Source organism: Amycolatopsis ruanii (assembly GCF_003385175.1).
GTDB classification, from domain to species: domain Bacteria; phylum Actinomycetota; class Actinomycetes; order Mycobacteriales; family Pseudonocardiaceae; genus Amycolatopsis_E; species Amycolatopsis_E thermalba.
Genome location: NZ_PQHY01000023.1, coordinates 1 through 54,384, shown reverse-complemented (window position 1 = coordinate 54,384; position 54,384 = coordinate 1). Strand labels below are relative to the sequence as shown.

The window sequence follows — 54,384 nt, the reverse complement described above, 5'->3', positions numbered from 1 at the left end:
CAGGGGCAGATACGTTCGTATTCCGACCGTCTCCCCGGTGCGCACGTGCCGCCAGTCGAGGAACTCCTCGGGCACGTAACCCTTGGGGCCCAGCGCTTCCGCGTGCCCGGGGTCGTCGCGGATGCCGCGGGACAGCGACCACGTGACGGGCCGCCACCCATCGGCGTCCCGGGCTTCCGCGAACACGCCGTACCCGGCCAGCTCGTCACCCAGCCGCCAGACCTCGATCGGCAGCACGCCGGTGCGGGACGGCGCGGCCAGGTCGCCGTGCCGGTTGTCCAGAGTGGACTCCGCCAGCCCGCGCCAGTCGTCCAGGAGCACCGACCGCACCACCGGCCCCGGCGGCGTGTGCGTGGCCGCGGGCAGGTCGTCGCCGAAGACGAGCAGCGTCATCGGCCCGTCGGTGAAGGCGACCTCGACCGAACCGTGCACGACTGGGACGTTCGTGCGCTCCCCGGTGCGCGGGTTCCACTGCTGGGCCCGTCCGGTCACCCCGCTGACCCGCGCCACCCGGTCCGAGGGCGACACGAACTCGTACCCGTTCGCGCGCAGCTGCCGCCAGTACTCGTCCCAAGGAAAACCCGTGTCCGTCCAGCCTTCGCGGTCGAGGTCGACGATCGGCGCCCGGGTGCCGCTGCGCTCGTCGTGCGCGGTCAGCAGCAGGACGAGCCGGTCGCCGTGCCGCCGGACCAGGAACGGCACGTCGGACCGGATCCGGGATTTCGGAAGCACCGCCGGAACGTCCTCGGGCTCGGCGACCGTGATCGCGCCCGCCACTGCGCCGCCGCCCACGCAGACGACGGTCCCGCCGGCCGCGGCGAACTCCGCGAGGCGAGCGGCCGCGGCGGGGAGCAGCAGTTCGACCTCGGGCAGCACCACCGCGCGGTAGGTCTCCGCCCCGATCCGCAGCCCGTCGGCGGTGACCTCCCCGGAGGCGATCGTGGCCTCGTCGAACGTGTCGTGGTCGATCCCGGCGCGCTCCAGCACCCCGCGTTCCTCGGCGAACCAGGTGCCCACCCCGTTGAGGGCGTGGAACGTGGCCGCCGCGCGCTCCGCGGGCGGCAGCGGGCCGTCCAGCGTCAGGTAGGCCTGAGCGGTGCTGGTCGGCGACAGCAGCACCACGTCGCAGCAGTGCGTGCCCGCCGTCAGCACCGAGCACAACCGGCTCACCGCGCCGGAGAACTGCGAGTACGCGGGCCAGTACGGCTGCCGCCAGCAGGTCGACGGCGGCGCCCACTCCCACCAGCCACCCGCCGTCGAGTAGTACACCGCGTGCGGGTCGTAGAGCGTGGCGCCGCGGCGCAGGAACGGCGCGAGCCAGTCGTAGGTCTCCTCGAGCGTGCCGCCCCAGCCCGACGAGTGGAACGCCTCGATCCAGGTGCGCGGGTGCCCGTGCGCGTGGGCGAGCGAGCTGTGCACCTTCGCGTCGCCCCAGTGGTCGCTGCCCGGCGCGCCGAACCCGGAGTGCGTGCCCAGGTAGTCGCCGTAGATCCGGACACCGCCCACCGGATCGCCTTCGCGGGCCGGGCTCGCCTGGTCGAACCCGCAGATCAGGCCGCGGTGGCTGAGCCACTGAGCCAGTGGACCGAATAACGCGCGCCGCGCCAGCCGGGCACGGTGTTCCTGGTAGTCCCGGCGGATCCCGGCCGACTCCGCGTCGTCGCCCGCGTACAGCGCGGACAGCCGCGGCACCAGGTCGTAGCCGTACTCGGCCGCGAAGGTCTCCGCGAAGTCGTGCCCCCAGGTCGGCAGCGGTGGCAGCTCGTCCTGGAAGAAGCCCGGGATCACCGTGCCGAACCAGCGGCCGACGTGCCGCTCCAGCTCGCCGTGCACCTGGTCGAGCAGCGCCGCGCAGGCGTCCGGGTTGAAGTAGTCGAAGCCGCTGACGCGGTGGCTGATCGTGCCGTCCGGGTCCCGGTGCAGGGCGAGCCCGGCGAACTCCGGGTGGGCCGCGGTGAGGCGGCCCTGGAAGTTCGCCCCGGAGAACCCGATCTGGTCGTACATCCACAGCTGGAACCCCAGCTCGGCGGCGTCGGCGCAGGCGCCGTCCAGCAGCTCGATCCACTTCGGACTGAGGAACGGCGGATCGTCGGCCAGCGAACCGAACATCGGGCCGGTCGGCGCCAGGCACATCACCACCGCCTGCCGGACGCCCTGCGACACCAGCTGTTCCATCTGCCACCGGATCCGGTCCCCGGTGACCCGGCCGCCGCTCCACCACCAGATCGGCAGCGGCGAGAACTCGGGGCCGGGATCGGTGAACCGGGTCAGCAGCTCGTCGGAGCTCATGCGGTGGTGCGCTCCGCCTCGATCTGCTCCAGCGACTTGCCCGAGGTGTTCGGCATGAAGAAGAACCCGACGCCGCCGCTGATCACCAGGAACAGCGTGAGCAGACCGCCGGCGAGGGTGAACCCGCCGCTGGCCAGCGTCGGCAGGAAGAAGCTCCACACACCCAGCAACGTCCGGGCGACGCCGAAGGTGAAGCCCTGCGCGGTGCCGCGCAGCATCGTCGGGAACAGCTCCTGGCTCCACACCTTGTAGAACGCCTCACCGGCGAGCGAGCAGCCGACGCCGAACAGCACGATGTTGGCGATGATCACCGGGACGTTGAACGGCAGCACCACGTAGAGCCCGTAGGCGACGATCTGCATAATCGCGCCGATGCCCCACATCCACTTGCGCGTGTGGTGGCTGCGGTCGGCGAAGCGCATGAAGACCAGCGTGGTGACCAGGATGCCGATCACGAACCCGGCGCAGGACAGCGCGACGCTGGCCGCCTGGCTGCCCGCGTTGAGGGTCTTGATGACGTACGGCGTGAAGATCCCCGACGTGCCCGCCGCGATGTTCCAGAACACGTAGACGAGCCCGGTGAACAGCAGCGCCTTGAGGTGGGCGCCCCGGAAAAGCGCTTTCAGCTGGTACTTGACGTCCTTCGTGGAGGCGGCCGAGGTCCAGCGCGCGGATTCGGACAGGCCCCGGCGCATGGCCCAGGTGACCAGCGCGATCACGAACAGGTGCAGGAACACGATCCGCGTGCCCAGCAGGTCCAGCGGCGTGAGCGCGAGCGACAGCAACAGCACGATCACCGGGCCGAGGTTCCACGCGACCTGGGTGAAACCGAGGAGCTTGCCGCGTGCCTTCGACGGGGAGAACTCGCCGACCAGCGCCAGCGACGTCGGCACGTCCGCACCGACCGCGACCCCGACGACGAACGTGCCGATGAACAGCATCGGCGTGTTGACCGCGAGCGCGATGCACAGGATGCCGGCCGCGTAGACCAGCAGGTCGTACTTGTAGATCCGCTTCCGGCCCAGCTTGTCGCCCAGCCGGCCGCCGATGAACGCGCCGATCGCACAGCCGATGGCGTTCGGGCCGATCGCGGCGAGCGCGCCCACCGCGCCCTCGGACAGGCCGAGGTAGCTCTGGAAGAGGGCCAGACCGGCACCGAGGGCGACGATCGACCCGGCATCCAGGTAGGAGGCCATGCCCGCGAGCACGGACCACCGCCACTGCTGGCGGCTGATCGTGCCGCCGTCTTCCACGGCGCTCGCGCCGACCGCTTCGCGTGAGGTCATGTGGTTCTCCTCGTCTTCCTTGACGCGGGTCACATTTTGAAACGTATTAAGCGGGCAGGTTAGCGTGTGGGTGGGGGAATAACAAGCTTCCGTTCGGCCCATTGAACGTTTCATGCGTGCTAGGCTCGTAGCCTGGCAGATCGAGGGGACGCATGGTTGGCATCAAGGATGTGGCCCGGCGCGCCGGGGTCTCCATCGGCACGGTGTCCAATGTGGTCAACCGGCCGCACATCGTTTCCCCGGCCACCCGCTCACGCGTGCTGTCCGTCATCGAGGAGCTGGGCTACGTCCGCGACGAGTCCGCGCGGCAGCTGCGGGCCGGCCGCAGCCGCATCATGGCGCTGCTCGTGCTGGACCTGGCGAACCCGTTCTTCGTCGACGTCGCGCGCGGAGCCGAACAGGCCGCGCACGACGCGGGGCTGAGCGTCATCACGTGCAACAGCGGGCAGCGCGTCGACCGCGAGGAGTCGTACCTGTCGCTGCTGGCCGAGCAGCGGGTGCGGGGGTTGTTGCTGAGCCCGGTCGACACGTCCGGCGCGGCGCTGGAGACGTTCCGCCGCAGTGGGATCCCGTACGTGTTCGTGGACCGGAAGGTGCCCGCGGACGAGGCGAGTTCGGTGTCCGTGGACGATCTCGCGGGCGGTGAGCTGGCCGGGCGGCACCTGCTGGAGACCGGGCACCGGCACATCGCGTTCGTCAACGGGCCGCGGATACTCACGCAGTGCCGCGACCGGGAACAGGGGCTGCGGACCGCGCTGGAGGGGTCCGGGGCCGAGCTGTCGGTGATCGAGACGGCCGAGCTGGACGTGGTGTCCGGGCGGGACGCGGGCGCGCGGCTGCTGGGCGTGAGCCCCCGGCCGACGGCGGTGTTCTGCGCCAACGACCTGCTCGCGCTGGGCGTGCTGCAGGCGATGGTCGGCGCGGGCGTGCGGGTGCCGGACGAGATGGCGATCGTGGGCTACGACGACATCGAGTTCGCCGGGGCGGCGGCGGTGCCGCTGACGTCGGTGCGCCAGCCCGCGCGGCGGCTGGGCCAGACGGCGGCGGAGTTGCTGATCGCGGAGACGGCGGACCCGGGGAACCGGCCGGCGCACCGGTCGGTGGTGTTCAAGCCGGAGCTGGTGGTGCGGGCGTCGACGCAGTCGCGCCGGTGAGGGCTTCCGGGCGGCGGCTCGGGTGGCGCCCGGCAGTTTCGAGCTGATTCCCCCGTGGGCGGGCAGGCGCGCCTCGCGGGCTCCGGTGCCAGCGCGGGTCAGCGTTCCGCGCCGGAGCGGTGGCACCGGGTGCCGCCCGCGGCCCGTCAGTGTTTGGCCACGTAGCGGCGCCAGAGCCGGCGTGGCTCCGGCTCGCGCGGTGCGGGCACCAGCAGGTGCGTCAGGCACTCTTCGCAGGTCTTGCCGGGTGGTGCGGTCATCGCGGCGGGGAGGAATCGTGCGCCGCACACCGATTCCAGCTCCAGGCCCGCCGCCATCGCCGTGTCGGGAACCGCGTGCTCGGCCGTGCCGTCCGCGCTGGTCACCCAGACCGGATGGTCGTCCGGGGTCGCTTCCATCGCTTCTCCCCTCCGCCGCTGCTCCGTCCGGACCTACCCGCGGGCCGCCGGCTCAAGCCGGATTCACCTGGCCGTGGCGGTCACCTCGGCCCGAACTCGAGGTTCAGGCAGGCCAGCCGCCCGCCCGCCGTCCCGGCGTGACCCGGGCCCGTGTGCGTGTGCGTCTCGTGGATGACCACCGACGCCGGCAACCGGTCGCCGTAAGTCCAATCCACGTGCGAAACCGCGAACCCGCTGCCGTTCGCGGTTGTGGTGAAGTCGAGCCAGATCTCGTTGCGCGGGTTGGCGTACGCCGGGTCGGTCGAGGGCTGCACCGGGTCCGGCACGTGCTGGTAGTGCGGCCCGGAATCGCTCGGCGACGGCCCGCACGGCTTGGTGTGCACGTGGGCCCCGTACTCGCGGGCGGGCAGCAGACCGCGCACGGAAAGCGCCGTCAGGGTGCCCGCCGCCGACGCCGTGAACGCCCGCGCCGTCGCCCCCTCTGGCACGAGGGCCGTGTCGTAGCGCACGACGGAGGTGCCGACGCCCACCTGCGCGGCGCGTGCGGCGGCGGCTTCGGCGGGTGACAGGACCGGCAGTGCGGCCGCGGCGAGGACCAAGGGGACGATTCGCATGATGTTCCATTTATCGGTCATTCTGTGACCGCGCAAATCCTCCCATAGGCTGATCTCCGTGAGCGGCCCTGACGAAGAGACACCGAACCAGCGCCTCGCGCGGAACGTGAACGAGCTTCTCGGCGAGCTGCGAGTGGCGCAGGCCGGGGTGCAGATCCTGTTCGGCTTCCTGCTGACGGTCGTGTTCACCGGCGAGTTTCGCGCGGCCAGCGGGTTCGAGAAGGCCGTGCACCTGGTCGCGGTGCTGCTCGCGGTCGTCTCCACGGCGCTGCTGTCCTCGCCCGCGGCGTGGCACCGGATCCTGTTCCGCGCCGGCCGCCGCGACGACATCCTGCGCGCGGGCAACCGCGCCGTCCTGGCCGGCCTGGTCTGCCTGGCGGCCGCGATCACGGCGACGGTGTCGCTGATCGCGAAGGTGGTCTACGGCCCGATCGCGATGGCGATCGTCGGCGGGCTGGTCGGTATCACGTTCGCGGTGCTGTGGTTCGTGGTCCCGAACTTCCTGTCGAACCACGCGCAGCAGGACACCCGCCCGTCACCGGTGCCGCCGAGGGACTCCGCCGCGGCGGAGTAGCGGTCACAACCGGTGCAGCCAGGCGCGCCAGATCAGCGCCGTCGGCAGCACGGAGGTGAACACGGTTCCGATCACGAACAGGACCAGCGTCTGCGACTGGGCCGCGGCCACCAGCAGGAACAGGCCGATCACCAGGGAGCCGAGGATGCACAGGACGGACAGCAGGATGCCGGACACGCGCATCGGCCGGAGTTCGGCCAGTCGCTGCGCCAGGCGCGGGTTCTCGGCGGCCAGTTGCCGCTCGATCTCCGAGAGCCGTCGCTGTTCTTCACCGTGGAGTGCCATCGCCCGCACCGCCTCTACCGACCAGTATCGCTCGCCGACGGCTCCTTGTCACGGGTGTGATCTGCGTTGTTCTTCTGCCGCTGCCCGATGCGCGCTCACCCTGAGTAGGTAATATTACCTCCCGTTAACCCGATCGCGGGAACCAAAGGGCGAGGGGAGAGCGTCCGATCCTGCGAGAACGAACCGTGTGGGAGTGCACGCGCGGGCGAGGGAGAAGGTGCTGTGATGAGCAAGACCGACGAGCGCGTCATCGGTGACACGCCGATCTTCGAGGCGCTGCGCGAGGAGTTCGACTTCGACCGCCTGCTCGAGGACCTGGTCGAGGAGCCGAAGCAGGCCGAGTGAGACGTTACGGTGGTGGCTGTGAGCGGTGATCCCGGCACGGCCACCACCACGCGCCGATCGCAGGCCCCGGTCGTGGCGGCCGTCGCGGTCGGCGGTGGAATCGGTGCGCTGGCCAGGTACGAGCTGACCGCCGCCTGGCCCGCGGCGCCGGGTCACTTCCCGTGGGCGACGTTCGTCATCAACGTCACCGGCTGTTTCCTGATCGGTGTCCTGATGGTGCTGGTCACCGAGGTCCGCCCGGCGCACCGCCTGGTCCGGCCCTTCCTCGGGGTCGGGGTGCTGGGCGGGTTCACCACGTTCTCGACCTACGCCGTCGAGATCCACGGGCTGCTCGCGCCCGGTTCGGCAGGTGTGGCGTTCGCCTACCTCGGCGGGACACTCCTGGCGGCGATGCTCGCCGTGCTCGCCGGTGTCGCCCTGACCCGACGGCTGGCCCGCCGATGACGGCCGTGCTCGTCGTCGCCGGCGCGATGGTCGGCGCGCCCCTGCGTTACCTCACCGACCGCGCGGTGCGATCGCGGTACGACGGGCCGTTCCCGTGGGGCACCTTGCTGGTCAACGTCGCCGGGTGCCTGATCCTCGGCGGCCTGACCGGCGCCGGATCCGCGCTGCCCGCCCCGATGCTCGCGCTGCTCGGCACCGGGTTCTGCGGCGCGTTGACCACGTACAGCACGTTCAGCTTCGAGACGCTGCGGCTGGTCGAGCAGAAGGCGTACTTCTCCGCGGTGGTGAACATCGTGGTCAGCGTGGCCGCCGGACTCGGTGGCGCGTATGCCGGATTTGCCCTCGTGCAGGCGTTTGTGGCATGACGTCCAGCAGGGAACTGCTCGTTGAACACGGTTCCCGGCACTGCCTGGTTGACCGGGCGGATTCGTGATCACTGCCGGTTGCGGACCCCGCCCTCGAGCGGGGTCGAGGTGGCAGATGTGACCGAGTAGGCCCGATGGCGTACCGCACTCTGGGATGACCTGGGCGAACGGTTCACGGAGTCTTAACGTGGTCCGTGGTTCGTCCCCATGGCCCCGTTTTGGAGTGCTCTGTGTCCGCTGTCACCGACCGGCAGCCTGCCGGCAACTTCCTGCTGCGCTCGCCCACCTCGTGCGCCGCGCCGATACCGGAGCCCGAGGAGCCGGTCCGCAAGGTCCCGCTCGCCGTCTCGGCCGCCGGGTCGGTCGCGTTGAGCTGGTACGTCTGGGCCACCTACGGCGGCAAGTTCGGCGCCCTGCTGGTCATCGGGCTGTTCCTCGGCCTCGCGCTGTACCACTCGCGCTTCGGGTTCACCTCGGCCTGGCGGCAGCTCATCGCGGTCGGCAACGGCGAGGGTCTGCGCGCCCACGCGCTGCTGCTCGGCACGGCCGCGACGTTGATCGCCTTGCTCATCGGCACCGGCACCGGCCTGTTCGGCACCACGCCGAAGGCCACGGCCGGCCCGATCGGGCTCGCGTTGTTCGTCGGGGCCGCGCTGTTCGCGATCGGCATGCAACTCGGCGGCGCGTGCGCGTCCGGCACGTTGTTCGCGGTCGGGTCGGGGCAGTCGTCGATCGTGCTCACGCTCGGCGGGTTCATCGCCGGGTCCGTCTTCTACACCTGGGCGTTCCCGATCTTCGACGGCTGGCCGCAGGTGACCGGCGTGCTGCTCGCCGACCACGTCGGCTGGTTCGGCTCGTGGGCCATCACCATCGCCGTGCTCGGGCTGGTCGTCGTCGCGACCCGGGTCGTGCAGGCGCGCCGCAACCCGCCGCCGGTGGGTGTGCCGCCGACCGCGAAGGGCGTCGCGCGCGTCTTCCGCGGCTCGTGGCCGCTGCTGGTGGGCGCGGTCGTGCTGGCCGTGCTCGCCGCCGCGGTCGTGCTCGTCTCCGGCGGCACCTGGGGCGTCACGTTCGCCTTCGCCCTGTGGGGCGCGAAGTTCCTGCAGCTGATCGGCCTGCACCCGGAAACCTGGGAGTTCTGGCAGACCACCAGCAACGCCAAGTCGCTGGCGAGTCCGATCTGGACGGACAAGACCAGCCTCACCGACATCGGCATCATCCTGGGCGCGGCGGTCGCGGCCGCGGCGGCGGGCACGTGGAAGATCCACTCGGAGATCCCGTGGCGCACGGCGATCGCGTCCGTCCTGGGTGGAATCCTGATGGGCATCGGCGCCCGTCTGGCCGGCGGCTGCAACATCGGCGCCTACCTGGCCGGTATCTCCACCGGCAGCCTGCACGGCTGGTTGTGGGGCGTCTTCGCGCTGGGTGGCACGTGGATCGGCCTGAAGCTGCGGCCGCTGTTCGGGCTCGCCAACCCGAAGCCGGCGGACTCCATCTGCTGAGTTCCCAAGCCCTGGAATGGCAGGACAACCACCCGGTTGTCCTGCCATTCTTCGTTGCGGGGAAAGGAAAATCCCCGACAACAGAAAGGTGGGAACATGAAGAAGACCGTGATCCGGGGCCTCGTCGCGAGCGCCCTCGCCGGGGCGGCCGTGATCGGCGCCGCGGCCCCCGCGCTGGCCGCGCCCGCGCCGGGTGACGTGGCGGTCGTGGACGAGCCGGACACGTCCAACCTCGACAACGCCTACACCTTCGCGCCGCTGGGCGTGCCGGTGATCGGGCTGATCCGCTCCATCAACGCGGCGCCGGGCAAGCTCCTGCCGAGCTTCGGCTGAGGTTGAACACGGAAGAGCCCCGCGCCACCCACCTGGCGCGGGGCTCTTCCTGTTCGGGCCGCTGGTAACGGTGGTCGGGTGGCCGGGGAGGGTTGCAGGTGCCGGCGCTGCCAGGTGCCTGGCGGGGGCTCGTGCACCGTCGGCCGGTGAGTTGCGGAGGGGCTGGGCCGCTGGCTCGGCGCCGCGATCTGCCTGGTGCGGGGCCCAGGAACCGTCGTCGCGCCTCGGGTGGGCCGGGCTGGAACACGGAAGAGCCCCGCGCCACCCACCTGGCGCGGGGCTCTTCCTCGGTCAGCCCGCCAGTTCGGTCAGCAGGCCGTAGACCGGGGCCAGCGCCGTCGTCGGCAGGCCGATCGTCGGGTCGAGCAGTGGGCCGGCGTCCACGCCCGGCACGACCCAGATCGGCACCTCGTCGGCGCTCGCGACGCCGCCGCCCAGCCCCAGTGCCGCGGCCGCGATCACACCGCCGGCCAGCACCCTCACCACACTCCTGCGCACTTGCACTCTCCTTTCTGCTCCGCCCGTCTCAACCGAGCGGAAAACTGATCGGCACGACCGTCCCCTGTGGAACGAAGAACCCGGGTCCCTCGCCGGGGGAGTCCATGCCCGGCGCGTGCGGCTGTCCCGGCGCCATCGGCATGGCGTTGACCTGCGCCGACGCGAACAGCTGCACCCGCGGCGCCTCCGGCTGCTCCGGGCCGAGCCACTGCCGGAACCCGGTCGCGGTCGCCGCCTCGCCGGGGAAGGCGTTGTCCAGCGCGACGGCATAGCTCACTGCGGCCTGCTCGCGCGGGTCGAACCGCAGCGGCACCGTTGAGCTGGTCACCGTGTTGACCAGCGGCCCGGTCAGCAGCCACGGAGCGACGTACAGCCCGTACGGGTACGCCGGCCGTTCCCGCTGCGCCGCGGCCGCCCCGTCCAGCGCCGCGGCCGCCTGTGCCCAGCCCGCGACCACCACCAGCGCGACGCCGTCCGGGCGCACGGCGATTCCGTCAGCCGCGGCGGCGTCCCGGACCACCCGGCCGGCCGCGGCGCCACGCGGCGACGAATCGTCCACGACGGTGATCGACTGGGTCTTCCGGTCGGCCAGGAAACCGACCAGCTTGCGCAGCGCGTCGGCGTCCGCTTCGGACAGTGCGTCCGCCGGGCAGTTCGTCAGCACGTCCTTCCGCCCCGCGACCAGGCCGCCGAGCGCGGTGGTCGCGCACTCGGGCCCATCCGGCCCCGACGCCGTTCCCAGAGCGGTCAGCGAACCCGTGTCCACCTCGACCGTCCGGTCACCCACCACCAGCTCGCTGCGTCCCGCGGGCAGCTCGACCTCGGCCCAGAAACCCGAGGCACCAGGCCGCGCGACCGCCGGGACGGCCGGCCCGTCCCCGACCCGGACCGAGCCCGCGGTGGGCAGGTGCACCAGGTTCACCCCCGGCCGCTGCGGGCTGACCAGCACCGGCGTGCCACCCCCGTCGGCGAGCAGCGGCACGCCCGGCACCGGCAGGTCGGCCGGTTCCGGCAGGGCCACGAACGCGCTCCACGCCACGAACGCGGCCGCGACACCGACGACCGCCACCCGCCGCCACAGCACGGCCGCCACGATCGGCAACACGAACGCGGCCAGCAGCGCGATTCCGAACCCCGTGTCGTAAAGCCGCCGGTCGAACGCCACACCGGACAGGACCAGCTGCACCGCGCCCGCCAGCGCCAGCACACCGCCGAGCGTCCACGACAGCGGCCCGAGCCGCGGCGTCTCCGCCCGCGCCAGCGCCAGCGACGCCAGTCCGAACCAGACGGCCGTCGCCGCGACGTACACCGTGTCGATCGCGAACTCCACCCCGGACCGGCCGAGCGCGGTCTCCAGGATCAGCAGCACCAGCAGCGCGGTGGCCACCCAGCGGCCCACCGGCGGCCGCCGCGCGGTCAGCACCGGCACGGCCAGCACCAGCAGCGCGTGCACGACGGCCCCGACGACGTTGACCGCGAAGGCCACCGCCGACACCACGGCCAGCACCGCCGAGAGCCCGCCGAGGACGACGGTGACCTGCCACAACCGGCGGGGCAGCGTCACCTGCGGCCGCAGCAGCCCGACCCCCGCGACGAACGCCGTGGCCGGCAACAACACCAGCCGCACGATCAGCGCGGCCAGATCCAGCCCGGCCGAGCCGGTGACCGGATGGGACCCGTGGTCCATGACGTACCTCTTCCGCGCGCCGTCCGTGCGGGGCCGGGTCCGGCCCGGCCCCGCACGGAGAGCGCTTACTTCACGTCCGCGTCAGCGACGACGAACAGTTCCGAGTGGGGCTTGGCGTTGCCGAAATCGCCGTGCGGCCACGACTTCCGGTTGAAGTTGATGCCCACCTGGCCGGTGAACTCGTCGCGGAAGTCCTGGTCCACCGAGGCCTTGCCGTCCGGCGTCAGGTTCACGATGTTGACCTTGTGGTCACCGTCCAAACCGGACCGCGCCACGAAGTAGTTCGACACCGCGAGCCGGTCCGGCGAGGTGATCTCGTGGTAGAAACCGTCCTCGCCCAGCTCGAAGTTGTCGTAGGCGCCCCAGTGCGGGCCGGCTCCCGGGGTGCCCGGGTTGATCGGCGCCGCACCGGCGAGCGTGGGCAGCACCCCGTTGTCCGCGCCGCTGCGCGCCTGCTCCTTCGTCTGGATGCCCGGACCGGCCCAGTCGGGACCCTGCGCGAGCAGGTTCTCGATGTTCAGGATGTAGACGCCGCCGGTGGTGCCGGGGTCGTCCGGCCCGAGCGTGCCCTTCTGCCGCCCCTGGATGGCGCGGTAGAGGAACCGGTCGTCCGGGCTGGTCTGGATCCAGCCGCCGTTGGAGCTGGCGCCGATGCTGTCGTTGTTGCCCAGCGCCCGGTTCGCCGCGCCGTCGTCCCACACCTGGTACCAGTGGGGCTCGGCCTTGGTGATGTCCGGCGTGTAGAACACCGCGCCGCCCTGCATGGTCTGGGCGAACGCGCCCTTGTGACCGGGCAGGTTCGTCACCGTGGTCTCCATGACCGCCCGGCTCTCGGCGTAGAGCGGGTCGTAGTCGCCGGCGCGGGGGCCGTCCGGCAGGTACGACACGGCCTTGAGCTTCGGGTTGTTGCGGTCGGAGATGTCCCAGGTCCGGACGGTCGGCCGGCGCAGGTACGGCGACGGCTGCTTGACCGGGTCGAGGATGATGTTCCGCGGCTCCGCGTAGTCGCTGGTGACCAGCGTGTTCAGGTCCTCACGGGCCTGGATGCCGTGGGGGTTGGCGCAGGTCGGCTGGCCCAGCGTCGGCAGGTTCTCGCACAGCTTCGCGTTGTCGCCCTGCGGGGTGGCCGCCGAGGTCTGCGACAGCACCTGCGCGTTCTCGTCGAAGCGCACGACCTCACCGGGGCTGCCGGCGAACCCGTTGCTGATCACGGTCTGGCCGTTGGCGTAGGTGTACGGGCCGGGCGCGACCGGGCCACCCATGTACGTGCCGTAGGCCGTGCCGTCCTTGAGCACCCAGTAGGCGTCCGGCACGGACCCGCCGAGCGTCTGGGTCGGCAGGCTGACGCCCTTGAGCTTGAGCTGCGGCAACGCGCTCACGTCGAACGCGTACGTCGCCGCGGCGAACAGCGCGCCGGCGTAGATCGTGTCGCCCTTGTGCCACACGTACTGCATGTGGTGCGGCTCGTTCTCGACCAGCGGGCCGACGGTGGCGGTGTTGACGACCTTGCCGTACGTCGGCGAGCCCTTGGTGGCGTCGATGACGGCGAGGAAGTCCGGGCCGGGCAGGGCGTTCTTCGCCTTGTTCAGTCCGCCGCTGATGGTGCCGGGCAGGTTCTTGACGTCCTTGACGACCGTGTCGGCGATGTTCTCGTCACCGGCCCAGACGAGCAGCCATTCCTTGCGCTGCCCATTGTTTTCACTGCGAATTTTATTGCCGTCGACGAGGTGGTTCTCCACCCAGTACTGTTTTCCGTCCGCCCCGGTTTTCGAGTCGGTGACCACCTGCACGTCGGCGTAGGCGCTGCTCGTGCCGGTGTAGGTCACGGCGCCGGCGGCCAGTGCGACGGCCACCGTGCCGATCGATATCTTTCGCCATGACGGCGATTTCAGGCGCATGCCTTCTCCATGTTCCGTTCCCTGAATCTGTGCCCCGGAAATGGGCGGAACGGAATGGTTCCGTGCGGCGCCGCCGGGTGTCAAAGCAGTGTCAAAGGCTGGGAATCACCCACCGGAATAGTTCCCGGTGTCACTCTTTCGAGTGAGGAAACCCGATCAGGCGGGCTGCAGGGTGTCCGCTTCTTCGGTCGGCGGCGGCGTGATCGGATCGTCCGACGGGCGGCGGCCGTGCTGGGTGATCAGGACGACCGTGGCGCCCTGCTCGGCGCCGGCCGTGCCGATGGGCGCCTGCGCGACGACCACGCCGTCCTCCGGCGCCGGCATCCCCTCGGGCCCGGCGGGGACCAGCCCGGCGCGGCGCACGATCGCGCACGCGTCGTCCGCGCCAAGGCCCACGACGTCGGGCACTTCGACTACCGGCCGGTGTCGCCGCATGCGACCAGTCTAGGCGCAGATCGACGACGTTCGCCGGAGCGCGGAACCGGGTATACCGGACGGGTCGACCACGACCGAGGAGGACGTCATGGTGCATCCCGTGCCTCCCGGTCCCGAGCCCATCCCGCCCGGGCCGGGTCCCGAACCGGTGCCGCCGCCCCCGCCCGAACCGCCGGTACCGCCGACGCCACCGGAGCCACCGATGCCGCCGCCGGATCCACCGCTGTCGATATCCTGACCGCGTGACGGTGACCGGCTGGCGACGAGTGGTGCTGCTGTGCCTGCTCGCGTTCGGCCTGGTCGGCATGCACCACGTCGCCGGGATCGAGCACCCGCACAGCCCGGCGGTGACCGTGGTCGCCCACGCCGGGCAGCCCCACGGCGACCACGGCGTGACGCACGACGCGTTCCACCTGTGCCTGGCTGTGCTGCTGGCCGGGGTCCTGCTCGGCCTGTGGATGCTGCTGCGTGCCGCGCCGGCCCCGCCGCTGGTGCGCCGTCCCGCCGGTCGTCCCCGCTCGCGGGCGCCGGACCGGCCGTCCGGTCGCGCGGTGCTCGCCGGCCTCTGTGTGCTGCGGCTGTGATCGGCGCTCGCCCGCCAGATTCGCAGTAGCAAACACACGAGAGGTTCCTCTTCCCATGCGCAAGATCATGGGCGGCCTGCTGCTGGCCGCCACCCTGCTCACCGGTTGCGGCGCCGAGCCGCACGAATCGCACGGCGCGGCCACCGAACAGGCCGGTCACAACCAGGCCGACGTGGAGTTCGCCCGGATGATGATCCCGCACCACGAGGGTGCGCTCGAGATGGCGAAGCTGGCGCCGGAGCGCAGCACCGACCAGCGCGTGCTCGACCTCGCCGCCCGCATCGAGCGGGCGCAGGACCCGGAGATCCGGCAGATGCGCGACTGGCTCACCCGGTGGGGCGCACCTGCCGCACCGATGGACCACTCGATGCCGGGCGCGATGAGCCACGACGACATGGCGATGCTCGAGCACGCCACCGGCGCCGAGTTCGACCAGCGGTTCCTGCGGATGATGATCGAGCACCACGAGGGCGCGGTCGAAATGGCGCGGACCGAGCTCGCGCAGGGCACCAACGCCGACGCGAAGGCGCTGGCCCAGCGGATCATCGACACGCAGCAGGCCGAGATCACCGAGATGCGGGCGATGCTGCCCTAGCTCGCGGCGGCGGGGCGGGCCCGGCGCCCGGCCCGCCCGTCACGGCCGGATGGCGCCGATCCGCAGGCACACGCCCGTCGTCAGGCTCAGGATGCCGACGAAGAGCAGGAACACGTGGGCGGCGACCGCGCCCAGCCCGACGAGCACCCCGCCGAGCACCATCAGCGTGACGCACAGGAGCCGGCGGGACAGGCCCAGGTGGTGGAAGCGGCCTTCACGCAGTGCTCTGGTCAGCTCGGGATCGCTGACCTCGAACCACTGCTCGATCGCCCTGAGCTGCTGCTGCTCGTTCCGGCTCAACATGCTGCCGCCCCTGGGTCGCCGTTGACTGGTCTGCTCCGGCGGATACCCGCATCAGCGCAGGTCAATCCGGGTTGACCCACCCGTGCTACGGCCGCCGCACCACCCGGTGAACCGACGAGCCGGCACCGGTTGTCCGCCTTGACCAGCGGCGTGGCCGCGCGCGAGCCCGGCCGCCAGTCCGGAAAGATCCACAGTGGACCGGTGTGAGCCGGTGGTGGTCCCGCGGTCGATCAGCCGCAGCGGCGGCTTGGACTCGACGCCGGTCGCCTGCCCGTCACGCCACCGACGGAGCGAGCACGGGTTCGACGACCTGCCGGCGTGCCCGCTGCAGCGCGAGCGTCGCCACACCGGTGGCCGCGAGGGTGACCACGCCCGCGACCAGCAGTGCCTCGCTCGCGCCGAACCGCTCACACATCCAGCCGAGCAGCGGGGCACCGGTGGCGCCCGCGGCCGCGGCGACCGCGCCGTCGATCGAGAGCACGCGGCCGCGCATGTCCTCGGCCGAGTCGAGCTGCAGGCGGGTGCTCTTGGCGGTGTCGATCAGGACCGCGCCGGCCGCGATGGGCAGGATCACGGCGCCGAACCCGAGCATCCCGGGCAGGAAGCCGCTGACGGTCTGCAGGACGCTCGTCACCGCGGCGGCGCCGAGCAGGAGCGGGAGGGTGAGCTCCCGCACGCGAGCCGCGATCACGCCACCGATCACCGTGCCGACGGCGAACACGGACGACAGCAGACCGTAGCCGGCGGCGCCCGAGTTCAGCGGTCCCTGCGCCATGGCGGCCATGGTGACCTGGTAGTTCCGGCCCAGGCCGGACAGCACGAAACCGAGCGTGAACAGGACGATCAGCACGTGGCTGCGGCGCACGTAGGCCAGGCCCGCGCGCACCCCGGCGCGTTCGGCCCTGGCGACGGCGAGCGGGTGCAGCTCGGCCGTGCGGATCACGAGGACCGTGACGATCACGGCGATGAAACTGGCCGCGTTGAGCGCGAAGAGGAGCGCGTCGCCGACCGCGGCGGCGAGCACGCCGGCCAGGCTCATGCCGAGGACGCGCCCGGCGGAGTTGATGATGGAGCCGAGCGCGAGGGCGTTGCCCAGGTCGTGGCGGGGGACGACCTGCCCGGCGAAGCGGCCCAGCGCGGGGGATTCGAACGCGCCGACCATCCCGGCGACGGCGGTGAGGCCGTAGATGCCGGCCAGCGGCATGTCCTGCCACACCAGGACGGCCAGCAGCAGCGCGATCACCAGATGGGTGGTCTGGCCGGCGAGGATGATGCGCCGGGGCGGGAACCGGTCGGCGATCGCGCCCGCCCAGGGGCCGACGAGGAGCGCCGGGAGGGTCGAGAGCAGGACCGACAGACCGACCGAGGTGGCCGAGCCGGTGGAGGCCATCACGACCCAGTTGAGGCCGAGCACCTGCATCCAGGTACCGGTCACCGACACGAAGTCGGCGGTCGCCCACAGGCGGTAGTTGTGGTTTCCGAGCGCGCGGATCATCGGCGGCAGTTGTCGCCGCAAGGTCTTTCCTTCCGAAGTGCCGGGGCGGTCCCGAACGGGTCCCGGCGGTGGGACGTGCGTCAGGCCCGGGCAGGTCGGCGCCCGGGCCTGGATTTCCCGGGCAGGCGCCCAGGAGCGCGCTCCACGCTACCGGCGGGTTCGCCGGCTGTCCTTGTGTCGATGGCGACAGTGGGCGCTGCTAACACTTCGCCACTGTGGCGAGGGCCGCAGTCAGCCCAGCCGCTCCAGGGCGAACGCGGTCAGGAACCCGGCCGCCGTGATCAGGCCGGTCACCAGCTGGGCCTCCTCGAACGCCTCCGGCACCATGGTGTCCGCGATCATCGCGAGGATCGCGCCCGCCGCCACCGCCGTGATCACCGCGATCGTCTCCGGCGCGGCTCCGCCGAGCACGAGGTTCCCCAGCAACGCGGCGACCCCGCTGGCCAGGGCGATCCCGCCCCACACCCCGAACACGTACCGCGCGCCGCGGCCCGCCTGCTTCATCCCGGCGGCGCTCGACAGCCCCTCCGGCACGTTCGAGATGAACACCGCCGCCAGCACCGACACCCCGATCCCGCCGCCGCCGAGCAGCGACAACCCCAGCACGACCGACTCCGGCACCCCGTCCAGCAGCGCGCCGATCGCGATCGCGCTGCCGCTGCCCTGCACGTCGGACTCCGACGGCTGCCGGTCGTGCGACCGCTTCCGGTGCCGCGCGCCGCGCCGCGCCAGCCCGGCGTTCGCCAGCACGTACGCCACGGCGCCGCCGAGGAACCCGATCGCCGTCGGCAGCAGGCCGCCGGTGCGTTCGGCCTCGTCCATCAGGTCGAACGCGAGCGCCGAGATCAGCACCCCGGCCCCGAAGGCCATGATCCAGGCGACCACGCGCGACGGCACGCGCACGAACCACGCCACCGCCGCGCCGATCACCAGCGCCGCACCGCCGACCAGGCCCCACACCCCGGCCTCGAGCCACTCCGGCATCCGCATCCCCTCCGCACACTCGTCCGGCACGGTCATCGTCCCGTGCCCGGTCGCGTCGTGCTCGGTTCCGCCACTCGGCCGAGGCTGAGAAAGCGCTTACTTCGCCGTCGCCAGATCGTCCTATTCGGACCGGTCAGGGCTCGTCCGTGCGCCGTTCCCGCAGCGCGTCGAGCTGTTTGCGCACGTCTTCGACGTCCCAGCGGTACTGGCCGCCGGGGGTGATGAGCGCCGGCCGGATCCAGCCGCGTTCGGCGTAACGGCTGATCGACCGCCGAGACAGGCCCAGCTCGGCCGCGAGTTCACCCGAGCCCACCGTGCGTCGGCGTGCAGTCATGATCGTCACCGTATTGGGTGACATGCGGGGTGCGCGCGGCCCATGGCCCTCTTGACCCGCATAGCCCCGTTGTCCTTGTTGACCCAGTTGGGTTATTGAGGTCCTCGCGGGGAAGCGAAACCATCGGTTCGAGCCCGCCCGCCGACTCCCATGTCCCGGGCAGGTCCCGGGCGGGCTCCCATATCCTCGCGGGTGTGCGCTTCCCGGCCTCGTAACAGGCGTTTCGGCTCGTCCGACTGCACGACATGGTGAGCCGCCGCGTCTTCCGGCGCCTGCGGTGTCCTGGGTGCGGCCGGACGCGCCGGGAAATGCGCGTGTTCGGCACACCGCGGCACGACGAGTCCGGGAACGTCAAGCCGCGTCGGCAGGTGCGCCGCGAACTCGACGCGCAAGCGGACGCCTGGCGCCCAGAGCCCCGTTGCGACCGGTGCCGCTAGTTTTGGAGCAGCCGCTCCGTTACGGTTCCGGTCGTGCCCCGGCCCCGCGTGCACGACCTCGACCGGCTGCTCGACACCGCCGAGCGCCTGGTCGCCGAGGACGGCGCGGTGTCCGTCCGCAGCCTCGCGGCGGCCGCCGGGGTGTCGAACGGCGCGATCTACCACGCGTTCGGCTCGATCAACGCGCTGCTCGGCCGGGTGTGGCTGCGCGCGGACCGGGACCACCATGATCGCCGTGACCATCGCACCTGCATCCTTCCCGCGCGCACTTGACCGGCTGGTAACGGTTAGAACCCGACTCGTCCGATAGCCCTCCTGACAACCGACAGGAGTGAGCAATCCCCGAAGCGGCTGGTGTGGCCTTGGGTATTCCTCGCCGTCGTCATCACGGCCTCGGCGCTGGCGGTCGTCATCACGCTCATGGTCACCTCCGGCGAAGAGGACCGCGGCCCGACGACATTCACAGTCACAGGGACCTTCACTCTGAAGGACGGAGTTACCGCCTATGCGCCCGACGGAGGCGACTGTCAGGGGAGCCGTGGCTACAGCGACATCTCAGGTGGTGCCCAAGTCACGGTTTACACCAGTTCCGGTTCCGTCGCAGCGATCGGGCAGCTCGGACCAGGACGGCACGGGCCGAGCGTGTCCTGCCAGTTCGACATCGTCATACCGAATGTCCCAACCGGCCAGGGCCCGTACCAGATCGAGGTCAGCCATCGGGGCAAGATCGGCTTCAGCGAGCAAGAGGCCAACAGGGTCGCGATCTCACTCGGGAATTGATTACTCGGCTTCCCACTCGTAGACGAGGCGGTATCGGTCCGCAGCCATGATGATGTCGTTCATCTCCAGGGCGACGCCGTCGGTGCGGAAGGCCAGGCGGGTCACGGTGAGCACCGGCGTGCCAGGTGGCAGCTCGAGCTGGGTGCGCTCCTCGTCCGTCGGCATTCGCGCGCCGACGTCTTCCATGAATTGGCTGATGACGTGGCCGGCCTCTTCGAGCCGGGCGTAGGCGCCGCCCTTGCCGGTGTCGACCTCTTCGAGCACGGTCCCGCGCGTGAACTCCCGCGGCAACCGGCTCACCGCAAGCTGCACGATCAAGCCGTTCGCGCGCATGACGCGGTCTCGCACGGTGACCTCGTCGCCCTCTGCGATGCCGAGCAGTTCCGCAGCGCGGGCATCCGCGGGCTCGAACCGGATCCGCACACTGGTACTCGGCGTGAAGCCCTGGCGCGCGGCGTCGGCTAGGAAGGCGCCTTCGTTCCGGGCGCGCGCGGCTCGGGACAGGCGAGACCGGGCGAGTCGAGTGACGCTGGCCGGCGGGCGGACGAACACCCCAACACCATGCTTGATCGTCACCAAGCCGTCGGCGGCGAGCAGCCGCATGGCCTCGCGCACTGTCCGGCGGGAGACGTCGTACTGCTCGACGAGCTGGGTCTCACTGGGCAGCTTCGAGCCAGGTTCGTACTCGCCGCCGCCGATCTTCTCCCGCAGCGCGTGTGCGATCTGCCGGTAGACGGCTACTCCGCTGGACGGATCGACCATCGCTGAATTCTCCCAGTTGTCTGCTCGTGCTGACCACTGCCTACCTCTGTGTCACCCTCGACACGTGTACTCATCTCCACAAGTACACGAGTCTACGAGTCATCGGAGGGGGCCTCGTGGTCCCGTCGCAGCTTGGCGATCTGCGCACGCACGTCCTGCAGGTCCCACCGGTAGTGCCCGCCCAGCGTCGTTTCCGTCGGTTTCAGCAGGCCGAGCTTGACGTACCGCGTCAGCGTCCGCGCAGAGATCCCCAGGACCTCGGCCACCTCCGGAGTCCGCAACAGCCGACGCTTGATCATCACCCGGCCACTGTCCCGCTTGACTCGATTGGCTGGACGTTTGGCGCAAGACGGTAGCGACCGTGCTCGACGATGCGGGTCTGACGACCACTCAGATCGCCGACCAGCTCGGCAACACGCCGCGGGTGGTGGAGAAGCACTACCGGGCCAAGCGGGTCAGCAACGAACATGCCGTGGCTGCCTTGGAGTCGATGTTCGGCACCGATGATGAGGAGGAATGAAAGTGTGCAGTTTTCGTGCAGTCCGGGTTCCTGGGGTCCGAAATGAAGAATCCCCCAGGCCGTTGACCTGGGGGAAGAGTGGGGCGCCTGGGGCTCGAACCCAGAACCTACGGATTAAAAGTCCGCAGCTCTACCAATTGAGCTAACGCCCCGTGAGGTCAGCTTAGCGACCATCGCCACCCAGTCCGGTCCGGGGTGGTGCCCGTGTCGCCGGCGTAGGGCGCTTCTAGTGTGGCCGGACGCCGGGGAAGAAGGAGCACCGAGTGAAGCTGCTGACCGCTGTCGTGCGGCCGTTCGTTCTCGATGGTGTTCGGCAGGCTCTCGAGCAGCTCGCGGTTCTCGGCATGACCGTGACCGAGGTGCAGGGCTACGGCCGCCAGAAGGGGCACCGCGAGGTCTACCGCGGCGCCGAGTACCAGGTCGACTTCGTGCAGAAGCTCCGCGTCGAGGTGTTGCTCGACGACGAGCTCGTGGAACGGGCACTCGACGCGGTCGTCCAGGCGTGCCGGACCGGGCGGATCGGTGACGGCAAGGTGTGGGTGACCCCCGTCGACACCGTCGTGCGCGTTCGCACCGGCGAGCGCGGGCCGGACGCCATCTAGCGGCGCGCGGTCCGCCGCAGCCAGAGCAGGCCGATCACCGGCAGCACCAGCGGGATGAACAGGTACCCCTCGCCGTAACCCGACCACACCGTGGCATCCGGGAAGGCCTCCTGGTCGAACACGCTGAGCGTCCCGACCACCAGGACCCCGAGCAGCTCGATCCCGATCGCCGCCACCGCCAGGCGGAACGACAGCTCCCCGCGGCGCGCCAGTGCGACCGTCGCCACGATGTAGATCACCGCGGCCAGCGCGGACAGCGTGTAGGCCAGCGGCGCCTCGTGCCACTTCGTCGAGATCTGCACCGCCGCGCGCGACGTCGCGGCCAGCGCGAAGATCCCGTACACCGCCACCAGGATCCGGCCCGGCCCCGTCGCCACCGTCCGCCGCTCCGAACGCTCAGCCATGCCCGGCACTCCAAATCTGGTGGATCCGCTCGACCATCACCGGGATCGCCAGGCACGCGACACCCAGGATGACCGTGCTCGACCGGCTCCGCTCGGCCAGCGCCCACGCCGCCCCGGCCGGCAGGATCACCAGCGAACCGACGAGGTAGGCCAGGTAGGTCACCATGCTCCCGGGCCGGTCACCACCGATCAGCAGCACGATCCCGACCACCAGCTGCGCGACGATCAGGACCTCGACCACCCCGAGCGCCACCAGCAGCGCGCGCCCCGGCTCCCGGCCCCGCGCGGCGGAGACGAAGGCCCACACGGCGACCAGCGCGGCGCTCACCGCGACGGCCACGCCGAACCCAGTGATCACCGATCCTCACCCACCGTCGAACACCACTTCCGACCGCAGCTTAGCCGCGTGGCGCGCACCACCGGCCGCCAGGAGCAGTGGCGACGGAAAATAACCGACCGGTTCCGCGGCCACCCGGATGGCCGTACCGTGCCCGATCCGCCGATGACGCGATGACCTGTGCAGAGGGGCCCGGACCCGGACATCGTGTGGCGAACGGGTGGTGGAAAGCCCACGGGCCTCACTGCCGGTGAACCCGAAACCCCCGCCACGCCGCCGGTTCGGCGGTGCGACGTGCCGCCGCCCGCGAGCACCATGAACGAGGGGCAGTGCTACCGAACCGAGGGGGATCGGGTGATCTTCCAGTTGAACTGGCGTGGAAACCCGGAGCGGATACTGACGACGATCTTCGCGCAGGCGACCGACCGGATGCCGGGCCTGCGGCCACCGGGCCGCTGCCGGCTGCGCGCCTGCCCGTGTCAGGCCAGCGCCTCCAGCGACTCCCGCAGCTTCCCCTCGACCGGCACGGGCCGCCGCGTCTCGCGGTCGACGAACACGTGCACGAAATGACCCTCGGCGACCGGTTCGCCCCGATCCTCGCGGAAGATCCCGATCTCGTACCGCACGCTGCTGCGCCCGAGGTGCGCGACCCGCAGGCCGATCGACAGCACCTCGGGGAACGCCACCGACGCGTGGTAGTTGCAGTGCGATTCCACGCACAGCCCGATCACGCCGCCGTCGTGGATGTCCAGCCCGCCGCGCTCGATGAGGTAGGTGTTGATGACCGTGTCCATCAGGGCGTAGTGGACGACGTTGTTGACGTGCCCGTACACGTCGTTGTCCTTCCAGCGGGTGGGCACCTGCTGCCAATGCGGGTACGAGGTCACGGGCGGCAGCTTAAGGCCTCTACTCTGGGGTGATCGTTCACTCGTAGGGAATCTCAAGATCACTTGACCGGAGTAGCGCCGCGCTGGGAACCTCTTCCCATCGGGTACCAAGAGGGATGGACCGTTGCCGAGATCACGGTCCGCGTGCTGGTCGACGCCGGGGTCCGGCGTGCCTACACCGTGGCCGGGAACTCGTTCCTCGAACTCCTCGACGCCCTCCGGTTCGAACCGCTGATGGCGTTGGTCACAGCGCGCCAGCACGCGGGCGCGGCGTTCATGGCCGAGGCCGAGGGCAAGCTGCGCGAGGTCCCGGCGCTGCTGCTCGGCGGCCCCGGCCCGGGCATCGCGGACTTCCTGGTCGCCGTCCGCTCGGCCCACCAGGACGGCTCGCCGATGGTCGTGCTGGTCGAGGAGCGCGCGAGCGTCCAGCTGGGCGGCCCCGGCATCCAGGACGAGGTCGCCCAGCTGGACCCGCTGACGCTGTTCGGCCCGTTCGCGAAGTGGACCGGCCGCGCCGAGACGGCCGCCCAGGTGCCGGTGCTCGCCGCGCGGGCGGCCCGCGCCGCCCGGGACGGGCGCCCGCGGCCGGCGATCCTGGCGGTGCCGGCCGACTTCTGGGTCGCGCCCTTCGACGGCGTCATCCCGGAGCCCGAGCCGCGCCTGGACGACACCGGCGCGGTGCTGCGGTCCGCGCACGAGGTCGCCGCCCTGCTGGCCGACTCGCGCTACCCGGTGGTGATCGCCGGCGGCATCGGGCGCAGCGCGCGCAAGAACCTGATCGCCGCCGCCGAGCAGCTCGGCCTGTCCGTCTACACCGCGTTCCGCCGTCAGGACAGCTTCCCGGAGAACCACGCGCGCTACGCCGGTCACCTGGGCGTCGGCATCCCGCCCGGGCAGCTGGACGCGCTGGAGCGGGCCGACGTGGTGCTCGCCATCGGCACCCGGCTGGACGAGGTGACCACGCAGAACAACCGGTACCCGCTGTCCGCGCAGACGCTGGTGGTGATCGGCCCCGGCCTGCCCGCCACCCACCGGCGCGGCCTGACGTTCCGGATCGACTGTGAGGCCGGTCCCTTCCTGCGGAAGCTGGTGGCGGTCGGCGTCGCCCGGTCGCGGCGCAGCTCGGCGGCCAACGCGGCCACCCACACCCACATGACCCCGCCGCGCACCAGCCCGGACAACCCGCTGGTCCACCCGGCCGACGTGGTCCGGGTGCTGCGCAAGGTCGCGCCCGAGGACACCGTGGTGACCGCGGACTCGGACTCCACCGCCCGGTTCGTGCACCGGTACTGGTGCTTCACCGAGCCGCACACCCAGGTGGAGCCGCCGGACGGGGTGCGCGGCTACGCCGTCCCGGCCGCGCTCGGCGCGAAGCTGGCCGCCCCGAAGCGCACGGTCGTGGCCGTGATCTCGGACGCCGCGGCGATGATGACCGGGCAGGAGCTGGAGACCGCGGTGCGCTACCGCGCGCCGATCCTCGTCGTGGTGTTCCAGAACGGCCTGTACGCCGACATCGCCATGCACCAGGCGGCCAAGCACGGTCGCTTGAACGGTGTGTCACTCACGGCGGTGGACTTCGCGGCGTGGGCCCGCTCGTTCGGCGCGGCCGGTTACACGATCGAATCGCCCGAGCAGCTGGAGCCCACCTTCACCCGGGCGCTGCAGCACCAGCGCCCGAGCGTCGTCGACGTGCGGACCGATCCGGACGTGATCGATCCGGACACCAGGCTGTCCGCGCTGTTCCAGCGGTCACGCAAGAGCTAGCGCTTCCGCCGGATCTGTGATCTACTGGTGGAGGTCTTCGAAGATTTTGTGTTCGTGTTCAGGCACGCTCGCAAGATTTGGCGGGCGTAGTGGTTCCCCACTCGGGGAGGCAAACCGATCCGTCATCGACCCGGTGCATCGAACCGGTGTGCCGTTTGTTTGCAGTATATGGAGATTTTTGCATGGCTCAGGGCACCGTGAAGTGGTTCAACTCCGAGAAGGGGTTCGGCTTCATCACTCCCGACGAGGGCGGCGGCGACGTCTTCGTCCACTACTCGGAGATCCAGGGTCGCGGCTTCCGCACCCTGGAGGAGAACCAGCGGGTTGAGTTCGAGATCGGCCAGGGCCAGAAGGGTCCGCAGGCCACCGGCGTCAACGTCCTCTGATTCGACTTCGAACGGCAGCCCCCGTCTCCTCGTGAGGCGGGGGCTGCCGTCGTTTTTCCCACCTTCGACAACAGTGTTCACAATCCCGCCGACCTCGGTCCGGAAGATCGTGTCGTCCGGTACCTTCATGCGCGTGTGGTTCGAGGGCGAGGGGTGGAACCGATGACTGCTACCGCGACGCGGCCTGCCGTGCCCGGTGGCCCGGGCGGTGGAGTGCCGGAACCCGCCGCGTCCCCGAACGTTCCGCGCGGTGGCCTGGCCGGCCTGTTCGACCTGCCCGGCGCCGCGGTCCGCGGCATCGCGCGCTCGGCCCGCACCACACCGGGCCGGCTGACGGTGATCGCGGTCGGGCTCGTCGTGCTGGCGCTGGTCACCGGGGTGGTCGCGACGATCACCCTGCAGGACCGCAAGAACACGATCAACGACCTCATCGACCACCGCGAGCCGCTGGCCGCGGCCTCGCAGGAGGTGTACCGGTCGCTGTCGGACGCCGACGCGACCGCGCCGGGCGCGTACCTGGCGAGCGGCGTCGAACCGCCGTCGCTGCGCCAGCGCTACGACACCGCGATCGCGCGCGCCGGGGTCGCGCTGGCCAAGGCCGCGTCCGACTCGGCCGGCGTGCCGGAGGCCGCCGCGCAGGTCGAGATCCTGACCCGCCAGCTGCCCGTCTACACCGGCCTGGTCGAGACCGCCCGCGCCAACAAGCGGCAGGGCTTCCCGGTCGGCTCGTCCTACCTGCTCGAGGCCTCCAGCCTCATGCGCACCACGATCCTGCCCGCCGCCCAGGACCTGTACCGGATCGACACCGACCGGCTGGCCGAGGAGCAGGACGACGCGAGCGGCTTCCCGTGGGCCACCACGCTCCTGGTGCTCGCGCTGCACGCGGCGCTGATCGCGACCCAGGTCTACCTGACCCGCAAGACCAACCGGGTGCTGAACATCGGGCTGGTCCTGGCGACCGGGGCCACCGTGCTCGCGCTGCTGTGGGGTGCGACGGCGGTCACCGTGCAGAGCGTGCTGGTCAGCAGCGGCGACTCCGAGGGCAGCCACCAGGTCGACGTGCTGGTCCGCGCCCGCATCGCGGCGCTGCAGGCCCGCGCGAACGAGATGCTGACCCTGGTCGCGCGCGGTGACGGCGGCACCTACGAACAGGAGTTCAACACGCTCGCCCCGCAGGTGACCGGCCTGCTGAACGAGGCGCGCGGGTTCGCCACCGGGGACATGGCCCGCGAGGTGCAGGGCGCGGCGGACAGCGCCGAGCGGTGGCTGAACACGCACCAGGAGATCCGCGCCAAGGACGTCGACGGCGCCTACTCCGACGCCGTGAAGCTCGCGGTCGACTCGTCGGTCCAGGGCGGCGCGGCGACGACCTTCGCCAACCTCGACGACGCGCTGGTCGCCGCGATCGGGCACGGTAGGCAGGCGTTCCTCGACGACACCCGGGGCGGCGACCGCGCGCTGACGCTGCTCGCGCCCGGCTTCGCGGTGCTCGCCGTGGTCGCCGCGGCGGGCGCCACCATGGGGATCAGGGACAGGCTGAGGGAGTACCGCTGATGGCTCGGGGGAAGGTGGCCGCGCTCGTGGCGGCCGTCGCGTTGCTGGCCGCCGGTTGCGGCAGCGCCGGGACGCCGGCCGACCCGGCGCCGGTGGGTGACGTGCAGGCGCCGATGCCGGCCGGGGTCGGCGGCGGCGATCCGGGGCGCGGCAACGGGGCGGACAACAACTGCGACACCCGCAGCCTCTCGCCGAGCGGGTCGATCCCGTCCGGGTCGACGATGGACAAGATCCGCGACCGCGGCCGCCTGATCGCCGGGGTGGACCAGACCAACTTCCTGTTCGGCTTCCTCAACCCCTCCAGCGGCAACCTGGAGGGCTTCGACATCGAGATCGTCAAGCAGATCGCCGCGTCGATCTTCGGCCGGTGGGAGGGCCACATCCAGTGGGTGGCCATCCCGTCGTCGGCGCGGGAGGACGTGCTGAAGGATCGCCAGGTCGACATCGTCGTGCGGACCTACAGCATCACCTGCACGCGGATGAAGGACGTGGCGTTCTCCGCGCCCTACTACCAGGCCGGGCAGGCGGTGCTGGCGGCGAAGAACTCGGGGATCCGCGGCCTGCCGGACCTCGGCGGCAAGCGGGTGTGCGCGGCGAAGAACTCGACTTCGCTGTCCACGATCAGCACCGCGCCGTCGCGCCCGATCCCGGTGTCGGTGAACAACTGGTCGGACTGCCTGGTGCTGATCCAGCAGGGCCAGGTCGACGCGATCTCCACCGATGACGTGATCCTCGCCGGCATGGCGCGGCAGGACCCCAACCTGGAGGTCGTCGGCGAGCCGTTCACGCGCGAGTACTACGGCGTCGGCATCCCGCTGGGGCAGGACGACATGGTCCGGTTCGTCAACGCCGTGCTGGAGAACGTCCGCAACGGCGGTGCCTGGCAGAACACGTACCGGTACTGGATCGAGCCGGCGCTCGGACCGGGTTCGCCGCCGTCCGTGTCCTACCGCTGAGGGGGTGTCCACAGTGTCCGAAGAGGAACGTCGTCCGCGTCACGCACGCCCGGACGACCGGCCGATCACCGGTTCGCTCGCCGACGAGCCCGGCACCGGCTGGAGCAGGCCGGCCGACGAGCTGAGCGGCTCCCGGCCGACGCCGATCGGCGAACCGGTGCCCTCGGCCGCCGAAACGCAGATCATCGAGCCGGTCCGCCCGCCCGCGGAACCCGTGCAGCCGGACGACGTGCAGCTCACCAGCGTGCTCGCCTCGCCCGCCCCGATGACCGAGATGATCCGGCCACCCGCGCCGCGGCCCGAGCCGAGCGGTCCCGGTGTGCTGCCGGACCCGGGCACGGACAGCGTGCTCCCCGAGCGGTCCAGCGGTCACACCGGGTCGGGCAGCCAGCCCGGCACCGGGCCGGGCACCGGAACCGGTGCTTTCCCGGGTACTTCCCGGCGGACCGGGCGGCGGACGCGCCGCGGCCGTCTCGGCGCGGGCCTGGTCGAGGTCCCGCCGGTGCCCTACCGCGATCCGGCGTCCGCGGTGCTGAAAAACCCGGTGGTGTCGGAGGAGAAGCGGTACTGCGGCAACTGCTCCGCCAAGGTCGGCCGCGGCTCGGCCGGGCCGGAGGGCGTGTGCGAGAAGTGCGGCACCGCCTACTCGTTCCTGCCCACGCTGCAGCCGGGCGACCTGGTCGGCGGGCAGTACGAGGTGCTCGGCGCGATCGCCTACGGCGGTCTCGGCTGGATCTACCTCGCCAAGGACCGCAACGTCAACGACCGCTGGGTCGTCCTCAAAGGACTGATCGACACCGGGGATCCGACGGCCGTCGCGGCGGCGGTGAACGAGACCCGGTTCCTGGCCGAGGTCGAGCACCCGAACATCGTCAAGATCTACAACTTCGTGCAGCACCCGGACGCGCGCACCGGGCACGCCATCGGCTACATCGTGATGGAGTACATCGGCGGTCAGTCGTTGCGCCAGCTCGCGCTGGCCCACCAGCGCGCCGCCGGCCGTCCGGAGCCGCTGCCGATCGCGCAGGTCATCGCCTACGGCCTGGAGATCCTGCCCGCGCTGGGGTACCTGCACAGCCAGGGGCTGCTGTACTGCGACCTCAAGCCGGACAACGTGATCCAGACCCACGAGCAGCTCAAGCTGATCGACATGGGCGCGGTGCGGCGGATCGACGACTACACCAGCCCGCTGTTCTTCACCACCGGCTACAGCGCGCCGGAACTGACCACGCACGGCGCGTCGATCGCGTCGGACCTCTACACCGTGGGCCGCACGCTGGCCGTGCTGAGCTTCGAGTTCAACGGCTACACCACGAAGTACAAGGCCGGGCTGCCCACGCCGGACGAGATCCCGCTGTTCAAGCTGTTCGGCTCGTACTACCGGTTCCTCAAGCGCGCCACGCACCCCGATCCGGACCGCCGGTTCCTCTCCGCCGAGGAGATGGCCGACCAGCTCGCCGGGGTGCTGCGCGAGATCATCTCGATGGGCACCGGGAAACCGCGTCCCGCGGTGTCCACTGTGTTCGGTCCGGAGACCAACGCCTTCGGGGTGGATCTGGTGGTGCCCGAGGCCGGCTGGACGGTGCCGCTGCCGGACGCCGTCGAGGTGGTGTCCGGCCTGCCGATCCCGCAGGTCGACACCGACGACCCGGCGGCCGGTGTGCTGGCGACGACGACGGCCGTGGACCCGCGGTCGGCGATCGACGCGCTGGCCGGCGCGCCGCCGGACTCGATCGAGGTGCGGCTGCGGATCGTCCGCGCGCGCATCGAGCTGGGCGAGCTGGCCGAGGCGAGCCGTCAGCTGCAGGCCGCGCAGTACCTGGCGATCCGGGCCGGGTACCCGCACGACTGGCGGATCGACTGGCACCGCGGGCTCATCGAGCTGGCCGGCGGGCGGCCGCGCGTGGCGAACGTCGCGTTCGAGACCGTGTACGACGACCTGCCCGGTGAGATCGCGCCGAAGCTCGCGCTCGCGGTGAGCGCGGAGGGTATCGGTGACTACTTCACCGCGGCCCGGTTGTACGAGCAGGTGTGGCGCACCGACCGGACGTACGTGAGCGCGGCGTTCGGGCTGGCGCGCGTGTACCTGGCGCAGGGTGCGCGGGCGGGTGCGATCGAGGTGCTGGAGTCGGTGCCGTCGGCGTCGACGCACTACGTCGCGGCGCAGGTGGCGGCCATCAAGATCAAGACGCGGGCGAGCGGGCCGAACACGTCGGTGAGCGAGGCGGACCTGGTGGACGCGGGCGCGAAGCTGGAGCACCTGCGCCTGGACGCGGAACGGCGGACGCGGATCTCGGCGGAGGTGCTGGAGGCGGCGTTCACCTACGTGCAGGGCGCGCCACCCGGCTACCGCACGGCGGCGAAGGTGCTGGGCTGCGAACTGTCCGAACGCGACGTCCGCTTCGGACTGGAACGCTGCTACCGCACACTGGCGCGGCTGGCACACACGCCGGGCGAGCGCATCGAGCTGGTCGACCGCGCGAACTCGGTGCGCCCCCGCACGCTCACCTGACACAGGCGGCACGCGCCGGCGGACCCGCCGCCTCGCGCGACGGGTTTGCTGCTCGTCGCGCCGTGTTCGCCCCTTCGCGCGCCGCGCCGGGGAGTGTCAGGGGTTGATGTCCCAGTCCTCCGCGCGGCGGGTCGGCTGCTGCGTGAACTTCTTCAGCGCCTCGGGATCGCCGTGTGTGGTGAAGTGCTCGAGTCCGACCTGGACGAACAGTCCGCGCGCCCGCACCGCGACCGGGCCGTCCGCCGAGTCGAGGTGTCCGTCCGCGCTCGCGTAGATCTTGCGGCCCGCCACACCGTCCACACGCGCGGCGATGAACAGCGTGGTGCCGACCGGAACCGGGCGCAGGAAGTCGGTTTCCAGCTTGCCGGTCACCGCGGGACGACGCAGCAGGTTGCCGACCGTCGAGCCGAGTGCCTCGTCGAAGGCGCACGCCAGCAGCCCGCCGTGGGCGAGCCCGGGCGCGCCCTGGTGCGCGCGCGTCACCGGGAACCGCGAGTACACGATGCCGGCATCGCCGACCGTGGAGTGCATGTGCAGTCCGTTGTCGACCTCACCACACCCGAAGCACTCCGCGTAGTGCATCTCGAGTTTCGTGCCCGGCCCGGGGGCCTTGGGGTGGATCTCCGGCTGTTCGGTCTGGACCGGAGGCCAGGGAGTCGCAGGTCGGCGCTTGTCGCTCACATCGGACACGGTAACCGGTTCTACCGGGAAAACGCCCGGCCACCCCGGGTTCGGAGAGACAAAAACCACGACAGGAGAGAAAATCACTACCCGATGGCACTAAGGTCGCAACCTTGACCGCGCTGGTACGAAACGGTTTGAGGAGGTCGGGGCGAAAGATGGCGAACACAGCGCAGGCACCCGAGGTCGACGAGAAGACGGTCAGACGAGCCGTCATCGCTTCGGCGATGGGTAACGCCACAGAGTGGTACGACTACGGGGTGTTCACCTCGGGTGCGATTGCCGCCAGCATCGGCACCGTGTTCTTTCCCGGCGAGGGGAACGCGATTCTGAAATCGCTGGCGCTGGTGGCGATCGGGTTCGTGGTTAGGCCGTTCGGCGGAGCGTTCTTCGGCCCATTGGGCGACAAGATCGGGCGTCAGCGCGTGTTGGCGATCACGATTCTGCTGATGTCCGGCTGCACGTTCCTGGTCGGCTGCCTGCCGACGTACTCGGGCGAGTACGCGATCGGTATCGGCGCGCCGATCCTGATCCTGTTGCTCCGGTTGATCCAGGGGTTCTCGACCGGCGGTGAGTACGGCGGCGCGGCGACGTTCATCGCCGAGTACGCGCCGACCCGCAAGCGCGGGTTCTGGGGCAGCTTCCTGGAGATGGGCACGCTGGCCGGTTACGTGCTGGGCAACGTGGTCGTGCTGACGGTGACGCTGTCGTTCACCGCGGACCAGGTGGACAGCTGGGCGTGGCGCATCCCGTTCTGGGTGGCGCTTCCGCTCGGCGTCATCGGTCTGTACCTGCGGAACAAGCTCGAGGACACGCCGGAGTTCCGGCGTCTGGAGGCCGCGGGCGAGAAGGCGGAGAAGGCGCCGCTGAAGGAGACCCTGTCCCGCAACTGGCGCATGATCATGAACCTGATCGGGATCGTGCTGCTGCTCAACATCGCCGACTACATGTTGCTGACGACGATGCCGACGTACTTCACGGACACGTTGAAGATCAGCGACAACACGGCGACGGTGATCATCATCATCGTGGAGCTGATCCAGATCGCGTTGATCGCGCCGATCGGCGCGCTCTCCGACCGGGTCGGCCGAAAACCGATGCTGCTGACCGCGGCGATCGGGTTCCTCGTGCTGAGTTACCCGTCGATCAAGCTGATGCAGAGCGGGAGCACGGTGCTGCTGTTCCTCGGGTTCCTCATCGTGGCGCTGCTGCTGGTGCTGATGCTCGCGGTGATCGGGTCGACGTTCCCGGCGATGTTCCCGACCCGCGTGCGCTACGGCGCCTTCGCGATCGGCTACAACGTCTCGACGTCGATCTTCGGTGGTACCTGCGGTGTCGTCGTGACCGCGCTGATCCACGGCACCGGCAACCAGGACTGGCCGGCGTTCTACCTGATGATCGCCGCGGCGATCGCGCTGATCCCGATCATGCGGATCCCGGAGACGGCGCGGGTCCCGATGGACCACATCAACGAAGAGGGTGTGACCGCGCCGCCCGCGCCCAAGGCCGCGACGAACTGACGGTCGGCGGAAGGGTGAGGGCCGGGTCCCGGTTGGGGCCCGGCCCTCGCTCACTCGGTGACCTCGGCAGCGTCGCCCGCGGCACGAGGAGCGAAGTGACGCCGTGCGTAGGTGGTCAGGGCCGATGCCACCGCAACCGCCAAGCCGGCTTCCACCAGCAGAGCAGCGAACACCATTGCTTCCTCCTCGTGAGTATTCGGGCGCGGTCGTTCACCGCGCCGTGTGACAGGGATGTGGCCGGGGATGATCCCCGTGTTACTCATCGCCACGGAGTTGGTGAGCATTTCACCGACAGACCCCCGTTGAGGGGTGATCTCGGCCACGGCAGAATGAACCGTGGCAGAACCGGAATCGTCCCGAGGAGGCGGCTGCGGGATGGGCGAGCAACGTCGGCCCGGAGCGGGTGAAGCGGCGCGGCTGCTGCTGGACGACATGACGCAGCAGATGGTCGCGGTACCACCGCTGCTCGACACCCCGGAACGCGACGAGGCCCCACTGGCGCCCGCGCCGCCCCCGGCCCTGGACGGCCACGCGCTCTAGCTGAGCGCGGTGCTCCACCCGGTGTTTTCCGGGGGGTGCGGGACCGGCCGATCCGGTTCGACGGTCCCGAGCGCGAGGATCAGACCACCCGCCGCGCGGCTGCCCGCGCCGCCACCGGCCCTAGGACGGCCACGCGCTAGCTGCGCTCGGTGCTCCACCCGGTGTTTTCCGGGGTGGGGTTCCGCAGATGCTGCTACTTCCTCGCGCGCCCTCGCCCCGTCACGCGGCCCGGGACGGGCCGATCCGGTTGGCCGGTCCCCGAGCGCACCGATCAGATCGCCCGCCACGCGGCTGCCCGCGTCGCCGGCGACCTGGAGTCGTCACCCCGGAAACAGTGAAGGCCACCCCCGAACCGGGAGTGGCCTTCACGCCTTTCCAGATCAGCCGGCGAGGGCGGACAGCCTCGTCCAGTCCGCCCACGAGTAGGTCCAGTCCGAGTAGTCGCCGTCCTTCGCGGACAGAGTCTGCGTGCTGCCGGTGATCTCGACCGGGTCACCGACCAGCGCGCCGTCGTAGTACTCCTTCGCCCGCGCCGGCGACAGGTTCAGGCAGCCGTGCGAGACGTTCTGCTTGCCCTGCGCCCACATCGACGACGCCAGGCCGTGGATGAACTCCCCGTTGTTGGAGATCCGCACCGCCCACGGCACGTTCACGTCGTAGTAGTCGTAGCGCGGGTTGCTCATCGAGTAGGTCGCGTGCTTGGACATCACGACGTGGACCCCGCTGTGCGTGACCCGGCCCGGGTCGGAGTCCAGCCCGTAGCTCACCGGGTAGTCGGCGATCTGCACGCCGTCGCGGATCACCTGCATCCGGTGGGTCCGGGTGTCGCCCTTGACGATCTGCGACCGGCCGATCGAGAACGCGGCCGTGACGTCCTGCTTGCCGTAGGTGCCTTCGCCGATCTTCAGGCCGTAGAGGTTCGCGGCGACCTTGACCTGCGTGTTCGGCTGCCAGTACTCCTTCGGCCGCCAGTGCACGCTGGTGTCGGACACCCAGGCCCACGAGCCCTCGGTCTTCGGCGTGGTCTCGACGGTCAGGGCACGCTCGACCGCGGCCTTGTCGGCGACCTTGGAGCTGAAGGTCAGCGCGATCGGCATCGCGATGCCGTAGACCTGGTTGTCGCCGACGTTCAGGCTGCCCGACAGCTGCTTGCGCGGGCTGACGGTGGTGAACGAGCCGGTGATGGTGGCCTGCTTGCCGTCCGCGCCCAGCGCGGTGCCCGACCACGTGTACTTCTTGCCGTAGCCGAGCGGTTCGGTGATCGTCCAGCTGCGCTTGTCGGCGCCCAGCCGGCCGGCGACCTGCTTGCCGTCCGGGTTGGTGAGCGTGACCGACTGCAGCTCACCGTCCGTCACCGTCACCTGCGCGGCGTCCGCGGGCGCCACGTCGGTGGCCCCGTCGGCCGGCTGCACGGCGAGCTTGGCCGGCCCCGCCGAGGTCTGCTGCGCCTCGGCGGACGCGGCCTGCCCGCCCCCGGTGGTGCCCGGCGAGCCGTCGCCGCTGCACGCGCTCACGGCCAGCAGCGCGGCCAGTCCGAGCCCGATCAGTGCCAGCGGCTTGCGCCGCTTGTGGAGTCCTGTCACCTTCTGAAGCCCCTTCTCCCCTGTCGCCAGACAGACGCGTGTGTGTAGGTGATCGTTGACGCTCAGGAGTGTGACTCCCGTCACTATCGAGGGATCCCGGTGTCGGAACGCCACGGTCGGGCGCTAGTTGATCAGCCTATCGAGTGGGTCCGACAGTGATCGGGTGACGGGCTCTAGGCCATTTCCGTGACTGAGTCAATGGGGTCCGAAAACGCGCTGATCCGGGTAGGCTGCGGCGCAGGCCGTTGTTTTGCGTGGTCGTGGCTACACACTCGCGGAACTTTCGACGCGAGCCTGGAGCCGCACGCGCTCGTCGCTCACCCGTCGAAACCGTCCGGGCGGCCCGGGTTATTGACGAGGAGCAACAGCGGTGGCGCAAGGCACTGTGAAGTGGTTCAACGCCGAGAAGGGCTTCGGCTTCATCGCCCAGGACAACGGCGAGGGCGATGTCTTCGTGCACTACTCGGAGATCGAGGGCCGCGGGTTCCGCACCCTCGAGGAGAACCAGCGCGTGGAGTTCGAGATCGGCCAGGGGCAGAAGGGGCCGCAGGCCCAGAAGGTGCGCGTCATCTGACGCTCACCGGTCCGCAACGTCCCGTCCCCGGCGGATTTTCCGCCGGGGACGGTTTTTTCTCCGTCGTCAGACCTGGCCGGCGCGCGGCCGGTCCCAGTTCTGGTCGAAGTGGTGCTGGTCGGTGTCGGCGACGCCGGTGTGGTCGGCGAACTGGCGGCGCTCCTGCGAGGCGGCCTGCGCCTCCCACGCGAGGCGCTCCAGGACCCACTCGCGGGCCAGGGCCTGCGGCGACGTGCCGCGCTCGGCGGCGATGTCCTTGAGCTGGGAGCTGGCGATCAGGTTCATGCGCAGCTGGTAGACCTGCGCTTCGCCGAAGCGCTTGCCGGTCCCGGTGCTTTCCGGACCGGTCTCCGGCGCGAGGGCGGCCAGGTAGCTGGTCAGCTCGTGGTCCTCGACGGCGCTCTGCGCTTCCTTGTCCGGCGAGTTCCGGTGCTTGCCCGGGTTGACCGGCTTCAGGTTGGTCCGGGTGTTGTTCCGGCGTCCGAGAGAGGGAAGAGGCACCCGGCCACGATAACGGTTCGGTCTCGAGACGGCCCTCATTGTGGTGCAGGACACACCGGTTCTTCCGGTTTCGCTGGGCCATCCGGGGGGTGCGTGCACCCACATGTCGCAGTGACGAATGCGAGCCGGAAAGAGTCCCGGAAATGGAGGGGCCCCCGCGCCAGGGGGAGGAACGCGGGGGCCGGAGGGGATCTCCACAGGCGCTGACCGGGGGTGTGTCAGCAAGTCGATTGTTACACGACGCGGCCCGGTGACGCGAGTGCTGCGCGGGAAAAATTGCCCCGAACCGTCATCGCCTCGTCGTCTGCGGTTCATCTGCCGCGGCGCGGAATGGGGACGTTGCGTATTCACAGGTTCACTCTGCGGGGGGCTGCGTCGCCGACGTTCCGCTCGCTAGCCTCGCGGCGAAGTTGTTGGCGCGACAGTCCTTTCGGGAGGAGCTATGAGCGGGTCTGTGGAAGTTCGGCAGTTCCTCCTTCGATACGAAGGCGGCGATCCGGCCGGTGTCCCCACGCAGCGTTCGGGGCAGGCCGACGCGCCCCGCGTGTCGGACGACCAGGTGCGACGGGCTCGGTTGGCCGTGGCCGCCGGCGCGATCGACGCGCAGGACTGCGCCCAGTTGCTGGACATGCTCGGGCTGGTGCCGGACGAGGAAGGCGTGAACCCGGTCCAGCGATGAATTCCCGCTCAGGGGTGCACCCCCTGGCAGCACCCCTGAGCGGCCCCAGACCCGGAAAGATACCGGCGTTGTCCGGTCCGGGGCAAACAATTTCCACCCAGTTGCTTCGCTGTCGGTGAAATTGCCGTCACGGCTTCCGCTGCGTGTATCATAACAGCGTTACGAATGGAGGCAGGCAGTGGAGATCGCGAAGGAGATCCGTCCCGCGGTGCAGAAGTGGGGCGGGGCGTTCATGACGTCGCCGGAGCTGGCCGAGGTGGAGCGCGAGGCCGGGCTCGGGCGGCGGGCGTTGTACTTCCGCGGCCGGTCCGCGGTGCTGGGTGATCCGTCACCGGCGGTGGTCGCCGAGCTGTTCGGGATCTTCCCGCGGTGGGTGGTGGACGCCGTCCTGCCGCGGGCGACCGAGCGGTTGGGCGCGGACGCGGCGGTCTCGGCGTACACGGAGGCGTTGTACCGGTGGTCGAAGGCGCACCTGCGCGAGTCGCCGCTGGCCGCGTTGCTGCCCCGCTTGGTGGAGGCCGCGGACGCGAGCGGCTTGGCGCTGTTCGCGGGGTGGCAGCAGGTCGAGTGGCCGTCGGATCCGGTCGCCCGGGTCGGCCACGGCCTGATGCTGCTGCGCGAGTACCGGGGCGGGCTGCACTTCGCGGCGCTGCGGGCGGTGGGGCTGACGGTGCCGGAGGCGGTGGTGGCCGACCCGGAGGGCGGACGCGCGCGCCTGCTGCGGACGGCGTGGTCCCCGGAGGCGGCCGACGAGCTGATCGCCCGCGCCCGTCGTCGCCCGGATCTGGAAGCGCGCTGGCGGCGAGCGGAGTCGCTGACCGATGAGCGGATGGCGGAGCTGCTGGAGGTGCTGCCGGAGCCGGAGCTCGGCGAGCTGGTGCGCTCGCTGGCCGCGGTCGGTCGCGAAGAGTGACCGGGCCAGCCGGGCCGGGTCCTCGCGTGTTTGCGCAGTTCAGGGGTGGTTTTCGGGGTTAAGGGATACCCGGTGGAAGGGCGGGTTCGGGGTGCCCTATGCTTGTAATCGCTCCCAGGGAGACCTGAGAGCGCGGTCGGTCGGTCACCCGAACCGGCCGGGCTCCCATCGTCTAGCGGCCTAGGACTCCGCCCTTTCAAGGCGGCAACGCGGGTTCGAATCCCGTTGGGAGTACGCATGACAAGTGCATATGGCCCTGTGGCGCAGTTGGTTAGCGCGTCGCCCTGTCACGGCGAAGGTCGCGGGTTCGAGTCCCGTCAGGGTCGCAATAGCGTCTGGCTTCAGCCGGCGTTTCCGGCCAGGTAGCTCAGTTGGTACGAGCGTCCGCCTGAAAAGCGGAAGGTCGCCGGTTCGACCCCGGCCCTGGCCACGGTCGATGAACCGCTCCGATGCAGGTCGGGGCGGTTTTTTCATGTCTGCGATCTCCTGCGGCTCTGCCCGGCGTTGACCTTGGTTGACCCCGGATTGCCGCCCCTTGGGGCACGCGGGGGGCACGATGCTGGTCGCGATGAGCTACGTCACTCGGCCCGTGCCCGGGCCCACCCCCCGGTTGAAGGCGACGGACGTTCATGGCACTATGTACTCATAGCTCCCCACCGTCCTCCGGGACTGGTGGGGCTTTTTTATTGTCGTACCCTTACCGCTATGCCTCTCCGCGCGTCGGTGATCATCGACTATCAGAACGTCCACCTCACCGGCCACGGCCTCTTCGACTCAACGAGGTTCGGCCCTCCGCATGAGGCTCTCGTGGACCCTCTTCACTTCGCCAACCAGTTGATCCAGGTCCGCAACCAGCGACAGCGTCCGGGGATGGATCACGCCGTGCTTCGCAAGGTTCTCGTATACCGCGGCTTGCCATCGCCCGACCACGACCCCAAGGCGTACGCACGAAACCTGGCGCAGCAGGCGCACTGGGAGCGCGATGGCCGCGTGACAGTGCACCTGCGTCCTCTGAAGTACGACTACCACCGCGACGCGACCGGGGCGAAGGTCGTGGGGCCAGACGGGAAATACCTGGTGAGAGGTAAGGCGGAAAAAGGTGTGGATGTACTCTGCGCCCTGGCGCTCGTCCGAGAAGCTCTTGATCCAAATGTCGACCTCGTCATCCTTGCGTCCCAGGACAGCGACCTTGAGCCGGCACTGGACGAAGCTCTCGCTCTCGGCTCCGCCAAGGTTGAGACCTTCGCCTGGTTCAACCCGGGACGTAGCTATAAGTCCGCGGAGATTCGTCCAGCGTCGCGAAGGATCTGGAACACTCGCATGGGGGAGACGGAGTTTCGCCGCTGTTGGGACGTGAACAGCTACTAGTGAATCGGGGGTGCTCTTGCTCGCTCGGTTCCCCCGCCCCCTCGTCCCTGCCGTGCTTTGCGGCGGGGCGGCCGGGTCAAGGGTGAGCGAAGCTCATCGCGCAGCGACGCCGAAGGCGCGCCCTTGATGCGGTTGGACCGCCGTAAGACGCTCGAGCAGGAGGGGGCCTTCGCAACGCATGTCCGCGCCGCCGAGCTGAGGTGTTGCTTGGTGGCGGGTCCCTGAGGCGCGCCGCCGTTGGCTGCGCAGCCGGGGACGAGCACCCAAGCTGTGCTGCGCGGCTCGCCGGGCGGAGCGGAGCGGCAGCCCGGCGTCAGCCGCGCCCCGACATATTCGGAACGTCAGGGGACGGTCCCCGCGCGCCGCCGACGGCGGCGCGCCTTGATCGCGCCGAACGGAAAGCGGCAGTACGCGTCGAACACGTTCCGGACGAAGACCGATGCTGATCGCTGGCTCGTCGGGGTCGAGGCGGACATCAGCCGCGGGGCTTGGCTGGATGACAAGCTCGGCCGGGAAACGTTCGGCAACTACGCCGATGCCTACCTCCGGGACAACCCGGACGTGGGTGACCGCTGGGAGGAGACGTGTCGGCGGAACATGCGCCTGCACATGACGGAGCTGCTTGATCTGCCGTTGATCGCGATCACCCCGCCGGTCGTGCGGAGCTGGTACGGCAAGGCGCTGGCGGGGACAGGAGGCAAAACCTCCATCGCTCAGTCGTACCGCTTCCTGCGGGCAGTGATGAACCAGGCGAAGCGCGACGGGGCGATCCAGGTCAACCCATGCCAGATCCCGGGCGCTGGGTCCGACAAGGCCAAGGAACGGGGGATCGCAACACCGGGGCAGGTAGCCGAGCTGGTCGAGGCGATCACTCCTCGGTACCGGGCGGCCGTCCTGCTCGCTGCCTGGTGCGGGCTGCGGCGCGGGGAGGTGTGCGGGCTCCGGACCGAGGATGTGGACCTGATCGCCGGGGTGATCACGGTGCGCAAGAACAGGGTGGAGCTGCTGGAGAGCCCGAAGAAGTACGACAAGGACCCCAAGACGGATGCCGGGCGGCGGGAGATCGCGTTTCCTCCGCATCTGAAGCCCTACCTGGTCGAGCACATGACCAAGTGGGCGGGGGCGGAGCGGTTCTTCGTCGGCCGGGATGGTCAGCCGATGCGGGGTAACGCGGTCTACCAGGCGTTCGTCCGTGCCCGGAAGCGCGTCGGTGTGGATGTGTCCTTTCACGACCTCCGCCACACCGGACAGACGCTCGCCGCAAGCACTGGCGCGACACTGGCGGATCTCAAGAAGCGCCTCGGGCACTCGTCGGCAGCGGCGGCGCTCCGGTATCTCCACGCGGTCGAGGGGAGGGACAAGGAACTGGCCGGGGGAGCTGAGCAAGCTGGCCGAACGGGGCGACGCGATCAAGCTTCCGAAGACCATCATCGTGAAGCACTGATTGGGGCACGCGGGGTGCACGAACCGGCCGTGCACCCCGCATGACCAGCGGAAACATCTGCGCCTGAAAAGCGGAAGGTCGCCGGTTCGACCCCGGCCCTGGCCACCGCTTCTAGCAGCACAAACGGCCCCCGCCGATCATGGTGGGGGCCGTTTGGCGTTCGAGGGTGCTCGATGAGGGTTTCAGTTGGGGCTCCAGAAGTACCCGTTGAGCAGCGGGGGCCGGGACGCTCCCGAGGGGTGGTGACCACACCGGAGGAGCGGTGCCCGGCGGGAGGTGGAGCTGGCGCTGCGCCTCGCCTTACGGCCCGGGACGTCGGCTCTGGACCAGCGGCGGACGCTTCCGCCGCTGGCGCGGACCGCCCACGACCAGCCGCGAGTGGTGGACCGGAAGTTCGTTACGATGAACCGGCGATGGGCAGGTCCGACTCGACATCCGAACTCGCGCTGACCGAGGCGGAGCGTCAGGCTCTGACGCGCTGGATCGGCCTCCCCTCCACGTCCCAAGCGGTCGTGCTGCGCTGCAAGATCGTGCTCGCCTGTGAAGAAGGCCGGACGAACGTGGACATCGCACGCGAGTTCGGCGTCTCCGCCCAGGTCGTCGGCAAGTGGCGGGCGAGGTTTCGCGAAGGCCGGCTCCCCGCGCTGAAGGACCGGCCGCGCTCCGGCGCACCCCGCACGATCGCCGAGGAACAGGTGCAGGCCGTTGTGGACGCGACGTTCACCGAGCCGCCACCGAACGGAGTCCGCTGGACCAAGCGCGACATGGCCCAGCGGGTCGGGATCTCGCCCTCGTCGGTGGTGCGCATCTGGCAGCGGCTCGGTATCACTCCCAACACCGGCCGCGTCCGCGAGGAGCAGCGCTCCGACGATGCGGCGTGGAGCGCGCTGTACATCGCGCCCCCGGAGGCGGTCATGGTTCTGGCCGCGGACCCGGATCGAGGGCCCGAGGCCGACGCGCGCACCAAACAGGCAGCGGCGACCCGGGGAATGGCGATGCGCGGCCGCTTGGCCAGACTGCTGTCGCAGCGGATCGGAGCACCGGACGCGGGCGAACTGGTCCGGTTCCTGCGCACCGTGCAGCATCGGGTTCCCGTCCGGCAGGAAATCCACCTGATCTGCCACGGTCTCGGGACGCGCAAGATCGAGGCGATCCGCCGGGTCCAGGAGCACAGCCGCGCCCTGCACCTGCACTTCGCGCCCAGCGCGGAATTCTGGCTCACGCTCGTCGAACGGCACATCGGCCCGCTCGCCGCCGGAACACCGCTCGGCATGGCCCTGGAGCGGATGCTGCAGAGCTCGTCGCGTACCCGCAAAGCGTCCACCTGGTACCAGCCCTAGCATCAGCCGATTCGACGAATTTGTGGTCCAGCACGGGATCGGCGTGGATCATTCATGCCTACATTGAGCCGTCGTGGATGACCAGCGAACACCTTCACCGGAATCAGCCAGCCACGGAACCTCCCGCAGGACCCTGCTCACCGCAGTCGGTCTCGGCGTGGCGGGGTTGGGTGTGGCGGCGTGCGCTCCGGCCGACGAGGCAGCTTCCGGAGCAGCACAGGCCAGCCCTGTCTCGAACGCGACCCCGCCGAACTGCGTGTTGGCGCCCGAGGCCATCGAGGGCCCGTACTACATCGACCGCAAGCTCATTCGCAGTGACATCCGTGAGGACCGGCAGGGTGTGCCGGTCGAACTGACCCTCAGGGTCGTCGACGCGAAATCCTGCGCCCCGCTGCCGGGCGCTGTCGTGGACATCTGGCACTGCGACGCCCTCGGCTACTACTCCGGACACCTCGACCTCGACCCGAACGTCGCGCCGATGCCCGATCCGCACATCGATCCGACCGATCCCTCGACGTTCCTGCGCGGGACGCAGATCAGCCGCGCCGACGGCGAGGTCACGTTCCGGACGATCTACCCCGGCTACTACTTCGGCCGGGCGATCCACATGCACGTGCTGGTGCACGTGGGCGACAAGAGAGTCCACACCGGTCAGCTGTACCTGCCGGAGGAGCTCAACGCGCGGGTCGTTGCGACCATGCCCTACTCGGATCGGCCCGGTGCACCGGAGCGCGTGACGAACGAGACCGATTTCCTGTACCAGCAGCAGGGTGGTGCGCAGAGCACGCTGCGGGTACAGCCCCTCGGACCAGATCTCAGCCACGGCTTCCGGGCGTCGCTGTCGATGGGCGTGACTCCGGATGAGACACCGCCGCCCGCCACCTTCACGCCCCCGCCGACGACCTGATCCGGATCGCCACATCGGGGCGGGCCCGGCTGTTCGACACGCGCCCGCCCCGAACAGGTGAGCGTGGTGGTGCCCGCGCACACTCTGCGGTCGGTTCATCAGGGCCTGGCCGCGTAGCTGGAGCCGGGAAGAACTCGGCCTCCGCATCCGTTGATACGCAAGCAGCGAGCGGAAGGGTGAGGTCATGTCGGTGGCGTTCAACGAGGAGATCCGCAAGCTTCTGGACGGGAGGAACTTCGCCACCGTCGCGACGCTGAACCCGGACGGCGGGCCGCAGACCTCGGTGGTCTGGATCGCCCGGGACGGAGACGCGGTGCTGTTCTCCACCACGGCAGGGCGGCAGAAGGCCCGCAACCTCACCCGGGACCCGCGGATCAGCCTCACCGTCTACGACACCGCCAACCCGTCCACTCGGTGGACATCCGTGGCACCGTCGAACTGATCGAGGACCCGGAGAAAGCGCTTCCACGGCAGCTCTCGCAGAAGTACCTCGGCGAGGACCCGCCTCCCGAGTCGGACGATGTCCTCCGGTTGATCGTCCGGGTGATTCCGGAACGGATTTCCGGCTTCGCTGTCTGAGGGCCGGCCGCGCCCGCTCAGGCCGGCTTGCTCAGGAAGTAGTACGCGTAGCGCTTGTCGAGTTCGTTCTCCGGGACCAGTTCGATCGCCTCCGGGCGGAAACCCACCCGCGCGGCCAGCTGCCAGAACTCGGGGATCGCGTAGGTCGTCATCTGTGACGGGCCCGTCCGGTAGGAACGTCGCCGCGGGCGGGTCACCCACCGGCCCTCGTCGTACTTGATCTGGATCAGGGCCAGACCGCCGGGCGACAGCATGCGGTGCGCGAGCCGCAGGATGCGATCGCCGTACTCCGGCGTTGGCAGCACCTCGAAGACATAGAGACAAAGGAACACGTCGCAGGGTTCGGGGACCTCCCGCAGCACCGACTCCGGCCGCGGGACGTCGATCGCCACCGCGCGGAACGGGGTGTCGCACACCGACTTCACCTGCTTCTCGCACTCCAGCAGGCTCTCGGTCGAGATGTCGACCCCGATGAACTCCCGTGCGTGCGGCGCGAAGTGCACCGCGTTCGCGCCGCCGCCGCAACCCCACTCCACCACTCGCTCCCACGGGCGGTCGAAGCCGGCCATCCGCGCGCCCCGGCGGAACATGTCCAGGTGCTGGCGGCCGATCTCCTGCCACGGCACCTTCTCGCCGAACACCGGGGCGTCCGCCCAGTGCGAGTTGTCCTTCCAGCCCCGGTCGGCCCGGTCGGTCCAGAACAGCTGCGCGTCGGCGGCGAGGCGGCGTTCGGACTGCGTCAGGCCGATGCCGGCGAGCCCGCGGTGCCACGCGGCCCGCGCGAGCGAGATGACTCGGCGTCTTCTTTCGGACATATCGGTCATCTTGCGCGATTAACTCGCCTGGGGGAACCTCCTCGTGTGGGTGGAGGAGTAGTGACACTCATCACTTGTGCCGCACATTGATCATCAGTATTGTGCTTGTTTGGCGCGGTGGATATCGAGCACATTCGACAGGAACTGGCCGCCTTCGACGGCACCCGGATCGCCGAGGCGAACGGGGACATCTTCGCCATCTACGACCCCCGCGGGGATCTTCCGCCGCAGCGTCAGATGCCCTGGGCAACGATCGTCACCTCGGACACCGAGTTCGACAACACGTCCAACCTGGACCGGCCCGGGGTCTTCCGCCTCAACATCGGTCTCACGCGGGACCGGTTCGCCGAAGTCGTGCCGCCGGGCGACTACGACGTCACCGCCCTGGACGTCCTCTTCCCGCACCCCGTGTACGGGGGCCAGCACTGGGTCTGCGTCATCAACCCGGACCGGACCTGGCCGGAAGCCCGGAAACTGCTCGACGAGGCGTACGCGTTCGCCGTCCGGAAGTTCGACAACGCCGACCGCCGGCGCCGGTAGCCTGCCGGCATGGACGTACGGCGCCGCCGGGTCGCGGCCCAGCTCCTGGACCGCACGGCCGGGACCACGCTCGTCGGCGCCGTCCGTCATCTGCTCGCCGTGCAGGCGCAGGAACCGGCCGCCTTCCCCCTGGCGCTGCGGGCGCGGGTGCCCGGCCTGACCGGCGCCGAAGTCGACACCGCCCGCCACGACCGGACGCTCGTCCGCTGCTGGGGGCCGCGCGGCACCCTCCACCTCATCGCCCGCGACGACCTGCCCTGGCTGTACCCGCTGGTCAAACCGAACCCGGCGAACTCGCTGCGCCGGCTCGAGGAACTGGGCGTCGACAACCCCGACGGCTCGAGAGCAGCCGCGGCCCTCGACGGCCAGGGCCCGCTCGCCAAAGCCGAGCTCGGCGAGCGAACGGGAACCGAAGGGCAGGCGACCGTCCACCTGGCGATGCTCGCCGCGGAGCGCGGGCTCGTCGTGCTCGGGCCGGAGCGCCGGGGCAAGCCCACCTACGTCCACGCCGGAGACTGGCTGGGCGCACCCCTGCCGACCGAACCCGGCGACACCGCCCTCGACCGGCTCGTCGCCCGATACCGCGCCGCCCACGAACCGGCCGAGCCCGCGGACCTCGCCGCCTGGTCCGGACTCCCGGTGCGCCACCTGAAACGCGCGTGGCGACCCACCACAGTGGACACCAGAGACGCCGGCCCCACCGTCCGCCTGATCCCCGCCTTCGACGAGTACCTCCTCGGCTGGCGCACGCGGGACCACGCCGTCGCCCCGGAACACCGCAAGCTCGTCCACCCCGGCGGCGGCATCATCCGGGCGGCGGTCCTCGTCGATGGCCGGGTCGCCGGCACCTGGACCCGCGCTGCCGGCCGCGTCGAGGTCCAGCCCTTCGAACCGCTGCCCGATCTCACCGCGGAGATCGACGACCTGCGCCGCTTCGACGGAAAATGAGTCGATCGCCCCGGCCGCGCCCGCTAGGCTGCCCAGCGTGAACAGCCCCGAGTCGGACAGAGGCCAGCGGATCACCCGCTGACCCCTGTTTCTCCGACTCGGGAGCTTTGCCATGCCCTTTGCCGTCTACCTGCTCGGGCTCGCCGTCTTCGCCCAGAGCACCTCGGAATTCATGCTGTCCGGCCTGGTTCCGGACATCGCCACCGATCTGCACGTCTCGATCGCCGACGCCGGCTACCTGACCTCGGCCTTCGCGGTCGGGATGATCGTCGGCGCGCCGCTGCTCGCCATCCTCGCCCGGCGCTGGCCGCAGCGCCGGGCGGTCACCGCGTTCCTCGTCGTGTTCGCCGCCGCGCACGTGCTCGGCGCGCTCACCGGCAGCTACGCCGTCCTGCTCGCCACGCGGATCGCGGCGGCACTGGCCAACGCCGGGTTCTGGGCGCTGGCCACCACCGTCGCCGTCGCGCTCGTCGCGCCGGATGCCAAGGGCCGCGCGATGTCCGTCGTGATGGGCGGGGTGACGCTGGCCTGCGTCGCGGGCGTTCCCGGCGGCGCCGTGCTCGGCCAGGCGTGGGGCTGGCGCTCCGCGTTCTGGGCCGTGGCCGCCCTCGCCGTCGCGGCCACGGTCGCGGTCGTGCGCACCATCCCGGTGTCCAAACCGGACACCGAGGCGACCGCAGTCCGGCCGCTGCTGCGTCGTCCGCTGCTGCTCACCTACCTCACCAACGCCCTCGTCCAGGGCGCGACCTTCTGCACGTTCACCTACCTCGCGCCGCTGGTCACCGAGGTGGCCGGGCTGTCCGAGGCGTGGGTGCCTGTCACGCTCGTGCTGTTCGGCGTCGGCGCGTGCGCCGGGATCGTGTTCGGTGGCCGCGTCGCCGACGCCCGGCCCCGCGCCGTCCTGCTGACCGGCACGGCCGCCCTGACCGCCGGCTGGATCGCGCTCGCGCTGAGCGCGTCCAGCCCGGTCGTCACGCTCGTTCTCGTGTTCCTGCAGGGGATGCTGGCCTTCGGGCTCGCGCCGGCGCTCACCGCGCGCGTGTTCTACCAGGCCCCGGGCAACGCGCTGGCCGGCGGCTTCACCACGGCCGCGTTCAACGTCGGCAACACGCTCGGCCCGGCGCTGGGCGGGCTCGCGCTCGACGCGGGATTCGGGTTCCGGTCGCCGGTCGTGGTCAGCGCGCTGCTGATGGTCGTGTCAGTCCTGCAGGTGTACGGCCAGGTCCGACCGGCCCGGAGCGAGATCGGCGCGTAGCACCAGGTTCTCGTCGTACTCGCCGCGGTTCTGGTAGCGGAACGGGATCGGCTCCGCCGTCTCCAGCGTGCGGAGCCGGTCCCGCAGCCCCTCGACCGCCGCGGCGTACCCCGCCTCGTCCAGGCGGTCGGCGCCCAGCACGGCGAACGGCGGCAGTGGCGCGATGCCGGTGTACCAGAACGTGCCGTGGTGCAGGGGGAACAGCAGATCGTTGAGTTCACCGTGGACGCCACGCGGCCCGATGCTGGACGGCCGCGCACCGATCGTCGTCACCGCCATCGCCCGTTTGCCGGTGAGCTTGCCGTCGCCGTACCGCAGCACAGTGCCGTCCGGCGCGGCGATCCCGTAGCCGAGGCCCTTCACGAAGACCCGGTCGAACCAGCCCTTGAGGATCGCCGGTAACCCGTACCACCACATCGGGAACTGCACCACGATCGCGTCCGCCCAGGCGAGTTTCTCCTGTTCCGCCTGGATGTCGGCGGGCAGGCGGCCGGACTCGTACGCCTCCTGCGACGCCGCCGCGACCAGCATCCGCTCGCGCGGGTCGTGGGCGAAGTCCTCGTAGTCGACCACCGGGTTCCACTTCATCGCGTACAGGTCCGACACCCGGTACGAGTGGCCGAACTCCTCCAGCGCCTTCAGGCCCTCGTCGCGCAGGGCGGCGTTGAGCGAGCGTCCCTCGGGGTGGGCGAAGATCCACAACACGTTCATGACATCCAGGCTCCGCTCACGAGAACGCGCCGACGAGTGGCCCGATGGTCAGTATGTGACAGGATCGGGCCATGACGGTTTTCGCCAACGACGGTCGGCACCGGGTCGCCGTGCTGGTCCGCGACGGTCTGCTGCCGATCGAGGTCGGGATCGTGCACCGCCTGTTCGGGCAGGCCATGACCGACGGCGAACCGCTGTACGAGGTGCGCACCTGCACCCTCCGCCCCGGCGTGGTGCGCACCGACACCGACTTCACGGTCAACGTCGAGCACGGCCTGGAGGCCCTCGCCGAGGCCGACACGATCGTCGTGTCCTCCTCCGACGAGGACTACGGCCCGCAGCCCGGCGGCCCGCTGCAGGGCCCGCTCGCCGACGCGTTCGCCGCGATCCCGCCGGGCACGCGCATCGCCTCGATCTGCAGCGGCGCCTTCGTGCTCGCCGCCGCCGGGCTGCTGGACGGCCGCCCCGCCACCACGCACTGGCAGTCCGCCGACGACCTGCGCACGCTGTACCCGCGCGTGCAGGTCGACCCGAACGTCCTCTACACCGAATCCGGCAACATCCTGACCTCGGCGGGTGTCGCGTCCGGCATCGACCTGTGCCTGCACATGATCCGCCGCGACCACGGCGCCGCGGTGGCCAACGAGGTCGCGCGCGGCACGATCGTCGCCCCGCACCGCGAGGGCGGTCAGGCCCAGTACATCCCGCGGCCGGTGCCCCAGCCGACGGTGTCCTCGACCGGCGCGGCGCGGGCCTGGGCGCTGGAGAACCTGCACCGTCCGCTGACGCTGCGGCAGCTCGCCGCCCGCGAGTCGATGAGCGTGCGCACCTTCACCCGCCGCTTCCGCGAGGAGGTCGGCCTCTCGCCGGGGCAGTGGCTCACGCAGCAGCGCGTCGAGCGCGCCCGCCAGCTGCTGGAGGAGACCGACCTGCCGATCGACCGGGTCGCCGAGGACGCCGGGTTCGGCAGCGCCGGATCACTGCGCCAGCACCTGCAGGCCGCGCTCGGCGTCTCACCGAGCGGCTACCGCTACACCTTCCGCGGCAGCCGGGCCGAGGATCAGGACCACAGCTCCGCGGCCGGCAGCGGCCTGCCCAGGTAGTAGCCCTGCGCCTGGTCGCAGCCGAGCCGCTTGAGGATCTCCAGCTGCTTGGCGTTCTCCACGCCCTCGGCGACGACGGTCAGGTGCACCGCGTGGGCCATCGCGATGATGCTCGTGACGATCACCTCGGCGTCGCCGGTTTCGCCCAGCCGGGTGATGAAGGACCGGTCGATCTTCAACGTGTCGAGCGTCAGCCGCTGCAGCTGGGCGAGCGACGAGTACCCGGTGCCGAAGTCGTCGATCGCCAGGCACACCCCGAGCTCCCGCAGGGCGGCGAGCGTCTTGCTGGTCACCGTCGAATCCCGCATCAGCGCGCTTTCGGTGATCTCCAGGCACAGCGCCTCCGCGGGCAGCCCGGTCACCGCCAGCGCCTCCTCGACGGCCAGGACCAGCGCCGGGTCGTCGAGCTGGCGGGTGGACAGGTTGATCTTCAGCCCGACCGCGGCGCCCTGCGCGCGCCGCCCGGCGACCTCGCGCGTGGTCTCCCGCAGGATGTGCGAGCCGAGCAGGTTGATCAGGTCGCTCTCCTCGGCCAGCGGGATGAACTCGGCGGGCGAGATCGGCCCGTGCACCGGGTGCGTCCAGCGCAGCAGGCCCTCGACCGCGACCATCTCGTCCGTGCGCAGGTCGACCACCGGCTGGTAGGCGGCCCACAGCCGGCCGTGCCGGACGGCGTCGCGCAGGTCCTGCTCCAGCCGCAGGCGCCGCTGCATCCGCATCCGCAGCTCGACGTCGAAGAACTCGTAGCGGCCGCGGCCGAGCGTCTTCGCGTGGTACATCGCCACGTCCGCGTCGCGCAGCAGCTCGTCGGCGTCGCGCTGGTCGCCGGGGCCGGTGAGCACGATCCCGATGCTCGCGTCGACGTGCAGGCGGCGCCCGTCGACCGAGATCGGCGTGGTCACCGCGTCCCGGATGTGGTTGGTCAGCGCCCGCACCCCGGACTCGTCGTGCACGCCGAACGCGATCACCACGAACTCGTCGCCGCCGAGCCGGCCCACCACATCCCCGGCGCGCACCGCGTGCCGCAGCCGCTCACCGGCGATCTGCAGCACCCGGTCGCCGACCGTGTGACCCAGCGAGTCGTTGATGACCTTGAACTTGTCCAGGTCGATGAACAGCACCGCGGTGGCGCCGTAGCCCTCCTCGTGCAGCGCCGTGTTGAGCCGCTGCAACACGAGCGTGCGGTTGGCCAGGCCGGTCAGCGGGTCGTGGGTGGCGTCGTGCGCGAGCCGCTCGCCGATCGCCTTGCGCTCGGTGATGTCGGTGAACGACAGCACGTACGCCGAGGACGGCATGTCCTCCGGGTTCATCGCCCGGCACGACAACGACAGCCACACGATCCGGCCGTCCGCGCGCTTGGCCCGCAACACCCGGCCCTGCTGCGGCTCGCCGCCCTCGGGCAGCTGCTCCGACGGGTATTCCGAGGGGTCGAGCCGCCGCCCGTCCTCGTCGTAGAGCGGCCAGTTGTCCGGCGGCGTGGCCATCAGCTCCGCCTCGGTGGCGCCGAGGATGTGCTCGGCCGCGGGGTTCGCCGAGATCACCCGGCCGTGCGGGCCGATCACCAGCACACCCTCGTCCAGCGCCGCGACGACCGTGCTGAACTGGCGTTCCGCGCGGCGCCGGGCGGTCTCGTCCGCGCACACCAGCACGTAGCCGTCGTCCATCTCGGCCGCCGACACCCGCACCGCGAGCGCCGAGCCGTCCGCGGCGCGGTGGGTGGCCTGCGCGACGCCGCCGTGGGCGAGCACGTCGCCCGGGTCGAGCGGTGCGCCGACCAGCCGGCCGACCTCCTGGCCCAGCGCGTCGGCGGCCCGCCAGCCGTAGATCGTCTCGGCGGCCGGGTTCCAGCTGGTCACCCGGCCCCGCGCGTCGGTGGCGATGATCGCGTCGCTGACGTGCTGCACGAGCGCGGCCTGGAAGCGCAGCGCGGCCTCGGCGGCCTTCTGCGCGCTGACGTCCCGCATGATCACCTGGAAGGCCGGCTTGCCCTCCCAGGTCGTGCGTACCGACACCGACTCGATCGTGACCTGGCCGCCGTCCAGCCTGGTCAGCACCGCCTCCGCCGGCTCCGACGTGGCGCCCGGCTCGTTCAGCCCGGCGATCCGGCGCAGCATCGACGGCACCGACGGCGGATCGACGAAGTCGGTGATCGGGCGACCGAGCACCTCGGAGACGGACTTGGCGCCGACGAACCCGAGACCGGCCGGGTTGGCGTAGGTCAGCACGCCGTACTGGTGCACCACGATCCCGTCCGGGCTCAGCTCGACGAGCAGCCGGTAGCGGTCGGCGAGGTCGGCCAGCTCGCGCCGGTCCTCGTGCCGGTCGGTGACGTCCGTGGCGATGCCGAGCAGGCCGCCCTCGAACGTGCGGGCGTGGAACCGGATCCAGCGCGCGTCGCCCGCCGGGGTGCGGTAGGGCTGCTCCAGCTCCAGGTCGTGCCACACCGGCGCGGTGCGGGCGGCCACGAGCAGCGGCTCGACCAGCTCGGCCAGCGTCTTGCGGACGTCGCTGTCGGGCGCCCCGGGCAGCGCGAGCAGCCGGTCCAGACCGGGCCGCCAGGCGAGCACGTCACCCTCGAACGCGAACGACCAGATCACCGCGCGATCGGCGGACAACGCCAAGTCGATCACCTGTTCGTGATCGACGGACAGGCCAGGGACGCCCACCCCGTGGTTGGCGTTTGGCTCCATCTTCCGTCCGATCCGCCGAGCATCTTCTGCTGTTCGATTACACCATTCGGCCGGTTTCCCGTAGTCCGTCCGCACCAATCTCCGGTGGCGGACTTCGCTCGGTTATGCCCTTCCGGCCGGCCGACGTTGGCTTGGCATGAGTCCGTCCCTCGGGACGGATCGTAGAGGCAATGACGAAGGAGGGGCGAGTGCGATGGACTCGCGGGAAATGGCGATCTGCGGCATCGGTGCCGTCACCGGCTACGGCTGGGGCCGCGAACACCTGTGGGATGGGCTGACGTCCGGCAAGCCGGCGGCCGGCCTGGAAGCCGGTTACGGGGCCAGTCCGGAGGAACCCGGCTGGGTCGCGAAGGTGGCCGACGGCGGCAACCCGGTGGACGGGCCGAGCCGGTTCGCGCGGGCGATGCGGGCCGCTGCCCGGGAGGCGATAGCCGATGCGGGGGAGCGCGGCTGGCAGCCCGGGAAGCGGGTCGGACTGCTGCACGCGGTGGTGCTCGGCGAGGTGGACCTCTGGCGGGAGTTCTACCTCGACCGCGGAGGCGACGTGCGGCCGCGGGAGTACCTCGGGCTGATGCCGTCGACGCCGATGTCGACGTTCATGCAGGAGTACGGGTTCCACGGACCGGCGATGAACGTGTCGGCCATGTGCGCCTCCGGCAACGCCGGGCTGCTCACCGCGAAGGCGTGGCTGGACGCCGGGATCGTGGACGACGTGGTGTTCGTCGCCACCGACGTGTCGGCGACGCAGGAGAACGTGCGCCACTTCGTGCGGCTCGGCGTGGCCGTCACCGACACCGAACCGCTGGAGGCGTGCCGTCCCTTCCAGGAGGGCAGCCGCGGTTTCCTGGTCGGTGAGGCGGCGGTCGCGTTCGTGCTGTCCCGCAACGCGACTCGCCCCTACGCGATCGCGCTGGGCGGGGCGATGAACCACGACGGGTACCACGTGACCTCGGTCGACCCGGACCTGCGCCAGGTCCGCGGCTGCTTCCGGGACGCGCTGGCCAACGCCGGGGTGCCCGCGGCGGCGGTGCGCTACCTCAACGCGCACGGGCCGGGGACCAAGCAGTGCGACACCGCCGAGGCGACCATCCTCGAGCAGGAGTTCGGGGCCTCGACCGGGGTGTACTCGGTCAAGCCGCTCGTCGGGCACTGCCAGGGCGCGGCCTCGGCGGTCGAGGAGCCGGTCGACGCGCTCGGCTACGACCGCGGGTACATCCCGGCGCCGCCCGCGGTGGCGCCGGGGCACCCGCAGCTGCTCACCGGCCGGGTCCCGGTCGGTGACGGCCTGACCGTCAAGTCGTCGCTCGGCATGGGCGGCCACAACTCGGTCGTCGTGCTCGGCCCGCCGGCCTGATCCGGAGAACCTTCCGTCCCGCGGTCGTCGAGGCGGGTTTCCGCGGGGCGGAAGGCGGGTTGTGCGCGGTGATGCGGTGCCCGAAGATCGGGGCATGACTGTGCGCACGACACCGCCGTTCCGCGCCGATCACGTGGGCAGCCTGCTGCGGCCCGACGAACTGCACCGGGCCCGCGAGGACTTCGCGCGGGGCGCCATCGGCGCCGAGGACCTGAAGGCCGTGGAGGACAGCGCGATCCGCGACGTGGTCGCGATGCAGCGCGAGGTCGGGCTGCGCTCGGCCACTGACGGCGAGTTCCGCCGCGCCTCCTGGCACATGGACTTCATCTACGCCCTCGACGGCATCTCCCGCAGCGACGAGAAGCTGCACGTCAAGTTCCACAACGCGGCCGGGGACATCGAGTTCAGCCCGGCCGGGCTGAAGGTGGACGGCAAGGTCGGGCTGTCCGGCACGATCTTCGGCGACCACTTCGCGTTCCTGAAGTCCATTGTGGATCCTGCGCAGACGCCGAAGCAGACCATCCCGTCGCCCAGCATGATCTACTACCGGGGCGGCCGCCGCGCCGTCTCCGAGCAGGTCTACCCCGACCTCGAGGAGTTCTACACCGACCTCGCCGCGGCCTACGCCAAGGAGATCGCCGGCATGGCCGAGCTGGGCTGCACCTACCTGCAGCTCGACGACACCAGCCTGGCCTACCTCAACGACCCGGCGCAGCGGCGGCTCGTCGCCGAGATGGGCGGCGACCCGGACAAGCAGCACGTGCGCAACATCAAGACGATGAACGCCGCGCTGGCCGGCCGCCCCGCGGGGCTGACCGTGACGACCCACCTGTGCCGCGGCAACTTCCGCTCGTCGTGGGTGGCCTCCGGCGGGTACGACTTCGTCGCCGACGCGTTGTTCAACGAGCTGGAGGTCGACGGCTACTTCCTGGAGTTCGACGACGAGCGCTCCGGCGGGTTCGAGCCGCTGCGGTTCGTGCCGAAGGGCAAGTACGTCGTGCTCGGGCTGGTCACGACCAAGCGCGGTGAGCTGGAGACGGTCGACTCGCTGCGGCGGCGCATCGACGAGGCGGCGCGCTACGTCGATCTCGACCAGCTGTGCCTGTCCGGGCAGTGCGGGTTCTCCTCCACCGAGGAGGGCAACGACCTCACGCAGGACGAGCAGAAGGCGAAGCTGGAGCGGATCGTCGAGACCGCCGAGCTGGTGTGGGGCCGTTAGCCTGAGCTGATGCGGCACACATCGGCGCAGGCGCCCTCGGTCGTCGACCGCGTGCTGGACGTGCTGGCCGCGTTCACCCCGGAGCGCCCGGCGCTGACGTTGTCCGAGCTGAGCCGCCGCACCGGGCTGCCGCTGTCCACGACGCACCGGATCGTGGGCGAGCTGGCGCGGCGCGGGGCGCTGGAACGGCAGGACGACGGGCAGTACCGGGTCGGGTTGTGGCTGTGGGAGGTCGCGTCGCTGTCGCCGCGCGGGCTGGTTCTCCGAGATGCCGCCATGCCCTTTCTCGAGGACCTGTACGAGGCCACGCACGAGAACGTGCAGCTCGCGGTGCTCGACGTGCCGGACGTGGTGTACGTGGAGCGGATCTCCGGGCGGAACGCGGTGAGCATCGTGTCCCGGCCCGGCGGGCGGCTGGCCGCGCACGCGACCGGGGTCGGGCTGGTGCTGCTGGCGCACGCACCGGCCGAGGTGCAGGAGCAGGTGCTGGCCGCGCCGCTGCGCCGGTACACGCCGAAGACGATCACCTCGGCGGACGAGCTGCGCCGCGTACTGGCCGACGTGCGCCGCGACGGGTACGTGATCAGCGACCGGCAGGTGGAGATGGTGTCCCTGTCGGTGGCGGCGCCGGTGTACGGCCCCGAGGACGCCGTGGTGGCGGCGATCTCGATCGTGATCCCGGCCGCGGGGCCCGACCCACGGTCGATGGTGCCCGCGGTGCGCGCGGCGGCGCGGGGAATCTCGCGAGCGCTGGGCGCGCCGAGGGCACTGCGGCAGCCCAGCTGAGGCCGGGTGCGGGGGCGGGCGGGCGTTGCGG

The 54,384-nt window shown here is 70.7% G+C and carries 59 protein-coding genes, 4 tRNA genes and 1 pseudogene (1 of these 64 only partly in view); 38 read left to right on the top strand and 26 right to left on the bottom strand.

The annotated features are described in order from the left end of the window. Both D0D28_RS15270 and D0D28_RS15265 read right to left on the bottom strand, forming a co-directional pair. On the bottom strand, positions 1-2,289 hold the 5' portion of the coding sequence (locus D0D28_RS15270; protein WP_116110999.1) for a hypothetical protein. 1,263 nt of this gene lie to the left of the window's left edge; only the first 2,289 of its 3,552 coding nucleotides appear in the window; its start codon is at positions 2,287-2,289; the stop codon falls past the left edge of the window. After that, the gene (locus D0D28_RS15265) at positions 2,286-3,575 is read right to left on the bottom strand and encodes an MFS transporter (RefSeq protein ID WP_116111018.1); all 1,290 of its coding nucleotides are present in this window, start codon (positions 3,573-3,575) and stop codon (positions 2,286-2,288) included. Before D0D28_RS15265 ends, D0D28_RS15270 begins: the two co-directional genes overlap by 4 nt. A gap of 152 nt (positions 3,576-3,727) precedes the next feature. Between D0D28_RS15265 and D0D28_RS15260 the strand changes: the two genes are divergently transcribed. Next, positions 3,728-4,729 (top strand): LacI family DNA-binding transcriptional regulator, encoded by a 1,002-nt coding sequence (locus D0D28_RS15260; protein ID WP_116110998.1) that lies wholly within the window; start codon positions 3,728-3,730, stop codon positions 4,727-4,729. A 146-nt stretch (positions 4,730-4,875) separates the two neighbouring features. On the opposite strand, the gene D0D28_RS15255 is transcribed toward D0D28_RS15260, so the two are convergent. Next, positions 4,876-5,127, bottom strand: coding sequence for a hypothetical protein (locus tag D0D28_RS15255; protein ID WP_094006410.1), 252 nt, complete (start codon positions 5,125-5,127; stop codon positions 4,876-4,878). An 80-nt stretch (positions 5,128-5,207) separates the two neighbouring features. After that, positions 5,208-5,741, bottom strand: a complete 534-nt coding sequence (locus tag D0D28_RS15250; protein WP_116110997.1) for a superoxide dismutase — start codon at positions 5,739-5,741, stop codon at positions 5,208-5,210. 58 nt (positions 5,742-5,799) lie between these two features. On the opposite strand from D0D28_RS15250, the gene D0D28_RS15245 reads away from it, so the two are divergent. Continuing rightward, positions 5,800-6,315, top strand: a complete 516-nt coding sequence (locus D0D28_RS15245) for a DUF6328 family protein (RefSeq protein WP_094006408.1) — start codon at positions 5,800-5,802, stop codon at positions 6,313-6,315. A gap of 3 nt (positions 6,316-6,318) precedes the next feature. On the opposite strand, the gene D0D28_RS15240 is transcribed toward D0D28_RS15245, so the two are convergent. Further along, positions 6,319-6,600, bottom strand: coding sequence for a DUF3040 domain-containing protein (locus D0D28_RS15240; protein ID WP_233157339.1), 282 nt, complete (start codon positions 6,598-6,600; stop codon positions 6,319-6,321). Between the two features lie 363 nt (positions 6,601-6,963). Between D0D28_RS15240 and crcB (D0D28_RS15235) the strand changes: the two genes are divergently transcribed. From crcB (D0D28_RS15235) to D0D28_RS15220, 4 genes are all read left to right on the top strand, one after another. After that, positions 6,964-7,389, top strand: coding sequence for a fluoride efflux transporter CrcB (crcB, locus tag D0D28_RS15235; RefSeq protein ID WP_346009484.1), 426 nt, complete (start codon positions 6,964-6,966; stop codon positions 7,387-7,389). Further along, entirely contained in the window at positions 7,386-7,754 is a 369-nt protein-coding gene (crcB, locus tag D0D28_RS15230; protein WP_116110996.1) for a fluoride efflux transporter CrcB, read from the top strand. The genes crcB (D0D28_RS15235) and crcB (D0D28_RS15230) overlap by 4 nt, the downstream gene beginning before the upstream one ends. A gap of 230 nt (positions 7,755-7,984) precedes the next feature. Next, positions 7,985-9,256 carry a YeeE/YedE family protein gene (locus tag D0D28_RS15225; RefSeq protein ID WP_116110995.1) on the top strand — a complete coding sequence of 424 codons (1,272 nt, stop codon included), beginning with the start codon at positions 7,985-7,987 and terminating at the stop codon, positions 9,254-9,256. 96 nt (positions 9,257-9,352) lie between these two features. After that, entirely contained in the window at positions 9,353-9,589 is a 237-nt protein-coding gene (locus tag D0D28_RS15220; protein WP_116110994.1) for a hypothetical protein, read from the top strand. A 291-nt stretch (positions 9,590-9,880) separates the two neighbouring features. Here the strand turns inward: D0D28_RS15220 and D0D28_RS15215 are convergent, their stop codons facing one another. The 4 genes from D0D28_RS15215 to D0D28_RS15200 all read right to left on the bottom strand — a co-directional run bounded on the left by D0D28_RS15215 (position 9,881) and on the right by D0D28_RS15200 (position 14,107). Next, positions 9,881-10,087, bottom strand: a complete 207-nt coding sequence (locus tag D0D28_RS15215; protein WP_240323212.1) for a hypothetical protein — start codon at positions 10,085-10,087, stop codon at positions 9,881-9,883. A 28-nt stretch (positions 10,088-10,115) separates the two neighbouring features. After that, positions 10,116-11,774 carry a hypothetical protein gene (locus D0D28_RS15210; RefSeq protein WP_116110992.1) on the bottom strand — a complete coding sequence of 553 codons (1,659 nt, stop codon included), beginning with the start codon at positions 11,772-11,774 and terminating at the stop codon, positions 10,116-10,118. 65 nt (positions 11,775-11,839) lie between these two features. Further along, on the bottom strand, positions 11,840-13,672 hold the full coding sequence (locus D0D28_RS15205) for a hypothetical protein (RefSeq protein ID WP_205413272.1): 1,833 nt from the start codon (positions 13,670-13,672) through the stop codon (positions 11,840-11,842). Positions 13,673-13,828: 156 nt separating this feature from the next. Continuing rightward, positions 13,829-14,107, bottom strand: coding sequence for a PASTA domain-containing protein (locus D0D28_RS15200; RefSeq protein ID WP_233157337.1), 279 nt, complete (start codon positions 14,105-14,107; stop codon positions 13,829-13,831). A gap of 242 nt (positions 14,108-14,349) precedes the next feature. On the opposite strand from D0D28_RS15200, the gene D0D28_RS15195 reads away from it, so the two are divergent. Next, entirely contained in the window at positions 14,350-14,691 is a 342-nt protein-coding gene (locus D0D28_RS15195) for a hypothetical protein (RefSeq protein ID WP_233157336.1), read from the top strand. 55 nt (positions 14,692-14,746) lie between these two features. Beyond that, complete coding sequence (locus tag D0D28_RS15190) at positions 14,747-15,286, top strand: DUF305 domain-containing protein (RefSeq protein WP_116110990.1); 540 nt, start codon at positions 14,747-14,749, stop codon at positions 15,284-15,286. A 39-nt stretch (positions 15,287-15,325) separates the two neighbouring features. Here the strand turns inward: D0D28_RS15190 and D0D28_RS15185 are convergent, their stop codons facing one another. The 4 genes from D0D28_RS15185 to D0D28_RS15170 all read right to left on the bottom strand — a co-directional run bounded on the left by D0D28_RS15185 (position 15,326) and on the right by D0D28_RS15170 (position 18,402). Further along, on the bottom strand, positions 15,326-15,589 hold the full coding sequence (locus D0D28_RS15185) for a DUF3040 domain-containing protein (protein ID WP_116110989.1): 264 nt from the start codon (positions 15,587-15,589) through the stop codon (positions 15,326-15,328). Between the two features lie 274 nt (positions 15,590-15,863). Beyond that, positions 15,864-17,084 (bottom strand): MFS transporter, encoded by a 1,221-nt coding sequence (locus D0D28_RS15180; protein ID WP_116110988.1) that lies wholly within the window; start codon positions 17,082-17,084, stop codon positions 15,864-15,866. A gap of 231 nt (positions 17,085-17,315) precedes the next feature. Then, positions 17,316-18,068 carry a ZIP family metal transporter gene (locus D0D28_RS15175; protein WP_094006447.1) on the bottom strand — a complete coding sequence of 251 codons (753 nt, stop codon included), beginning with the start codon at positions 18,066-18,068 and terminating at the stop codon, positions 17,316-17,318. Between the two features lie 133 nt (positions 18,069-18,201). Further along, the gene (locus D0D28_RS15170) at positions 18,202-18,402 is read right to left on the bottom strand and encodes a MerR family transcriptional regulator (RefSeq protein WP_233157335.1); all 201 of its coding nucleotides are present in this window, start codon (positions 18,400-18,402) and stop codon (positions 18,202-18,204) included. Between the two features lie 470 nt (positions 18,403-18,872). Between D0D28_RS15170 and D0D28_RS15160 the strand changes: the two are divergent. Both D0D28_RS15160 and D0D28_RS15155 read left to right on the top strand, forming a co-directional pair. After that, positions 18,873-19,052 (top strand): annotated as a pseudogene (locus D0D28_RS15160) (helix-turn-helix domain-containing protein); the annotation flags it as partial. A 141-nt stretch (positions 19,053-19,193) separates the two neighbouring features. After that, on the top strand, positions 19,194-19,619 hold the full coding sequence (locus D0D28_RS15155) for a hypothetical protein (RefSeq protein WP_116110987.1): 426 nt from the start codon (positions 19,194-19,196) through the stop codon (positions 19,617-19,619). Here the strand turns inward: D0D28_RS15155 and D0D28_RS15150 are convergent, their stop codons facing one another. Both D0D28_RS15150 and D0D28_RS15145 read right to left on the bottom strand, forming a co-directional pair. Then, the gene (locus D0D28_RS15150; RefSeq protein WP_116110986.1) at positions 19,620-20,381 is read right to left on the bottom strand and encodes a GntR family transcriptional regulator; all 762 of its coding nucleotides are present in this window, start codon (positions 20,379-20,381) and stop codon (positions 19,620-19,622) included. Positions 20,382-20,473: 92 nt separating this feature from the next. Continuing rightward, positions 20,474-20,680: a helix-turn-helix domain-containing protein gene (locus D0D28_RS15145; protein WP_094006392.1), complete on the bottom strand. Its 207-nt coding sequence runs from the start codon at positions 20,678-20,680 to the stop codon at positions 20,474-20,476. A gap of 62 nt (positions 20,681-20,742) precedes the next feature. Between D0D28_RS15145 and D0D28_RS35655 the strand changes: the two genes are divergently transcribed. After that, entirely contained in the window at positions 20,743-20,901 is a 159-nt protein-coding gene (locus D0D28_RS35655; RefSeq protein ID WP_158224446.1) for a hypothetical protein, read from the top strand. Between the two features lie 79 nt (positions 20,902-20,980). Here D0D28_RS35655 and D0D28_RS15140 read toward each other — a convergent pair. Next, positions 20,981-21,053: transfer RNA gene (locus D0D28_RS15140), tRNA-Lys, on the bottom strand. Between the two features lie 111 nt (positions 21,054-21,164). On the opposite strand from D0D28_RS15140, the gene D0D28_RS15135 reads away from it, so the two are divergent. Next, a complete protein-coding gene (locus D0D28_RS15135; RefSeq protein ID WP_094006391.1) occupies positions 21,165-21,503 on the top strand; it encodes a P-II family nitrogen regulator in 339 nt (112 codons plus the stop codon). Here D0D28_RS15135 and D0D28_RS15130 read toward each other — a convergent pair. The 3 genes from D0D28_RS15130 to D0D28_RS15120 form a co-directional block, all read right to left on the bottom strand. Beyond that, positions 21,500-21,907 carry a hypothetical protein gene (locus D0D28_RS15130; protein WP_094006446.1) on the bottom strand — a complete coding sequence of 136 codons (408 nt, stop codon included), beginning with the start codon at positions 21,905-21,907 and terminating at the stop codon, positions 21,500-21,502. The two genes, D0D28_RS15135 and D0D28_RS15130, sit on opposite strands and share 4 nt — an antisense overlap. Beyond that, positions 21,900-22,265 (bottom strand): hypothetical protein, encoded by a 366-nt coding sequence (locus tag D0D28_RS15125; RefSeq protein WP_116110985.1) that lies wholly within the window; start codon positions 22,263-22,265, stop codon positions 21,900-21,902. Before D0D28_RS15125 ends, D0D28_RS15130 begins: the two co-directional genes overlap by 8 nt. A 458-nt stretch (positions 22,266-22,723) precedes the next feature. After that, a complete protein-coding gene (locus tag D0D28_RS15120; RefSeq protein WP_094006389.1) occupies positions 22,724-23,131 on the bottom strand; it encodes an acyl-CoA thioesterase in 408 nt (135 codons plus the stop codon). A gap of 132 nt (positions 23,132-23,263) precedes the next feature. Between D0D28_RS15120 and D0D28_RS15115 the strand changes: the two genes are divergently transcribed. The 5 genes from D0D28_RS15115 to D0D28_RS15095 all read left to right on the top strand — a co-directional run bounded on the left by D0D28_RS15115 (position 23,264) and on the right by D0D28_RS15095 (position 30,303). Then, positions 23,264-24,895, top strand: a complete 1,632-nt coding sequence (locus D0D28_RS15115; RefSeq protein ID WP_116111016.1) for a thiamine pyrophosphate-dependent enzyme — start codon at positions 23,264-23,266, stop codon at positions 24,893-24,895. A 182-nt stretch (positions 24,896-25,077) separates the two neighbouring features. Beyond that, positions 25,078-25,281 carry a cold-shock protein gene (locus D0D28_RS15110; RefSeq protein WP_094006388.1) on the top strand — a complete coding sequence of 68 codons (204 nt, stop codon included), beginning with the start codon at positions 25,078-25,080 and terminating at the stop codon, positions 25,279-25,281. Between the two features lie 162 nt (positions 25,282-25,443). After that, complete coding sequence (locus D0D28_RS15105) at positions 25,444-26,835, top strand: hypothetical protein (protein ID WP_240323210.1); 1,392 nt, start codon at positions 25,444-25,446, stop codon at positions 26,833-26,835. Beyond that, the gene (locus D0D28_RS15100; protein WP_094006386.1) at positions 26,835-27,791 is read left to right on the top strand and encodes a glutamate ABC transporter substrate-binding protein; all 957 of its coding nucleotides are present in this window, start codon (positions 26,835-26,837) and stop codon (positions 27,789-27,791) included. Before D0D28_RS15105 ends, D0D28_RS15100 begins: the two co-directional genes overlap by 1 nt. Before the next feature lie 13 nt (positions 27,792-27,804). Continuing rightward, positions 27,805-30,303, top strand: a complete 2,499-nt coding sequence (locus D0D28_RS15095; protein WP_094006385.1) for a serine/threonine-protein kinase — start codon at positions 27,805-27,807, stop codon at positions 30,301-30,303. Between the two features lie 96 nt (positions 30,304-30,399). Here D0D28_RS15095 and D0D28_RS15090 read toward each other — a convergent pair whose 3' ends face one another. Then, positions 30,400-30,885: a PaaI family thioesterase gene (locus D0D28_RS15090; RefSeq protein ID WP_094006384.1), complete on the bottom strand. Its 486-nt coding sequence runs from the start codon at positions 30,883-30,885 to the stop codon at positions 30,400-30,402. A 257-nt stretch (positions 30,886-31,142) separates the two neighbouring features. Here D0D28_RS15090 and D0D28_RS15085 point away from each other — a divergent pair, with 257 nt between their 5' ends. Continuing rightward, on the top strand, positions 31,143-32,504 hold the full coding sequence (locus tag D0D28_RS15085; protein ID WP_094006383.1) for an MFS transporter: 1,362 nt from the start codon (positions 31,143-31,145) through the stop codon (positions 32,502-32,504). A gap of 50 nt (positions 32,505-32,554) precedes the next feature. Here D0D28_RS15085 and D0D28_RS35650 read toward each other — a convergent pair whose 3' ends face one another. Then, positions 32,555-32,827: a hypothetical protein gene (locus D0D28_RS35650; protein ID WP_143266210.1), complete on the bottom strand. Its 273-nt coding sequence runs from the start codon at positions 32,825-32,827 to the stop codon at positions 32,555-32,557. A gap of 52 nt (positions 32,828-32,879) precedes the next feature. On the opposite strand from D0D28_RS35650, the gene D0D28_RS36180 reads away from it, so the two are divergent. Beyond that, positions 32,880-33,044 carry a hypothetical protein gene (locus D0D28_RS36180; protein WP_167481545.1) on the top strand — a complete coding sequence of 55 codons (165 nt, stop codon included), beginning with the start codon at positions 32,880-32,882 and terminating at the stop codon, positions 33,042-33,044. A gap of 380 nt (positions 33,045-33,424) precedes the next feature. Here the strand turns inward: D0D28_RS36180 and D0D28_RS15080 are convergent, their stop codons facing one another. Beyond that, positions 33,425-34,627 carry a L,D-transpeptidase gene (locus D0D28_RS15080; RefSeq protein WP_116110983.1) on the bottom strand — a complete coding sequence of 401 codons (1,203 nt, stop codon included), beginning with the start codon at positions 34,625-34,627 and terminating at the stop codon, positions 33,425-33,427. A 370-nt stretch (positions 34,628-34,997) separates the two neighbouring features. Here D0D28_RS15080 and D0D28_RS15075 point away from each other — a divergent pair, with 370 nt between their 5' ends. Next, positions 34,998-35,201, top strand: a complete 204-nt coding sequence (locus D0D28_RS15075) for a cold-shock protein (RefSeq protein WP_094006381.1) — start codon at positions 34,998-35,000, stop codon at positions 35,199-35,201. A gap of 66 nt (positions 35,202-35,267) precedes the next feature. Here D0D28_RS15075 and D0D28_RS15070 read toward each other — a convergent pair whose 3' ends face one another. Further along, a complete protein-coding gene (locus tag D0D28_RS15070) occupies positions 35,268-35,702 on the bottom strand; it encodes a hypothetical protein (protein WP_116110982.1) in 435 nt (144 codons plus the stop codon). Positions 35,703-36,144: 442 nt separating this feature from the next. Between D0D28_RS15070 and D0D28_RS15065 the strand changes: the two genes are divergently transcribed. The 11 genes from D0D28_RS15065 to D0D28_RS37480 all read left to right on the top strand — a co-directional run bounded on the left by D0D28_RS15065 (position 36,145) and on the right by D0D28_RS37480 (position 42,932). Further along, complete coding sequence (locus D0D28_RS15065) at positions 36,145-36,381, top strand: hypothetical protein (RefSeq protein WP_020418281.1); 237 nt, start codon at positions 36,145-36,147, stop codon at positions 36,379-36,381. 178 nt (positions 36,382-36,559) lie between these two features. Continuing rightward, the gene (locus D0D28_RS15060) at positions 36,560-37,294 is read left to right on the top strand and encodes an SCO6745 family protein (protein ID WP_167481546.1); all 735 of its coding nucleotides are present in this window, start codon (positions 36,560-36,562) and stop codon (positions 37,292-37,294) included. A gap of 161 nt (positions 37,295-37,455) precedes the next feature. Next, positions 37,456-37,528, top strand: a tRNA-Glu gene (locus D0D28_RS15055). An 18-nt stretch (positions 37,529-37,546) separates the two neighbouring features. After that, positions 37,547-37,620 (top strand) — tRNA-Asp (locus D0D28_RS15050). A 30-nt stretch (positions 37,621-37,650) separates the two neighbouring features. Continuing rightward, positions 37,651-37,724: transfer RNA gene (locus D0D28_RS15045), tRNA-Phe, on the top strand. Positions 37,725-37,999: 275 nt separating this feature from the next. Beyond that, positions 38,000-38,662 (top strand): NYN domain-containing protein, encoded by a 663-nt coding sequence (locus D0D28_RS15040; RefSeq protein WP_116110981.1) that lies wholly within the window; start codon positions 38,000-38,002, stop codon positions 38,660-38,662. Positions 38,663-38,932: 270 nt separating this feature from the next. Beyond that, positions 38,933-40,150, top strand: coding sequence for a site-specific integrase (locus tag D0D28_RS15035; RefSeq protein WP_205413271.1), 1,218 nt, complete (start codon positions 38,933-38,935; stop codon positions 40,148-40,150). 369 nt (positions 40,151-40,519) lie between these two features. Continuing rightward, a complete protein-coding gene (locus tag D0D28_RS15030) occupies positions 40,520-41,446 on the top strand; it encodes a helix-turn-helix domain-containing protein (RefSeq protein WP_162831072.1) in 927 nt (308 codons plus the stop codon). A gap of 73 nt (positions 41,447-41,519) precedes the next feature. After that, positions 41,520-42,353 carry an intradiol ring-cleavage dioxygenase gene (locus D0D28_RS15025; protein ID WP_116110979.1) on the top strand — a complete coding sequence of 278 codons (834 nt, stop codon included), beginning with the start codon at positions 41,520-41,522 and terminating at the stop codon, positions 42,351-42,353. 184 nt (positions 42,354-42,537) lie between these two features. Continuing rightward, positions 42,538-42,795 carry a PPOX class F420-dependent oxidoreductase gene (locus D0D28_RS15020; protein ID WP_346009483.1) on the top strand — a complete coding sequence of 86 codons (258 nt, stop codon included), beginning with the start codon at positions 42,538-42,540 and terminating at the stop codon, positions 42,793-42,795. Beyond that, complete coding sequence (locus D0D28_RS37480) at positions 42,768-42,932, top strand: hypothetical protein (RefSeq protein WP_346009485.1); 165 nt, start codon at positions 42,768-42,770, stop codon at positions 42,930-42,932. The genes D0D28_RS15020 and D0D28_RS37480 overlap by 28 nt, the downstream gene beginning before the upstream one ends. 17 nt (positions 42,933-42,949) lie before the next feature. Here D0D28_RS37480 and D0D28_RS15015 read toward each other — a convergent pair whose 3' ends face one another. Continuing rightward, a complete protein-coding gene (locus D0D28_RS15015; protein ID WP_116110978.1) occupies positions 42,950-43,747 on the bottom strand; it encodes a class I SAM-dependent methyltransferase in 798 nt (265 codons plus the stop codon). Positions 43,748-43,864: 117 nt separating this feature from the next. Between D0D28_RS15015 and D0D28_RS15010 the strand changes: the two genes are divergently transcribed. The 3 genes from D0D28_RS15010 (at position 43,865) to D0D28_RS15000 (ending at position 46,490) form a co-directional block, all read left to right on the top strand. Beyond that, positions 43,865-44,287, top strand: a complete 423-nt coding sequence (locus D0D28_RS15010) for a DUF6194 family protein (protein WP_116110977.1) — start codon at positions 43,865-43,867, stop codon at positions 44,285-44,287. A gap of 9 nt (positions 44,288-44,296) precedes the next feature. Further along, the gene (locus D0D28_RS15005) at positions 44,297-45,235 is read left to right on the top strand and encodes a winged helix DNA-binding domain-containing protein (protein WP_116110976.1); all 939 of its coding nucleotides are present in this window, start codon (positions 44,297-44,299) and stop codon (positions 45,233-45,235) included. Positions 45,236-45,347: 112 nt separating this feature from the next. Further along, positions 45,348-46,490 (top strand): Cmx/CmrA family chloramphenicol efflux MFS transporter, encoded by a 1,143-nt coding sequence (locus D0D28_RS15000; RefSeq protein ID WP_116110975.1) that lies wholly within the window; start codon positions 45,348-45,350, stop codon positions 46,488-46,490. Here the strand turns inward: D0D28_RS15000 and D0D28_RS14995 are convergent. Continuing rightward, positions 46,434-47,201 carry an NAD(P)H-dependent oxidoreductase gene (locus tag D0D28_RS14995; protein ID WP_116110974.1) on the bottom strand — a complete coding sequence of 256 codons (768 nt, stop codon included), beginning with the start codon at positions 47,199-47,201 and terminating at the stop codon, positions 46,434-46,436. The two genes, D0D28_RS15000 and D0D28_RS14995, sit on opposite strands and share 57 nt — an antisense overlap. Before the next feature lie 71 nt (positions 47,202-47,272). Here D0D28_RS14995 and D0D28_RS14990 point away from each other — a divergent pair, with 71 nt between their 5' ends. Further along, the gene (locus tag D0D28_RS14990; RefSeq protein WP_116110973.1) at positions 47,273-48,304 is read left to right on the top strand and encodes a GlxA family transcriptional regulator; all 1,032 of its coding nucleotides are present in this window, start codon (positions 47,273-47,275) and stop codon (positions 48,302-48,304) included. Here the strand turns inward: D0D28_RS14990 and D0D28_RS14985 are convergent. Continuing rightward, positions 48,262-50,994: a sensor domain-containing protein gene (locus tag D0D28_RS14985; protein WP_116110972.1), complete on the bottom strand. Its 2,733-nt coding sequence runs from the start codon at positions 50,992-50,994 to the stop codon at positions 48,262-48,264. The two genes, D0D28_RS14990 and D0D28_RS14985, sit on opposite strands and share 43 nt — an antisense overlap. Before the next feature lie 193 nt (positions 50,995-51,187). Between D0D28_RS14985 and D0D28_RS14980 the strand changes: the two genes are divergently transcribed. From D0D28_RS14980 to D0D28_RS14970, 3 genes are all read left to right on the top strand, one after another. Then, positions 51,188-52,348, top strand: coding sequence for a beta-ketoacyl synthase N-terminal-like domain-containing protein (locus tag D0D28_RS14980; protein ID WP_205413270.1), 1,161 nt, complete (start codon positions 51,188-51,190; stop codon positions 52,346-52,348). A gap of 94 nt (positions 52,349-52,442) precedes the next feature. Beyond that, entirely contained in the window at positions 52,443-53,567 is a 1,125-nt protein-coding gene (locus D0D28_RS14975) for a 5-methyltetrahydropteroyltriglutamate--homocysteine S-methyltransferase (protein WP_094006341.1), read from the top strand. Positions 53,568-53,576: 9 nt separating this feature from the next. Further along, the gene (locus D0D28_RS14970) at positions 53,577-54,353 is read left to right on the top strand and encodes an IclR family transcriptional regulator (protein WP_094006340.1); all 777 of its coding nucleotides are present in this window, start codon (positions 53,577-53,579) and stop codon (positions 54,351-54,353) included. The last annotated feature ends 31 nt before the right edge of the window (positions 54,354-54,384 follow it).

Bases quoted from the DNA above. Each gene is read 5' to 3' on its own strand.
- D0D28_RS15250 (WP_116110997.1), bottom strand. From the start codon at position 5,741: ATGCGAATCGTCCCCTTGGTCCTCGCCGCGGCCGCACTGCCGGTCCTG.
- D0D28_RS15185 (WP_116110989.1), bottom strand. From the start codon at position 15,589: ATGTTGAGCCGGAACGAGCAGCAGCAGCTCAGGGCGATCGAGCAGTGG.
- D0D28_RS15065 (WP_020418281.1), top strand. From the start codon at position 36,145: ATGAGCGGGTCTGTGGAAGTTCGGCAGTTCCTCCTTCGATACGAAGGC.
- D0D28_RS14970 (WP_094006340.1), top strand. From the start codon at position 53,577: ATGCGGCACACATCGGCGCAGGCGCCCTCGGTCGTCGACCGCGTGCTG.
- D0D28_RS15090 (WP_094006384.1), bottom strand. From the start codon at position 30,885: ATGCACTACGCGGAGTGCTTCGGGTGTGGTGAGGTCGACAACGGACTG.
- D0D28_RS15015 (WP_116110978.1), bottom strand. From the start codon at position 43,747: ATGTCCGAAAGAAGACGCCGAGTCATCTCGCTCGCGCGGGCCGCGTGG.
- D0D28_RS15170 (WP_233157335.1), bottom strand. From the start codon at position 18,402: ATGACTGCACGCCGACGCACGGTGGGCTCGGGTGAACTCGCGGCCGAG.
- D0D28_RS15110 (WP_094006388.1), top strand. From the start codon at position 25,078: ATGGCTCAGGGCACCGTGAAGTGGTTCAACTCCGAGAAGGGGTTCGGC.
- D0D28_RS15190 (WP_116110990.1), top strand. From the start codon at position 14,747: ATGCGCAAGATCATGGGCGGCCTGCTGCTGGCCGCCACCCTGCTCACC.
- D0D28_RS15130 (WP_094006446.1), bottom strand. From the start codon at position 21,907: ATGGCTGAGCGTTCGGAGCGGCGGACGGTGGCGACGGGGCCGGGCCGG.
- D0D28_RS15030 (WP_162831072.1), top strand. From the start codon at position 40,520: ATGGGCAGGTCCGACTCGACATCCGAACTCGCGCTGACCGAGGCGGAG.
- D0D28_RS15265 (WP_116111018.1), bottom strand. From the start codon at position 3,575: ATGACCTCACGCGAAGCGGTCGGCGCGAGCGCCGTGGAAGACGGCGGC.
- D0D28_RS15240 (WP_233157339.1), bottom strand. From the start codon at position 6,600: ATGGCACTCCACGGTGAAGAACAGCGACGGCTCTCGGAGATCGAGCGG.
- D0D28_RS15200 (WP_233157337.1), bottom strand. From the start codon at position 14,107: ATGCGGCGACACCGGCCGGTAGTCGAAGTGCCCGACGTCGTGGGCCTT.
- D0D28_RS15005 (WP_116110976.1), top strand. From the start codon at position 44,297: ATGGACGTACGGCGCCGCCGGGTCGCGGCCCAGCTCCTGGACCGCACG.
- D0D28_RS15210 (WP_116110992.1), bottom strand. From the start codon at position 11,774: ATGGACCACGGGTCCCATCCGGTCACCGGCTCGGCCGGGCTGGATCTG.
- D0D28_RS15020 (WP_346009483.1), top strand. From the start codon at position 42,538: ATGTCGGTGGCGTTCAACGAGGAGATCCGCAAGCTTCTGGACGGGAGG.
- D0D28_RS15150 (WP_116110986.1), bottom strand. From the start codon at position 20,381: ATGGTCGATCCGTCCAGCGGAGTAGCCGTCTACCGGCAGATCGCACAC.
- D0D28_RS14995 (WP_116110974.1), bottom strand. From the start codon at position 47,201: ATGAACGTGTTGTGGATCTTCGCCCACCCCGAGGGACGCTCGCTCAAC.
- D0D28_RS15040 (WP_116110981.1), top strand. From the start codon at position 38,000: ATGCCTCTCCGCGCGTCGGTGATCATCGACTATCAGAACGTCCACCTC.
- D0D28_RS15205 (WP_205413272.1), bottom strand. From the start codon at position 13,672: ATGCGCCTGAAATCGCCGTCATGGCGAAAGATATCGATCGGCACGGTG.
- D0D28_RS36180 (WP_167481545.1), top strand. From the start codon at position 32,880: ATGGGCGAGCAACGTCGGCCCGGAGCGGGTGAAGCGGCGCGGCTGCTG.
- D0D28_RS15105 (WP_240323210.1), top strand. From the start codon at position 25,444: ATGACTGCTACCGCGACGCGGCCTGCCGTGCCCGGTGGCCCGGGCGGT.
- D0D28_RS15255 (WP_094006410.1), bottom strand. From the start codon at position 5,127: ATGGAAGCGACCCCGGACGACCATCCGGTCTGGGTGACCAGCGCGGAC.
- D0D28_RS15000 (WP_116110975.1), top strand. From the start codon at position 45,348: ATGCCCTTTGCCGTCTACCTGCTCGGGCTCGCCGTCTTCGCCCAGAGC.
- D0D28_RS15100 (WP_094006386.1), top strand. From the start codon at position 26,835: ATGGCTCGGGGGAAGGTGGCCGCGCTCGTGGCGGCCGTCGCGTTGCTG.
- crcB (WP_116110996.1), top strand. From the start codon at position 7,386: ATGACGGCCGTGCTCGTCGTCGCCGGCGCGATGGTCGGCGCGCCCCTG.
- D0D28_RS15260 (WP_116110998.1), top strand. From the start codon at position 3,728: ATGGTTGGCATCAAGGATGTGGCCCGGCGCGCCGGGGTCTCCATCGGC.
- D0D28_RS15085 (WP_094006383.1), top strand. From the start codon at position 31,143: ATGGCGAACACAGCGCAGGCACCCGAGGTCGACGAGAAGACGGTCAGA.
- D0D28_RS15220 (WP_116110994.1), top strand. From the start codon at position 9,353: ATGAAGAAGACCGTGATCCGGGGCCTCGTCGCGAGCGCCCTCGCCGGG.
- D0D28_RS14975 (WP_094006341.1), top strand. From the start codon at position 52,443: ATGACTGTGCGCACGACACCGCCGTTCCGCGCCGATCACGTGGGCAGC.
- D0D28_RS14990 (WP_116110973.1), top strand. From the start codon at position 47,273: ATGACGGTTTTCGCCAACGACGGTCGGCACCGGGTCGCCGTGCTGGTC.
- D0D28_RS14985 (WP_116110972.1), bottom strand. From the start codon at position 50,994: ATGGAGCCAAACGCCAACCACGGGGTGGGCGTCCCTGGCCTGTCCGTC.
- D0D28_RS14980 (WP_205413270.1), top strand. From the start codon at position 51,188: ATGGACTCGCGGGAAATGGCGATCTGCGGCATCGGTGCCGTCACCGGC.
- D0D28_RS15180 (WP_116110988.1), bottom strand. From the start codon at position 17,084: ATGATCCGCGCGCTCGGAAACCACAACTACCGCCTGTGGGCGACCGCC.
- D0D28_RS15175 (WP_094006447.1), bottom strand. From the start codon at position 18,068: ATGCCGGAGTGGCTCGAGGCCGGGGTGTGGGGCCTGGTCGGCGGTGCG.
- D0D28_RS15145 (WP_094006392.1), bottom strand. From the start codon at position 20,680: ATGATCAAGCGTCGGCTGTTGCGGACTCCGGAGGTGGCCGAGGTCCTG.